This is a genomic window from Mycolicibacterium vinylchloridicum (assembly GCF_013404075.1).
GTDB classification, from domain to species: Bacteria; Actinomycetota; Actinomycetes; order Mycobacteriales; family Mycobacteriaceae; genus Mycobacterium; species Mycobacterium vinylchloridicum.
Genome location: NZ_JACBJQ010000044.1, coordinates 1 through 45618, shown reverse-complemented (window position 1 = coordinate 45618; position 45618 = coordinate 1). Strand labels below are relative to the sequence as shown.

The window sequence follows — 45618 nt, the reverse complement described above, 5'->3', positions numbered from 1 at the left end:
CACCGCCCCCGGCCCCGCAGGGCTTCATCCCCCCGCAGGGAACCATCACGGATTCGCTCAACGGATTTGCAGACATCCTCGGCGGTCCCGCAGGCAACCAGCTGCTGCTCGGACAAACGCCCGCCCCGGCGCTGGCGGGCACCGCACCCGCGGCGCCGCCCGGCGCCGACATCCTCAACGGCGCTGGGTTGTTGATGGCGCAGAACAACGGCATGCCGACCCCTGATCAGACGTCCCCGTATCAACTGGGACCGGGAGCGGACGGCCCGTTCGCCAGGGTGAATCAGTGGAAGGGTGTGCACGCCTTCCTGCACGGCGCACTGGGCCGTATGCCGGCCGACCAGCTCGGGCAGCCGTTACCTGGAACCGCACCGGCGCCGGGAATCAACATCCCGGCCGGACCCGAACAGTTCCTGCCGGATCCGGCGGCGCCGCCGCCTCCCGGAGCGCCCCCGATACCGGCAGACCCCGCGTTGCCGCTACCGCCGCCTGCCCCCGCACCGGCGGGCTGATTCGCGTCCTCGCCGCCGTTCTCGACGTCGCCGGTCCCGTCGCCGACTACGGTGTGACGAGGACCGAGGCCACGAGGGGAGCGGGATGAGCCCACACGATCGGACGTCGGCGACGAGGCTGGTGCTCGTCGCGTCGACCGCGATCGGTATCGCGCTGGCCGGAGCGGCAACTGCACTGGCAGATCCCGGCCAGGACGATCCCGCGATTCCGCCCGCCCCGCCGGCCGGATACATTGCGCCCGCCTCGACTGTCGGCAGCGCACTCGGCCAGGCCGGCGCACCTGCCGCGGGACCGCTGGGGCTGCCCGATCTGTCGGCCTACGCACCCGGACTTCTGCTGGGGCAGAACCCGATTCCGTCGGCGCCGGGAGCACCGGGTGTCGTCGCGATCCCGGATCTGCATGCCTTCGACAGCCAATATCTGCTGCCGCAGAACGTGACCCCCGCCGCGCCGGGCGAGGGTGTCCCGGACGCAGGCATCGGCCCGTCGGCCGATGCGCCGGGTACCGGACGGCTGGCGTTCCTGCAGCGCCTGCACGAGATGTATCAGGGCGGTTCGCTCGACGGCGCGTTGCTCGGCCAAGTCCCCTACGAGCAACTCGGCGAACCGCTGCCGGGTACCGCTCCGGGCCCCGAGACCAACGTGCCGCCCGGACTGGGGTTTGGCCTGGCAGACCCGGCTGGTCCCGCGCCCGCGCCGTGACCGCGACGCGCCCACGACATTCACCCAACGGCAAAGTTTCCGGCAGGTTCTGGTGCTAGCATCCGAAACCTATGCCTGCAAACGCCCCGCGCGTGATCGTCGAGCCAGACGACGGTGTGGACCCAGTCCGAGAATTCATCATGAGCGCGCAAAGCTCGCTTCTGATAAAGCAATTCACCTTCACCGAGCCCAGCTTGATCGCAGCTGCGATCGATCGGAAGAAGGCCGGCGTCGACGTCCGGATCATGCTCAACCCGCAGCGTTCGGGCGGTGACCGGGCGAACGACGAGAGCTATGAAGAACTCAAGAACGCCGGCATCGACGTTCAGTGGTCCAGCCCCAAATTCTATGTGACGCATGAGAAGTCGATCGTCGTCGACGACAGCGCCGCCATGGTCGCCACCTACAACCTGATGATCAAGTACTTCACGCTCACCCGCGACTACGGGATCATCACGCACGACCCGCAGCATGTGGCACAGATCATCGACGTCTTCAACGCCGACTGGGAGCATCGCGACTTCACACCGCCCCGATACGAAGGACTGCTGTGGAGTAACTCCAATTCGCGCTACCACATGGCTCGATTCATCGACACCGCAGAACGCAAGCTGTACATCCAACACCCGAAGTACGTGGACGCCGTGATCCTCGACCACATCGCGGCCGCCGCCCACCGTGGGGTGAGGGTGCGGGTGTTGTGCGGGGGCAAGCACGGCATCAGCGAATGGGACATCCTCGATACGTTCGCCTCTCTTCGGACGCTGCGCCGCTTCGGCGTCGAGGTCCGCAAGCAGAAGAATCTGCGGGTGCACGCCAAGTTGTTGATCGTCGACGGCAGAGAGGTTCTGGTCGGGTCGATGAACATCGATCGCAGCGCTTTCGACTTGCGCCGCGAGCTCGGCATCACCACCGACGACCCGGAGGTTGTGGCTCGACTCAAAGCGGTCTTCAAGAGCGACTGGCAGATTTCCAATCACTACGAGCCGCCGGACCCACTGGAGCAGAACCGTCCCGTCGAGGACGAGTTCCCGCATGACCATGATCTGGTCCATGAGTGAGCCGGGCCCAACCCTGGAGAAGGTCTCCCTGCTGGAGATCGCCCGCACGTTCAACCACATAGCGCTGGCGTCGTTCGGCGGCGGCTTGGGGGCATGGTCGCGTGAGGTCATCGTCGTCGAGAAGAAATGGCTGGGCGAGGAGGAGTTCCTGTCCGCCATGACGATGTGCCGGATCGTCCCCGGCGCCAATCAAGTGAATCTGGCGGTCTTCGTCGGAACCAAGATGAAGGGCCTCGCCGGCGCGGTCGCCGCGTTGATCGGACTCTGCCTGATACCGGTTGCGATCGTCCTCACCCTGGGCTTCGTCTACTTCACCTTCAAAGAGGTGCCTGCGGTGAAGGGCGCCCTGCACGGCGCCTCGGCCGCCGCCGTCGCCCTGACTCTGGCGATGGTGATCCAGACCGGCCAGAAGTGCCTCAAGGGCATCATGCCGATCGCCTTCTTCCTGGCCGCCTTCGTCCTCAACGGGTTGATGCGCTGGCCGTTGTTGACGACGCTGGCGATCCTGGCGCCGCTGAGCCTGATCTGGGCCTGGCCGCGCAAGAAACCCGAACCGGACCCAGAGCCGGTCCAGGCATGAAGACCTTCCTCGCACTGATCGGGATGTTCGGCTCGCTGTCGCTGCTGTCGATCGGCGGCGGCAACACCGTGCTGCCGGACATGCATCTGCAGGCGGTGACCGGCCACCACTGGCTGACGAACTCCCAATTCGCCGACATCTTCTCGATCTCGCAGGCTGCGCCCGGGCCGAGCATCCTGATCGTCTCGCTGGTCGGGTACGCCGCGGGGCTGAGCGTGGCCGGGGTGTTCGGCGGCGTTGTCGGCGGCGTGCTCGCGACGATCGCGATGGTGGTGCCTGCCGCGGGGCTGATGTATCTGATCACCATGTCCTGGCAGAAGGCGCAGAAATCGAAGCTGCGGTCCGCCGTGGAGAAGGGTTTCGCGCCGCTGACCGTGGGGCTGATCCTGGCCAGCTCGGTGGTCATGAGCAAGGCGGCCGACCACGACTGGCGGGCCTATCTCATCACCGGCGTCGCCACCCTGATCTTCGTCCGGACCAAGACCAATCCGCTGATCGTGGTCGGCGCCGCCGCGCTGCTGGGCTACCTCGGCTTCGTCTGACGCATCGCCCGGCAGGCACCAATGAGACCTGCCCGGGACTTCTCGGGATAAGTTTCACCGATGCGAGTCGACGGGCGTGAGGTTGCCGTTTCCGGCGACGTGCTGCTCCCGCTGGCTCGACGGACCAACGACATCGTGCGGCTCGGGCTGGCGACCGTCGTCCTGGCCGTCATCATCACCAGCTCGCTGATCACCCGCAACGACTGGGTCGGGCTGGAGAAGTCGGTATCGCGGATCGTCGGGGTACTCACCCCCACCCAATCCAACCTGGTCTATCTGGCCTACGGCATCGCGATCCTGGCACTACCGTTCGTGATCCTGATCGGGCTCATCGCCGCACGGCAGTGGAAGTTGTTCGCGGCGTATGCGGCCGCCGGGTTCCTGGCGGTGTTCTCGCTGTCGATCAGCGGCAACGGTATCGCCGCCCCCCGCTGGCATTTCGACCTTTCCGAGCGGCTGTCGAGCACCCTGTCGCAGTTCCTCGACGATCCCCGCTGGATCGCGATGCTCGCCGCTGTCTTGACGGTCTCCGGGCCGTGGCTGCCGGCGCGCTGGCGCCGATGGTGGTGGACTCTGTTGCTGGCCTTCGTGCCGATTCACCTCGCGGTCAGTGCGGTGGTTCCGGCCCGCTCACTGCTGGGCCTCGCGGTCGGCTGGTTCGTCGGCGCCCTGACGGTCTGGGTGGTCGGTACCCCAGGACTCGAGGTGCCCCTCGACGGCGCGGTGCGCGCGTTGTCCCGCAGAGGATTCCTGGTGACCTCGCTGACGGTGGTCCGTCCGGCCGGCGCCGGCCCGTTGGAGTTGACGGCGGCCGACGACGCCGGCGCACGCGTGGTCGTCGAGATGTATGGACCGAATCAACGCAGCGGCGGCGCGATGCGCCAGTTCTGGCGGTGGCTGATTCTGCGCGACGCCGAGACGGCACCGCTGCAGGCTTCGATGCGCCGCGCGGTCGAGCACCGCGCGCTGATGACGATCGCGGTCGGCGATCTGGGCGTGTCCAACACCACCACGATGGTCGTCGCGGCGCTGGAGCGCGGGTGGACGCTGTACGCGCACACACGGCCGCTCGGCACCCCGATTTCAACCGCGTGCGATGACGCTCTCGTCACCACGATCTGGGGTTCGCTCGGTGTACTGCACCAGCACCAGATCGCCCATGGCGACCTACGTTTCAAAGAGATGACGGTCGAGTCGGGCAAGGTGTTGTTCGGCGGCTTCGGCAGTTCGGAATACGGGGCGACCGATGAACAGCTGCAATCGGATATCGCGCAGCTGCTGGTGACGACGACCGATCGGTTCGGCGCCGAGCCGGCCGTCCAGGCCGCCGTCGACATCTTGGGCATCCAGACCGTTCTCGACGCGTCGCGCCGTCTCACCAGGGCGGCGGTTCCGGCGCGAATTCGCAAGTCGGTCAACGATCCCAAAGCCGTCATGGCCGCCGCGCGCGACGAGGTGAAGCGGCAGACCGGGGCCGACGAGATCAAGACGGAGACCATCACCCGCTTCACCCGCAAACAGGTGATCCAGCTGGTGCTGCTCGTCGCACTCGTCTACGTCGCGTATCCGTTCATCAGTACGGTGCCGACCTTCTTCAACGAGCTGCGCAACGCGAACTGGTGGTGGGCGCTGCTCGGGCTGGCCGTGTCCGCGCTGACGTATGTCGGTGCGGCAGCGGCATTGTGGGCCTGTGCTTCCGGGCTTGTGCGTTTCGGCAACCTGGTCATCATGCAGTTCGCCAACACCTTCGCCGCGACCACCACGCCGGCCGGGGTCGGCGGGCTGGCCCTGTCCACACGTTTCCTTCAGAAGGGCGGACTGGGGGCGCTGCGGGCCACCGCGGCCGTCGCACTACAGCAGGCCGTGCAGGTGATCACCCATGTGACCCTGCTGATCTTCTTCAGCGTCGCCGCCGGCGCCACCGCCGACCTGTCCCATTTCGTGCCGAGCACCACACTGCTCTACCTGATCGGCGGCGTCGCACTGGGCATTCTGGGCACCTTCCTGTTGGTGCCGCGCGCACGCCGCTGGCTGGGTACGGCGGTCCGCCCGCGCATCCAGGAGGTCGGCACCGAGTTGCTCGAGCTGATCCGTGAACCCAAACGGCTGGCGATCATCGTGCTGGGTTGCGCCACAACGACTCTGGGAATGGCGCTGGTGCTGTGGGCCAGCATCGAAGCTTTCGGCGGTGACACGACGTTCGTCACGGTGACCATCGTGACGATGGTCGGTGGCACCCTCGCGTCGGCGGCACCCACACCCGGTGGCGTCGGCGCGGTGGAGGCGGCTCTGATCGGTGGCCTCGCCGCCTTCGGCGTGCCCGCGGCCGTCGGGGTACCCGCGGTGCTCCTGTACCGGGTGCTGACGTGTTGGCTGCCGGTGTTCGCCGGCTGGCCGATCATGCGGTGGCTCACCGCGAAGGAGATGATCTAGCCGCGGACTGCGTAGCGTGGAGACGTGCTGGCGATGCGCGTCCTGGCGGTGCTCTGCACGCTCGCTCTTGTGCTGACGGCGTGCGGCGCGCCGGGCAGGCCCGCCGCGGACTCGGCCTGGCCGCCGTCGAGCGGCCGCGGTCCGTGCGGGGTCACCAAGCAGACCGATGTGGCGGCGCGGATGCGCGACGGCACGATCCTGCGTGCCGATGTCTACCGGCCGGACAGCGCCGAACCCGTCCCGGTGATCCTGATGCGCACCCAGTACGGAAAGTCGGGCGCACAGGTCCAGCCGTCGCGCTACCAGAGCCCGGACTGGTTCGCATCGCACTGCTATCTCGTTGTCATTCAGGACGTTCGGGGGCAGGGCGCCTCCGGCGGAACCTTCAGCGAGTTCACTCATGACCGCGACGACGGTTATGACTCGGTGGAATGGGCCGCGGCGTTGCCGGGGTCGAACGGCAAGGTGGGCATGTACGGCTCGTCCTACGTGGGCGCGACGCAGTGGCTCGCCGCGACAACCGCTCCCCCGCATCTGGTCACGATCGTGCCTGCCAATACCGCCTCGGACTATTTCGACGGCTGGATGTATGAGGGCGGCCAGTTCCGGCTGGCGTTCGTACTGCCGTGGGCGATCGGGCTGGCGACCACCGCGGCGACCAACCGGCACGACGACCTCACCGCGAATGCGCTGAAGTCGGCGTCGGCGGACCCGACCCGATGGCTGGACTTCAGGCCTTACCGGTCTCTTCCGGCCTTGCAACCCGCCAGTCCCGAGGTGGCGCCATGGTATTTCGACTGGATCGCGCATTCGTCACGTGACGGCTTCTGGCGGCAATGGAGCATCCGTGACCGGTACCCGTCGATCCGCGTCCCGGTGCTCGACGTCGAAGGGTGGTACGACGCATTTCTCGCCGGGGGGATCGAGAACTTCACCGGGATGGTGGACTCGGCGGGCACGCCGCAGGCCCGAACGAATCAGCGGCTGGTCATCGGTCCGTGGGACCACGTGGACTGGGGCCGCCATGGTTCCGAGCCGGCGCCGCTGCTGAAGGACATCGGCAGCGTCGGCGAGAGCCCGATCAACGAGTTGATGCTCGCGTGGTACGACCACTTCCTGAAAGGTGTCGACAACAACGTATCGGGTGCACCGCGGGTGGACTACTTTCTGATGGGCGCCAACAGGTGGAAGTCGGCGGACAGTTGGCCGCTGCCCCACACCGAGTGGAGCCGCTACTTCCTGTCGGGCGACGGGGGGATGGGCGCGCGAACCGGCACATTGCGCACCGGCGCCCCTCCGGCGGTTCAGGCACCTGACCGCTACGTGTACGACCCGACCGACCCCGCTCCCAGCATGGGCGGGCATTCGTGTTGCGGCGCCCGTTCCGGCCCGCAGGGCCCCTACGACCAGACTCCGGTCGAGCAGCGTTCCGATGTCCTGATCTACAGCAGCGATCCGCTTACGGCGGACACCGAGGTGACCGGTCCGGTGACCGTCGACCTGTGGGCCGCGTCATCGGCGGCCGACACCGACTTCACCGCAAAGCTGATCGTGGTCAAACCCGATGGCGACGCAATCAACCTCAACAACGGCATTCTGCGGACTGCGTTTCGCGATTCGTTGTCGGACCCGAGCCCGGCCATTCCGAATCAGCCCCACGAGTACCACATCGCGATCTGGCCGACGAGTTATCTGTTTCGCGCGGGCGACCGGATCCGGCTGGAGATTTCCAGCAGCGACTACCCGCAGTTCGCGCCCAATCCGAATACCGGTGAACCGTTCGGTCTGAGCTCCGCGACCGTGTCCGCGGCACAGGCGATCCTGCACGACGCCGCGCATCCGTCGGCAGTGGTGATCCCGGTGATTCCGGCAAGCGGCCCGGGATCCGAACACTTCCCCACCACGCACTGAAGGGAGTGGGTGGGAGATCAGCTGCCGAGGAGTTCCCGCTCGGTCTCGACGTGGGTGCCGGTGTCGATATCATCGCGCGACGCGTCTCGATCATCGCGGAACCCGTCTCGACCGACGATGTGGGCAATGACCCAATGCAGGCCGATCACCAAGGCGCTGGCAAAGACCGACAGAACCAGCCACGCATCCGGGGGTATCGCCTTGGCAAGTCCCAACAGAGTTTCCATCGTGGGTTCCGTCCTCCGGTTGTAGGGCCCCACCCCGCTGACAAGCGCCCAGCTTTGACGTGCACGTGCAACTTTAGCGAATTATCGCATTTTAGCTGATCAAGATCGCTATTGGCTACGGTGAATCGTCAATGTGATACCGGTGCGACCACTGTGATAGACACCACGACCGGCAGTATCCCTGCCCGAGTGCCTGATTCGAGCGAGTGGCCGAGGGCTGCACCCACCCGGTTCCGCTACCCGCAAAGAGACTTGCGCCTATCCGCCATGGTATCGAGCATGCCTATAGCGATGCCAGCAAATTTTCTATGGAGCTAACAGCGCATTCTGGCGAAGCACGCGCCAACACTGACCGCAAACGGTGAAGGCCCCCTGCACAACGTGGCAGGGGGCCGGGAAATGTCTAATGGTTTGCGGCGCAGTACTTTTGGATCAGTTGGCGCACATTTGCGCTTGCTCGTCGATGTCGGTCACCAGCGACTGGACGTCCGGGACGCGGCAATCACTCGGGCAGCGCCCGCAGCGAACCGGGGAACTAGCGAGGCCGAACCGAATCGGCGGCGGCACCGATGAACACGGCGTAGGCGGCGGACATGGCGATCTGATCGATCATGTCGGCGTCACCGCCGAGCTCACGCACCTGATCTGCGATCGCGTAGCGGATCAGATCGACCGAAGTCATGATGGAATCGCTCATCGGTGGGCCACTCACTCTCGGTGCTAATCGCTTTCGGCTGTCAAGCAAAGCCACAATGCCGCCACCAGGAAGAAGATGACGTATACAACTTTGCCCAACTCGACCACCGTAGCTCCGATCTCACATAAGTACCTGAGACCGACCTTAGAGTTCTAACGTTAGCTTAGCTATGAGATTTGCAGTGTTGTGACTATGAGATCCAGCCGGCACGGCAAGAAGAGTGACGCACGTCACCTATTGGAACAATCTAACCTACCTCGACCGGATCCTCGCCGAGGCGGTCCCGGGCGCGCCGGATGGCGGCGAGCTAAGCGTGCGGCGCTACGCAGAACGCGTTCCCGTCGGGATCGGCGAGCACCACCCAGCCGAAGTCACCGAAGCTGTTGCGAGCGGTCTCGGTGGCGCCGAGCTCGACCAACCGGGCGACCTCCGCCTCGACGTCGTCGGTGGAGAAGTCGAGGTGCACCTTGTTCTTGCCGGGCGTCGGATCCTCCACCTGTTGGAAGGCCAGGCCGGGCCCGTCGGGACGACTGACCACGACGAAGAACGGCGGGGCGATCGGAGTGACCTGGCCGTCGAGCGCGCGTGCCCACCACGCGGCCAGACCTTCGGGATCGGTGGTATCGAACGTGATGTTCTCGGTCTTGAGTGCCATGGGTTTCTCCTATGTCAAGCCGCGGCCGGTTGGCAGGGCTGTTGTCGGGTTCTTTCGTCGGTGTGGAGGTGGTGGAACACCACACGGGCGAGCCGGCGTTTGAGGCAGCGCAGCGCCTCGGTGCTGGAGTCGCCTTCTGTTAGGCGGTGCCGGTAGTAGGTCTGGCCCATGCCCTCGAGGCGGATCTGGGTGACCGCGATCCGGTGTAGGGCAGCGTTGAGTTGTCGGTTGCCCGAGCGGGTCATCCGGACCCGGCCGGCGGTGTTGCCTGACCAGACCGGGATCGGTTCTACCCCGCTGTGGCGGGCGAAGGCTGCCTCGCTTTTGAAGCGGCTGACCCCGGCTGTTTCGCCGATGATCTTGGCTGCGGTCAGCTCTCCACAACCCGGTATTGCCAGCAGCGCAGGAGCGATCACGCGGACGCGTTCACCGATCCGCTTGGCTAGCGCGTTGATCACTTCGGTGAGGCGAGTGATGTCAGCGAGCTCGTCGCGAGCCAACTCAGCGACCAGACCTGACTGCGTGCTAAGCCAGTCACCCAGCAGGCTGCGGTGTTTAGCAAGATCCAAGGAGGCAGGCTTCGGGGCCCGCGACGGGTCGAGTTCATGTATCCGCCACAGCAGTCGATTGATCGTCGAAGTACGTTGCCCAACAAGGTCTTCACGACGATCGATAAGCAACTTCAATTCGCGCGACACCTCGTCGTGAGACGCTATCGGTAGATCGGGCTCACGTAAGTACGCCCGCGCCACTGCCAAGGCGTCAATCGGATCGGACTTGCCCCGGGTGCGCGCAGACTTACGTGTCAACGCCATCAACTTCGGCGGGACACGCACCACCTTTTGATCTGCGGCCAACAGATCGCGCTCTAATCGTGCCGACAGATGTCGACAATCCTCGATCGCCCAGACCAACTCAACGCCGAACTGAGTGCGAGCCCACCGCACCGCTTGGCGATGACCGGTGCTCGTTGCTTCCACGACCTTCTCACCGAGTTTGCGGCCAACCTCGTCGACGGCGACGAAGGTATGAGTGCGCTTGTGGACATCGGCTCCAACAACAACCATGGTGGTTGCCTCCATTCACTGTGAGGTGACAGTTGGGCCGGTCGGCGGACACATCTCAGTGGGGGCGGTGCCACGTTCCTATCAAGTCACGCCGGCCGGTCCTTCTCACCTGGTGCCGACAAAACGCATGAATGCCAACCCGAAGGCGGCAGCGACGCTACGAGCCAGACACCAGGTGATCAGGATCCAACCACCGCGATAGCGGCGACCTCACCCTGACACTGATGCGACGCTAGCCCAGGCAGGTGACACCCAGAACCCCCCTACGTGCCCTTGACGTTGAGCACCTGCCGCAGCTCGTGCACAACCTCCACGAGGTCAGCGGCATCGGTCATCACGGTGTCAATGTCCTTGTACGCGTCCGGGATCTCGTCCACCCACTCGTCGCCGTGCCGGTACTCGATGCCCCGCATACGGTCGGCGAGGTCGTCAGCGGTGAACCGGCGCCGCGCCTCCGCGCGGGAGAACCTCCGCCCAGCACCGTGCGGCGCCGAGCAGAGCCCGGCGGAATTCCCCTTGCCGCGCACGATGTAGGACCGCGTGCCCATCGACCCCGGGATGATGCCCAGCAGGCCTTCGTGAGCGTCGATCGCACCCTTACGGGTCAGCCACACATCCTTGCCGCCGTGCTTCTCCTTGGCGGTGTAGTTGTGGTGCGTGTTGACCGTCGTCTCGACGAAGTCGTTCGTATCACCCTGCGCGCCAACCCAATCACCGAAAACCAGTGCGAAGCGGTCCATCATCTCCGCGCGGTTCTCCATCGCGAAACGCTGCGCCCAGTTCAGCTCCCGCAGGTAGGCCGCGAACTCCGGCGTGCCCTGCGGAAGGTAGGCCAAGTCGGGGTGCGGCAGGTCGATCCACCACCGCTTACACAGCTGCTGCGCCACCTTGATGTGCTTCAGGGCGATCTTGTTCCCGACCCCACGGGAGCCGGAATGCAGGAACAGCCATACCCTTTCAGCCTCGTCGAGGCACAGCTCGATGAAGTGGTTGCCACCGCCCAGCGAGCCGAGCTGCTCGCGCCACTTCGGTGAATGGGACAGGTCGACGTTGAGGCGAGTCTTGTCCTCACCGTCGTCACCCGGCCAGGCAAGGTTCTGAAGCGCCTCGATGCGCGCCGCCGTGAACGGGAACCGATCCACGTCGTGGTTGTAGTTCCCCGGCGACAGCGGTATGGCCGACTCGATCGCCTTCCGCAGCGCGGACATGTCGCGGCCCGCAAGGTCCTCGGCGGTGAACGTCGTTCGGGCGGCGATCATCCCGCAGCCGATATCCACGCCGACCGCAGCCGGGATCACCGCGTCGATGGTCGGGATCACGGTGCCGACCGCGGAGCCCTTGCCACTGTGGACGTCGGGCATCAGCGCGACGTGCGGGTGCACGAACGGCATGGCCGCCGTTTGCTTGGCCTGTTCGACGGCGTTGTCGTCGATGTGGGAAGCGAAGTTCAGCAGCTTATGCCCGTCGATCCGGTGCACAGTCATGACTTGAATTGTCCAGGCGTTGTCGAGCCAATATTTCGGACCGTGTGAGTGCGGGCGGAGGGACTCGAACCCCCACGCTCTTTCGAACAATGGCACCTAAAGCCATCGCGTCTTCCATTCCGCCACGCCCGCAATGTCCAAGATCCTACGTGACTGAACCGGAGCCACTAGCACCTGAGCATCACGCACCGGTGAACCCATAACCGCTGGCACGGTACCGTCGTAGTGTGTCCACGACCCGCCGCCGCCGGTTCGGCCTGATCATCTTGGTGATCATTGCCGCATCCGGCTGCCTGGCGCTGGGCTGGTGGCAGTGGAGCAGATTCGAGTCGACGTCGGGCACCTTCCAGAACCTCGGCTACGCCCTGCAATGGCCGATGTTCGCGGGGTTCTGTGTGTACGCCTACCGCAAGTTCATCCGCCTTGAAGAAACTCCCCCAGCAGCGCCGTCCTTATCGGAGTCGATCACCGAGATCCCGGCCGGATTGCTGCCCGAACGGCCCACGGCTCAAACCGCCTCCGACCAACCCGACCCCGCCATGCGCGAATACAACGCCTACCTCGCCGAGCTGGCCCGGGCCGACAAGGCCCAAGACGATCAGAACAGGACCACCGCATGACCGCACCCGAGTCGCCCAAAGCAGACGAGCAGACGGGCGTCCCGAACGAGACGATCCGCAAAGCCCTCAACGGCTACCGGGTTCTGGCCTGGACGACGGGCATCTGGCTGATCGCGCTCTGCTACGAAATGGTGCTGAAGTATGTCGTGAAGGTCGACGACCCGCCGACCTGGATCGGCATCGTGCACGGCTGGGTCTACTTCATCTACCTGCTGTTCACCGCCAACCTCGCGGTCAAGGTGCGCTGGCCGATCGCGAAGACCATCGGCGTGCTGCTGGCCGGCACGATCCCGCTGCTGGGCATCATCGTCGAGCAGGTGCAGACCCGCGAGCTGAAGACCCGCTTCAACCTCTGATCAGCGGATCGTCTTCGAGCTCGAGCTCGTCGGGCGACCACTCCTCGACGGCATCTTCTGAAGTCGGGATCGTCACCGCGACGACCGCGGCCAGCGCCGCGACGCCGGCGGAGATGAGCAACGCGATCCGCAGGCCCTGCAGCGATGGCATCGTGTGCCCGGCATAGCTGATCGTCATTGTCGCGAGCACCACACCGATCACGGCACTGGAAATCGACGTGCCCAGCGACCGGGCGAGCGCGTTGATTCCGTTGGCGGCCGCCGTCTCGGAGACGGGCACCGCGGCGTTGATCAAGGCAGGCAGCGACGAATACGCGAAGCCCACCCCGAGGCTGATCGCGACGTTGACCACCATCACCGCCGCCGGACTGCCGAGCAACCACACCGCGCCGAGGTAGGCGGCCGCGATGATCGCCGCACCGCACACCAACGTGAACTTGGCTCCGCGGCGACCGGCCACCCGCGCCGCGATCGGCGAGGCCACCATCATCGCCAGCCCGCCCGGCGCCAGCCACAAACCCGCTTGCAGCATCGACTGCCCCAGGCCGTACCCGGTTCCCGTGGGCAGCTCGAGCACCTGCGGTGCGACCAACGAGAGCGAGAACATCGAGAAGCACACCAAGATCGCGGCGACGTTGGTGGTCAGGACCGGCCGGCGCAGCGTCGTGCGCAGATCGACCATCGGCGCCGCGGTCCGGAACTGCCAACGGGCGAAGAGGGCGAACACCACGACGGAGACGACGAACAACGACAGTGTCGTCGAACTCGTCCACCCCCAGGTCGAACCCTTTGAGATCGGCAGGAGCAGCGTCACCAACCCGGTGGTCAGCAAGACGAAGCCCAACGGGTCGAACCGGTCGGCCGAAGTGGCCGGAATGTTGGGCACCAGGAAAGAGAACAGCAGCATCGCCGTGACGCCGAGAACGCTTGCGCCCCAGAACAATGTGTGCCAATCAGTCTTCTGGGCGATCACCGCCGACAGCGGCAGCCCGAGCGCACCACCGACCCCCAGCGACGAACTGATCAACCCCATCGCCGAGCCGACCCGGTCGGCCGGTATCGAGGCCCGCAGCACGCTGATCGACAGCGGGATGATCGGGATGCCGAAGCCCTGCAGCCCGCGCCCGACGATGAACGGCAGCAGCGAGCTCGTCATCGCGGCGATCAACGACCCGACCGTCAGCGTGGCGGCACACACCATCAGCATCGGCTTGGGCCCGTACATGTCGCCGAGCCGGCCGAAGACCGGTGTGGTCACCGCGGCGGTCAGCAGGGTCACCGTGATCGCCCACGACGCGTTGTCCGGGCTGGTGTGCAGCAGCGTCGGAAGCTCCGGAATCAGGGGGATCATCAGCGTCTGCATCAGCGACACGCTGATGCCCGCGGCCGCCAACACGGCGATCAAGACCCCGGGGTGCCCCACCCGGACCGAGTGACGACCCATCCGGGCATCATGACACAGTTAGATGCGCTAGAAAAATGCCGCAAATCTTCGTCAGCCGGCCAGCGCGCGCAACGCCGGAATGAGCAACGCCAGCGCCCGGCCGCGGTGCGAAGCCGCGTCCTTCTCCTCCGGACGCAGCTGCGCCGCGCTGCGGGTCTCCCCCTCGGGAACGAACAGCGGGTCGTAGCCGAAGCCGCCCGCGCCGCGCGGCTCCCTGGCGATCGCCCCGGGCCACTCCCCGCGCACGACCGCGCAGTCGGCGTCGCCGGGACCGTAGACCACTGCGCACGCCGACACGAACGCCGCCGCGCGCCGCTCGTCGGGCACATCGCGCAACTGCGCCAGCAGCAGTTCGTTGTTGGCGCCGTCCTTGCCATGGACCCCGGCCCACCGCGCCGAGAGCACACCCGGCATGCCGTTGAGAGCCGCGACCGTGATCCCTGAGTCGTCGGCGACGGTCGGCAGGCCGGTGGCGGTGTAGCCGTCGCGCGCCTTGGCCAACGCGTTCTCCTCGAAGGTGGCACCGGTCTCGGGTGCCTCGGCGAAGGGCGGCACATCGTCGAGCGAGACGAGGGTCAGTCCGGATACGCCGGCGGCATCGAGAACGCGGCGCAGCTCGGCCAGCTTCTTGGCGTTGCGGCTGGCGACCAGTAAACGAGTCAGGACCCGAACGCCTTCTTCGACGGCGGACCTTCCGGCAGCACACCGGGATACGGCAGCTCGAGTGCTTCGCGCTGCACGGCGAACAGCGTCTCGCAGGCGCCGAGCGCGGCGTCGAGCATCTTGTCCAGCGTCGAGCGCGGGAAGGTCGCACCTTCACCGGTGCCCTGAATCTCGACGAGCGTTCCGGTGTCGGTGGCGACGACGTTCATGTCGACCTCGGCGCGCGAATCCTCCTCGTAGGGAAGGTCGACGCGCACCCGGCCGTCGACCACGCCGACGCTGACCGCCGCGATCGCACACGACAGCGGGCGCGGATCGGACAGCTTGCCACCCGCGGCCAGATACGTGACCGCATCGGAGAGCGCCACGTAGGCGCCGGTGATCGCCGCGGTCCTGGTCCCGCCGTCGGCCTGCAGCACATCACAGTCGATGGCGATGGTGTTCTCCCCGAGCGCGGCGAGGTCGATGCAGGCGCGCAGCGAGCGGCCGACCAGCCGGCTGATCTCCTGGGTACGCCCGCCGACGCGACCCTTCACCGACTCGCGATCCGAGCGGGTGTGGGTGGCGCCGGGCAACATGGCGTACTCCGCGGTGAGCCAGCCCTGCCCCGAACCCTTGCGCCAGCGCGGCACGCCTTCGGTGACGCTGGCCGTGCACATCACCCGGGTTTCACCGAAGGCGACGAGCACCGAGCCGGCCGGATGCGAGGTGAAGCCGCGGGTGATGGTGACCGGCCGCAGCTCGTCGTCGAGCCTGCCGTCTTGTCGTCTGGACACGTCGCAACCCTAGCCGAGGGACAGGCACGGCCCGAGGGTGCGTGAAATGCTCGCCGCGACGGCGTGTCGGTGTGCGGACACGCACGCTCGTCGACGAGACAGTCAGTGGCGACGGACCTCGATGGTCTCCCCGCACACCACGGCGTGGACAGGTCCGTCGAACTCCGCCTTGGCCTCGCTGATCACGTCTTCGCGCGAAGTCCACGGCGGGATGTGGGTGAGCAACAGCTCACCGACACCGGCGCGCGCAGCCATCTGGCCCGCCTCGGTGCCGGAGAGATGCAGATGCGGCGGCCGCTCCGGTGCATGGGTCCAGGACGCCTCGCACAGGAAAACGTCTGCGCCGCTGGCTAACTCGATGAGCGACTCGCACACCCCGGTGTCACCGCTGTAGACCAGGGTGGCACCCGTCGGGTCGGTGATCCGCATGCCGAACGACTCGGTCGGATGCGTCACCAGTCGCGGCAGTACGTTCAGCGCACCGAACTGCACGGGTTGGCTGTCCTGCCAGTGATGGATGTCGAAGATGTCGGAGAAGTCGTCGAGCTCTCCGCCCATCGGCGACGATGCGGCGGCCAGCCGGCTCCAGGTGTCGCTCGGGCCGTACATCACCCCGCGGCCCTTGGCCGGGGTCGGGTGGTAGCGGCGCCAGACGAAGAGGCCGGGCAGGTCCAGACAGTGGTCGGCATGCAGATGCGAGAGCAGGACGTGCACGTCGTTGGGGTCGGCATAGCGCTGCAAGGCGCCGAGGACCCCGCCGCCGAAATCAAGGACGAGGGGTGGGGTATCCGGTGCTGTCAGCAGGTAACCAGACGCCGGCGAATCAGGTCCGACAACGCTGCCGGAGCAACCAAGGATGGTGATTCGCACAGCCACTAGCTTGCCATGCCCAGATGCCGCAAGAGGAAAACATCACGGGTTTGGACATGAGAATCACTTCGTCGCTCTGACGTGACGCTGAACAGGGTGGACACCGGTGATCGCCGGCCCGAGGAAGCGCGCGGCCAATGTCGTGAACGCCTCGGGATCCCCTGTCGCCTCGAACAGCCGGGTCGCCGGCGGAGCCTCGTGAGGTCGCAGCAAGTCGCCCTCGGTCAGCACTTTCAGCAAGTCTTTGGCCGTCTCTTCGGCGCTGGACACCAGCGTGACCGAATCCCCCATCGCCAGCTGAATCAGCCCGGACAGCAGCGGATAGTGCGTGCAGCCCAACACCAGCGTGTCGACCTGCGCGCGCTGCAGCGGCTCCAGGTATCCCTCGGCCAGGTTCAGCACCTGCCGTCCGCTGGTGACGCCACGCTCGACGAAGTCCACGAAACGCGGGCACGCCACCGCCGTGATGTCGATGTCGCGGGCGGCGGCGAACGCATCCTGATAGGCCTGCGAGGCAATGGTGGCCGCAGTGCCGATCACGCCGATATGCCCGGTGCGAGTGGTGGCCACGGCACGCCGCACCGCCGGCAGGATCACCTCGACCACGGGCACGTCGTAGCGTTCGCGCGCATCGCGAAGACAGGCCGACGACGCGGTGTTGCAGGCGATGACCAGAGCCTTCACCCCGCGGTCCACAAGGTCGTCGCCGATGGCCAGGGCGTGCGCCCGGACCTCCGGGATGGTCAGCGGGCCGTACGGTCCGTTGGCGGTGTCGCCGACATAGATGATGTCCTCGTCGGGCAGCTGGTCGATGATCGAGCGAGCAACGGTCAGCCCGCCGACGCCGGAGTCGAAGATGCCGACCGGCGCGAAACGGTCGCTCATGAGGTCAGGCCGGGAAGCTGGCCGGCCTTCTTCCGTTCGCGTGCCTTGCGTTCCGGACCGGACAGCCAATAAGCGGCGAGCACGCCGGCGATCGCGCCGCACAGGTGTCCCTGCCAGGACACCCCGCCGCAGGTGGTCAGCTCGGGCAGCGCACCCCACAGCACACCGCCGTACACGAACAGCACCACGATCCCGGTGACAATCCACCAGATGTGCCGGGTGAAGAAGCCGAAGACCAACAGGAAGGTCAGCCAGCCGAAGATCAGCCCGGAGGCGCCGATGTGGTTGGTCTCCAGCCCGCAGCCCACGTTGCCGATGACCCAGGTGCCGAATCCACCGACGATCCAGATGATCGCGGTGGCCCAGACGAATCGCGCCATGCCGGTCAGCGTCACCAGGAAGCCGAGCACCAGGGCCGGCACGGTGTTGGCGGCCAGATGCTGCCAGTTGGCGTGCAGAAGTGGCGAGAAGACGATGCCCCACAGGCCGTCGGTTTCCAGTGGCCGGATGCCGTTGCGGTCCAGCGAGTGCCCCGAGAGCTGATCGACGATCTCGATGACGTAGAGCAGCGCGACGAACGACAGGATGGTGGCGCCGCCGACCTTCCACGCCGCCGGCTTCTTCGGCTGCGGCGGAATGGTTGAGTACGGCTGGTTCATCTCTGTGTCACCGGAGCCTCCGCGTCTATGCCCAGAGCTGGCCTTCCAAAGCCTCTTCGGCTTCGTCCAGGCTACCGGCGTACGCGCCGGTGGACAGATACTTCCATCCGGCATCACACACCGTGAACGCGATATCGGCACGCTGACCAGCCTTGACGGCCTTGGCCGCCACGCCGAGCGCGGCATGCAGGATGGCGCCGGTGGAGATGCCGGCGAAGATCCCTTCGACCTGGATCAGCTCGCGGGTTCGCCGCAGCGCGTCGAGTGAGCCGACCGAGAAGCGGGTGGTCAGCACCTCGGGGTCGTACAGCTCGGGGATGAAACCCTCGTCGATGTTGCGCAGCGCATAGACGCCTTCGCCGTAGCGCGGCTCGGCGGCGACGATCGCAACGTCGGGGACGTGCTCACGCAAATAGCGCCCAACTCCCATCAACGTGCCCGTCGTACCCAGCCCGCCGACGAAATGGGTGATCTCGGGCAGGTCTTTGAGCAGTTCCGGACCCGTGCCGCAGTAGTGCGCGTCGGCGTTGGCGGGATTGCCGTACTGATAGAGCATCACCCAATCGGGGTGCTCGGCGGCCAATTCCTTGGCGCGGGCCACCGCGGTGTTCGAGCCGCCCTCGGCGGGCGAATAGATGATCTGCGCGCCGTAGAGCTCGAGGATCTGCCTGCGTTCGATCGAGGTGTTCTCCGGCATCACGCAGATCAGCCGGTAGCCCTTGAGCAGCGCGGCCATCGCCAGCGAGATGCCGGTGTTGCCACTGGTCGGTTCGAGGATGGTCGCCCCGGGTGTGAGTAACCCGTCGCGCTCGGCCTGCTCGATCATCCGCAGCGCGGGCCGGTCCTTGATGGATCCGGTCGGGTTGCGGTCCTCGAGTTTGGCCCACAGCCGCACGTGCGGAGCTGGGTCCGATGCTCTTCGCGCAAGCGGCTCATCGGCGCCGGTGCCGTCCCAGCGCGGCGACAGCCGCGGCAACCCGACCAGCGGCGTGTCGCCGACCGCCTGGATCAACGAGCCGTAGCGGGTCAATTCGCCCCGCCCGCGACGGCGGGCAGGATCGTCACCGAATCACCCTCGCCGATCTCGGTGGCCAGCCCACCCGAGAAGCGGACGTCCTCGTCATTGACGTAGATGTTGACGAACCGGTTCAGCTTGCCGCCGTCGACCAACCGCTCGGAGATCCCGGAGTAGTTGGCCTCCAGGTCGGCGATCACGGCCTCCAGCGTGGCGCCGTCGGCGCTGACGCGCTTCTCGCCGCCGGTGTGGGTGCGCAGGATGGTGGGGATGGACACCTCTACGGACATGACTCGCCTTTCTAGTACTGCTCGACGATCGTGACGGGTTCTTCGGTGACTAACCCGTCGACGATCCGGTAGCTGCGCAGTTCGTGGTCGACGGGATCGCGGGTGGAGACCAGGACGTAGTGCGCATCGGGCTCTTGTGCCAACGAGATGTCGGTGCGGCTGGGATACGGCTCGGTGGCGGTGTGTGAGTGGTAGACGACCACGGGTACCTCGCCGGCCGCCTCCATCGCCCGGTGCACCCGGAGTTGTTCCATGGAGTCGAACCGGTAGAACGTCGGCGACCGCTCGGCGTTCAGCATCGCGATGTGCCGCTCCGGACGGTCGGACCCCTCCGGCCCGGCCAGGACCCCACACGCCTCGTCGGGATGGTCGGCCCTGGCGTGGGCGACCATGGCGTCGACCAGGTCGGCACGGATGACCAACACGGCGGGGTTCCTCCTGCGATACGGCTCAGGGTTCAGATGCGTCGAACGCACCGGGCAACACGTCGCGGTAGGTCGGTATTCCGGCCGCCGACTCGGCGGCCAGCACAGCGACCAGCACCGCACGGGCCAAACAGTCTGCCGCAGCCGCGCCCAGCCTCGCGAGCGGCTTGGTCTCCGGCAGCATCTGTGTCGGGGTGCCCGCGTCCGGCTCCAGATCGACGGCACCGGTGGCCAACGCGAAGACGGTGTCCCCGTCCAGCGGGGTGTGGGCCGGGCGGATGGTGTGCGCCAGGCCGTCCTGTGCGGCCACCGCGAAGCGCCGGCACGCCGCCGGCGAGAGCGCAGCGTCGGTGGCGACGACCGCGATCGTGGTGTTCAGCGGACCGGACTCGGCGTCGAGAGCGCCGAGCTCGGCGACCTGTTCGGCGGGCGGGGTGACCAGCCCGAATTCCCTGACCAGATGACTCATCCAGGGCAGTCCGGTGGCCGGGTCGATCACATTGCCTGCGCTGTTGACGACGACGATCGCGCCGACGGTCACGCCGGAGTCGAGCCTCATCGACGCGGTGCCGACGCCGCCCTTGAGCACCGCGGCGCGCGCACCGATGCCCGCGCCGACGGTACCGACCGCCACGTCGACGCCGGCCGACTGTGCGGCGGCATAACCGAAGTCGGCGGTCGGCCGGCACGCCCAGCCGCCGACCGGGAGATCAAAAATCACCGCGGCCGGAACTATCGGGACCAGCCCGCCTTCCATTGCCACCCCGCGGCCCTGCTGCTCCAGCCAGGTCATCACCCCGTCAGCGGCAGCCAGTCCGTAGGCGCTGCCGCCGGTGAGCACGACCGCATCGACGTGCCGCACGCTGTTGGACGGATCCAGCAGGTCGGTTTCGCGGCCACCGGGCGCACCGCCCCGCACGTCGACGGCGCCGACGGTCCCCGGCGGCGCGACGATCACGGTGGTGCCGCAAGCCCAGCCCGAGCCCAGCGTCGCGTCGGCGTCGAGCCGGCCGTGGTGACCGACCAGGATGCCGCCGACGTCGGTGATCGAGCCGCTCATCGGATGGGCTTGCGCTGTGCTCATCTGATGGGCTTTCCCATCAGCCCCAGCACCAGATACTCCTGCAGCACAGTCAGCCATTGATACACGTCGAGATGCCCGGCCAGCGGATGGTCGGCTGGCAACCGATCGGGGCCCTCCGGGCCGATGTCGAGCATCGCGCCCAGCGCCAGCCGAACGTCGTTGATCGCGGAGATCCAGGCGTTTGCGTCGTCCTCGGTGATTTCGAACCGGCCCCCACCATCGGGCAGTGTGTCCAGAACACGTTGTGCCGCAGCCTTTTTGGCATCGATGATGTCTGGTTCATGCAGACTTCGCAGCGCGCCGTTGAGGCTTTCGGCGGCCGCCGACCCCGCCGGGTGATCGCGCTGCGGTTTGTAGAAGTCGGGCAGCAGCCGCCGCATCGTGGAGTCTTCGGGCGGCTGGGAGTTGCCGGCGCGGATACCGGTGATCTGCTCCAGCGGATCCGACGGCGTCGCGGCCTCCCGCTCGTCGAGCATGCCCTGCACCGAGGACACCATGTTTTTCAGCAGCGCCGCTTCGTGCGGGGCCAGTGCCGAACGGAAACGGGGGCCCTCAGCGGTGTCGACCCGCTTCCATTTGCGCACGCGCTCAGCGGTCCTGCTGCATGGTCGCCCACAATCCGGCGGCATGCAGTTTGGACACGTCTACTTCCATGGACTCGCGGCTACCCGCCGACACGACCGCCTTGCCTTCGTTGTGAACCTGCAGCATGAGCTTGGTCGCGTGCGGTTCGCTGTAGCCGAAGAGCTTCTGGAACACGTAGGTCACATAGTTCATCAGGTTGACGGGATCGTCCCAGACGATCGTCACCCAGGGGTTGTCCAGGGCATTGACGGTTTCCGTCTGTTGCTGTCTTGCCGCGTCCGGTCGGGTCGGAGCTGCTTGCGAGCCCATGCGGACAAGGATAGCGAGCCGGTTACGTGCCTTTCCAGCCCGTGGGGCGGCCGATACCGTTGCGCTGTGACCGCCGCCCTGCTGACGGACAAGTACGAGCTGACGATGCTGGCCGCCGCGCTGCGCGACGGTTCGGCCGGCCGCACGACCACATTCGAGGCGTTCGCCCGACGGCTGCCCGGCGGGCGCCGCTACGGCGTGGTGGCCGGGACCGGGCGGCTCCTGGAAGCCTTGAGCGAGTTCATCTTCGACGACGAGGCGCTGGCCCCCCTGGAGTCGTTCCTCGACACCGCGACCCTGGACTACCTTCGGGACTTCCGCTTCACCGGTGATATCGACGGCTACGCCGAGGGCGAGTTGTACTTCCCCGGTTCCCCGGTTCTGTCGGTCACCGGCACGTTCGCCGAGTGCGTGTTGCTGGAGACGCTGGCACTGTCGATCTTCAACCATGACACCGCGATCGCCTCGGCGGCCGCCCGGATGGTCAGCGCCGCCGCCGGCCGGACCCTGATCGAGATGGGGTCGCGGCGCACACATGAAATTGCCGCCGTGGCCTCGGCCCGGGCGGCCTACATCGCCGGCTTCACCGGGACATCGAACCTGGAAGCCAACCGTCGCTACGGCATCCCGGCGCTCGGGACCAGCGCTCACGCGTTCACGATGCTGTACACGGGTGCTGACGGCCCCAACGAGAAGGCGGCGTTCCGCGCGCAGGTCGAGGCGCTGGGTGTCGGGACGACCTTGCTGGTCGACACCTATGACGTCACGACCGGGGTGGCCAACGCGATCGCCGTCGCCGGAACCGAACTCGGCGCGGTGCGCATCGACTCCGGTGACCTGGGCGTGCTGGCTCGGCGGGTGCGCGCCCAGCTCGATGAGCTCGGGGCGAGCGGCACCAAGATCGTCGTCTCCGGTGATCTCGACGAGTTCTCGATCGCGTCGCTGCGCGCCGATCCCGTCAACAGCTATGGTGTCGGAACTTCAGTGGCCACCGGCTCCGGCGCTCCCACCGCCAGCATGGTCTACAAGCTCGTCGAAGTGGACGGCCTGCCGGTGGAAAAACGAAGCAGCCGTAAGGAATCCCACGGCGGACGGAAAGCCGCCCTGCGGCTGTCCCGGCCGACCGGCACGATCGTCGAGGAGGTCGTCTACCCGGTGTCCGCACCACCCGAGGTGACCGAACCCGCGCGCGCGCTGACCGTGCCGCTGGTCCGCGGCGGGCGGGTCGTCGCCGCACCCGACCTGGCGGCGGCGCGCGATCTGGTGGCCAGCGGGCTGCGCAGCCTGCCGTGGGAGGGTCTGGCGCTGTCGCAGGGCGAACCGGCGATCCCGACCCGCCAGGTGCCGGCGAGGTGAACGCGGACGATCTACCGCCGGTGAGGGAGTTGCTGGCGACGGCGGTGGCCGCGCTGGGCGGCAGCGAGCGGCCCGGACAGGTGCAGATGGCCGAAGCGGTGGCAGAGGCATTCGCCGGCAGGAAGCACCTGGCAGTGCAGGCCGGTACCGGAACCGGCAAGTCGCTCGCCTACCTCATCCCGGCGATCGCCCGGGCGGTCGCCGACGAGACGCCCGTCGTGGTGTCCACTGCGACAATCGCACTGCAACGTCAGCTCGTCGACCGCGACCTGCCCCGCCTGGTCGACGCACTGGCCGCCGCGCTGCCCCGGCGGCCCAGATTCGCGCTCCTCAAAGGACGGCGAAACTATCTGTGCCTGAACAAGATCCACAACGGCGGCGGGGAGGAGAACGCTGACGCCCCGCAGGAGGAACTGTTCGAACCGGTCGCCGCGACCGCACTGGGCCGCGACGTCGCCAGGTTGACGGCATGGGCGTCGTCCACCGAGACCGGCGATCGTGACGAACTTACGCCCGGTGTGCCCGACCGCTCCTGGTCGCAGGTCAGCGTCTCGGCCCGGGAATGCCTCGGCATGGCGCGCTGCCCGTACGGCACCGACTGCTTCTCCGAACGAGCCCGCGGTGAAGCGGGCCGCGCCGAAATCATCGTCACCAACCACGCACTGCTGGCCATCGACGCGATCGCCGACGCCGCCGTACTGCCCGAGCACGAGTACCTGGTGGTCGACGAGGCCCACGAACTGGTGGACCGGGTGACGTCGGTCGCCACCGGCGAGCTGACCCCCGCCCCGCTCGGGGTGGCCACCCGGCGGATCTCGCGGTTGGTCAGCCCACAGCTCGTCCAGCGGATGGAAGCGGCGGTGGCGACGTTCTCCTCGGCGATCCACGATGCGCAGCCCGGCCGGCTCGATTACCTCGACGACGAGCTGGCCACCTACGTGACGGCCCTGCGGGATGCGGCCACCGCCGCGCGCGGCGACATCGATCCCTCCCCCAAGGACCCGAAGGTCGCCGCGGCCCGCAGCGAGGCGATCGCGGCGCTGACCGAGATCGGCGATGCCGCCGCACGGGTGCTCGACTCGTTCGTACCGGCCATCCCCGACCGCACGGAGGTGGTGTGGCTGGACCACGAGGACGGATCGGCGGGCAGGAGCGGAGCGACCCGGGGATCGGGTGGCGGGAGTTTGCGTCCTGTGCTCAGAGTGGCGCCGCTGTCGGTGGCCGGACTACTGCGCACCCGGCTGTTCGAGAGCGCCACAACGGTTTTGACGTCGGCAACGCTGACGATCGGCGGCTCGTTCGATGCGATGGCAGGCGCGTGGGGACTCGGCGACGGCCCCGCGTGGACCGGCCTTGACGTCGGCTCCCCGTTCGAACACGCCAAATCGGGCATCCTCTACGTCGCCGCGCACCTGCCCCCGCCGGGCCGGGACAGCTCCGGCAATACCGAACAGCTCGATGAGATCGCCGGGCTGATCGAGGCAGCCGGCGGCCGTACCCTCGGGCTGTTCTCCTCGATGCGCGCCGCCAAGGCGGCAGCCGAGGCGCTGCGGACACGGATCGACACCCCGATCCTGTGTCAGGGCGACGACGGGACCGCGGCCCTGGTCGAGCGGTTTGCCGCCGATCCCGAGACGTCACTGTTCGGCACGCTGTCGCTATGGCAGGGCGTCGACGTGCCGGGCCCGTCGCTGTCGCTGGTTCTCATCGATCGCATCCCGTTCCCCCGCCCCGACGATCCCCTGCTGACCGCGCGCCAGCGGGCCGTCGCCGCCCGCGGCGGCAACGGGTTCATGAGTGTGGCCGCCGCGCACGCCGCGCTGCTGCTGGCCCAGGGAGCGGGCCGGCTGCTGCGCCGCTCCGACGACCGGGGCGTCGTCGCGGTGCTGGACTCGCGGATGGCCACCGCCCGGTATGGCGGTTATCTGCGTGCGTCACTGCCACCGTTCTGGGCGACCACCGACCCGGCCCGCGTCAGAGAAGCACTTCAGCGGTTACGCGGTGACGAACCGTCGTGAGTTGGGATCGGTAGTGCCGGGCGCGCGGCACTATTGTGGGGAGAATTTCGCGCACGCCGGTCTGACATAAAGGTGGCCTCATGCACCGACGACACCTTGCCCGCCTGCTGGCGATCGCGGGCACCGCTGTGGTGCTCGCCGGCTGCGGCACAACCATCTCGGGCAAGCCCGTCTCGGTGTTCGACGACCCGTTCAAGGTCGGCGGCCTGCAGGCGGTCGACGGGGCCAGCGGCCTGCGCTCCAATGCCGAGGAGCCGACCCGCAAGGTCTCCGGCACCGACGGCGGCAAGGACGACGAGCTCGCCGTCCAGTCGATCAGCGATCTGGAGGCGTTCTGGACGGACGCCTACCCGGGCACCTTCGACGGCCAGTTCAAACCGGTGAAGGACCTGGTCTCCTGGGATTCCGACGACTACGAGGGCGAATTCTGCGGCGACACGACCTCCGGCCTGATCAACGCCGGCTTCTGCGAGGACGACAACGCCATCGGCTGGGATCGCGGTGTCCTGCTGCCGGCGTTGCGAGAAGCCAACGGCGACATGGCGATCACGATGGTGTTGGCCCACGAATACGGCCATGCGATTCAAAAGATGGCCAAACTCAACAAGAAGGGCACTCCGACGCTGGTGGCCGAGCAGCAGGCCGATTGTTTCGCCGGCGTCTACCTGCGGTGGGTGGCCGAGGGCAATTCGAAACGGTTCACGCTGAGCACCGGCGACGGGCTGAACAACCTTCTGGCCGCGATGATCTCGTTCCGCGACCCGCTGCTGAGCCAGGACGACTATTTCAGCACCGGTGACGAGCACGGCTCAGCCTTTGAGCGGATCTCAGCCTTCCAGTTCGGGTTCACCGACGGACCGTCGTCGTGCGCGGCCATCGATGCCCAGGAGATCGGCCAGCGCCGCGGCGATCTGCCCATCGAGCTGCAGAGCGACCAGACCGGTGAGTGGCCGGTGACCGAGGAGTCGGTCCGGTCGATCACCGAGGCGATGAACATCCTGTTCAAACCCCAGACTCCGCCGACGCTGAGCTTCGATGCGGGCTCGGCCGCGAAGTGCCCCGACGCCCGGCCCAGCCCGCCGGTGTCGTACTGCCCGGCGACCAACACGATCGCCGTCGATCTGCCCGCGCTGGAGAAGATGGGCGCCTCGAACGAGGGTGAGGAGAACGTCCTTGTGACCGGGGACAACAGTGCCTACTCGGTGCTGGTGTCGCGCTACATGCTTGCGGTGCAACACGAACGCGGCGGACTGGTGCTCGACAATGCCGAGGCCGGTCTGCGCACCGCCTGCCTGACGGGCGTGGCCACCACCAAGCTGTCCAAGGAAGTCACCACCCCCGACGGCAACACCGTCGCGCTGACCGCGGGCGACATCGACGAGGCCGTATCGGGTCTGCTGACCAACGGCCTCGTCGCCAGCGATATCAACGGTGAGTCGGTGCCCGCCGGGTTCAACCGCATCGACGCGTTCCGCATCGGGGTGCTCGGCGATCAGGACCGCTGCATCAAGCGCTTCCCGTAGTCGGGGCGTCGCCGAGCTAGCCTTGAAATATGCCTGAGATCGCACTTCCTGACGCTGTAGAGCTGGCCAGAGCGGTCATCGACGATTACATCCATGCCCGTTGGGACGACGTCAGCGCTCGCTTCGACGCGACGATGCGCGACGGGCTTTCTGACCGAGAGCTTGCCGCGGGGTGGGCTTACATCTCAGAGCTGGCCGGGCCGTACGAGACCCACGGAGACACTGAGGCTGAGCGCGCCGGGGAATTCACCACCACCAATACGCCGCTCAGATTCGAGGCGGGCGAGTTCGTCGCACGCATCACTTTTCGCGACGATGGGACGATCGCCGGGCTGTACATTCTCAACCCCGAAACTCATTGATTCAGAACCGAGAGCGATATTTTTCGCGATTCGTCGCTCTGAGGTCTGGATCAACGCACTAGATCTTCTTCGTCACGCCGTACCAGGAGAGGATCGCATCGCCCTCGTCGGTGGACTTCGACAACGTTGCGTAGGAGCGGATGAACGACTCCCCCACGCAGCCGTCGATCTTGACGTGGAAGTTGCTGATCGAGACCCAGGGCCGGTCGCCCTTGTACTCCTTCTTGGTCACCGGGACGACATTGATGATGCCCGGCTTGAGACCGACGGTGATACCGCCGCCGATGTTCCCGCCGACGCCGGGCAGCAAGCCCTCGGCCGCGTTGTTGGGGAAATCCAACCCCAGGAAGCCGATGGACGGGCTGATGCCGGCGGTGCCGGTCAGCGAGACACCGTTGGACGTGCTCATGTCGATGCCGCAGCCGATCTGGTAGCCGACCTCGAAGACGCCCTTCGGTAAATCGCCGGGTCCGTCGAGCGCGCCGTTGAAGACGCCTCCCACGGTGTACTCGCGGGAGGAGAGCGCGGTGGTCAGTGGTGCATTCGGCATCTGGGTCTCGTCCTTGGCCGAGATCGTCAGGGTCCAGCCGTCGGGTGACTTGGTGGTGGCCGGCGGTGTGGACATCACCTTCCCGTCGTCGACCGGCGGAGCGGCCGGGTCGATGGCGGGGTCGGCCACGGCGACGGGCTGGCCCAGGTCGGGGCCGCCGGGATCGGGGTCGGCCGACGCGGGTACCGGCGTCGCCAACAAGGTCCCCACCAGCGCTATCAGCGCGGCACGACGTACAACCACTACCCCGAACGCCTTCCCGGAGACCGATGGTCCGCCCCGATGCGGGACCCCTCGACGCTCCTGTTGGGAACCTACAGGTGGCTCCCATGCACTGCTAACCGGTTCTCGAACTCCCAGCGTTACGCCAGCGCGACGAGCCCGAGCTCGTTGTCGCCGGCCAGCAGCGGGTGATGCGGCAGCACGCGCACCGTATAGCCGACGGATCCGGCCAGCGGCAGCGGGGTCGTCGTCCGGAAAACGTCGGTGCCGCCGTCGCCGGGACCCGTCAGTGTCATGGCGACGGTGATCGGGTCCTGCAGGGCGTCCGCGGCGTCGACGCGACCGAGTACCGCCTGCACCACCACCTCGTCAGGCCTGAGCCCGGCCAGCTGCACGGTGGCCGTCAACGTCAGCTCCGAGCCGAGCAACGGGGTGTCCGGTAGGCCGGTGCTGTCCACATCGGTGATCTGAATCTTGGGCCAGGCCTCCCGCGCTCGCAGCCGATAGGCCGACAACTCGCGGGCCGCGCCGAACGGTAGCCCGTCGACGGGCGCGCTGGTCCGGTTGAACGACTGCGCGGCAGGCGCGTAGTACTTCTCGGTGTAATCGCGGACCATCCGCGACGCCAGCACCTTGGGGCCCAGCGACTGCAACGTGTGCCGGACCATCTCGACCCACCGGTTCGGCACGCCGTTGTCGTCGCGGTCGTAAAACCGCGGCGTGACCGAATGCTCCAGCAGGTCGTAGAGCGCGGCGGCCTCCAGGTCATCGCGCCGCCCTTCGTCCGCCAGGCCGTCGGCTGTCGGTATCTCCCAACCGTTTTCGCCGTCGTACCACTCGTCCCACCAGCCGTCCCGGATGGACAAGTTGAGCCCGCCGTTCAACGCGCTCTTCATGCCCGACGTGCCGCACGCCTCCAGCGGACGCAGCGGATTGTTCAGCCACACATCGCATCCCCAGTACAACTGTCGCGCCATGGACATGTCGTAGTCGGGAAGGAAAGCGATGCGGTGACGCACTTCCGGCCGGTCGGCGAACTTCACGATCTGCTGGATGAGCGCCTTGCCTGCGTCGTCGGCGGGATGGGATTTGCCGGCCACGATCAGCTGAAGCGGCTTGTCCTCGTCGAGCAGCAGCGCCTCGAGACGAGCCGGATCACGCAGCATCAGTGTGAGGCGCTTGTAGGTCGGAACGCGGCGGGCGAAGCCGATGGTCAGCACATCCGGATCGAAAGCTGTTGCGATCCAACCAAGTTCGGCATCAGAGGCGCCCCGCTCGAGCCAGGACCTGCGTAGCCGCACCCGGACGTCCTCGACCAGCAGGGCGCGCAGCTGCGAACGGATCCACCAGATGTGCCCGGTGTCCACCTGTTGCAGCCGCTGCCAGACGTTGGGCTCACGCAACGCCTCGGTGGAGCCGGCCAGCTCGCGACCGAGCTGAAGCCATTGCGGGGCAGCCCACGTCGGGCCGTGCACGCCGTTGGTGATCGAGCCGATCGGAACCTCGGAAGGGTCGAAGCCAGGCCACAATTCGTCGAACATCGTCCGGCTGACCTGCCCGTGCAGCAGCGACACCCCGTTGGCGCGCTGGGCCAGCCGCAGGCCCATGTGCGCCATGTTGAACTTCGACGGATCGTCCTCGGCCCCGAACGCCAACACGCGCCCGACCGGAACACCGGGCAGCAGCCCGGTTTTGCCGTCGTCACCGAAGTAGCGCTGCACCATCTCATGCGGGAACCGGTCGATGCCGGCAGGCACCGGGGTGTGCGTGGTGAACACCGTCGCCGAGCGCACCAAGGTGAGCGCGGTGTCGAAATCGAGCTGCTGCTCGGAGATGTACTCGCGTATCCGCTCCACGCCCAGGAAACCCGCATGGCCCTCGTTCATGTGGAACACATCCGGTGCGGGCCGGCCCTCGATCGCGGTGAACGCGCGGATGGCCCGCACCCCGCCGATGCCCGCCAGCAGCTCCTGCTTGATGCGGTGTTCCTGATCGCCGCCGTACAGCCGGTCGGTGACATTGCGCAGGTCGTGCTCGTTTTCGGGGATGTCCGAGTCCAGCAGCAGCAGCGGTATCCGGCCGACCTGGGCCACCCACACCCGGGCCCGCAACACCTTGGCGTCCGGCATCGCCAGCTCCACCAGCGCCGGCGCCCCTGCGGCATCGGTCAGCAACCGCAGCGGAAGCCCCTGCGGGTCCAGTGAGGGGTAGTTCTCGTGCTGCCAGCCGTCGGCGGTCAGCGACTGCCGGAAGTAGCCGGACCGGTAGTAGAGGCCGACGGCGATCAGCGGCAGACCCAGATCCGACGCGGACTTGAGGTGGTCGCCGGCCAGAATGCCCAGCCCACCCGAGTAGTTGGGCAGCACCTCGGCGACACCGAACTCCATCGAGAAGTAGGCGATACCGGTCGGCATTACCGAGGAACCTTGCTCCTGATACCGCTGCTCCTCTTGAAACCACATAGGTCGGTTGAGGTAGTCGTCCAGATCGGCAGCAAGCTGGTCCAGAACGTTCAGGAACTGTTCATCGGTGGCCAACTCGTCGAGCCGGGCCGGGGTGACCGCACCGAGGAGCGCCACCGGATCCTGGCCCGTCTGCAGCCACAACTGCGGATCGATCGAAGCAAACAGATCCTGCGTCGGTTTATCCCACGACCATCGCAGATTGGTGGAGAGCCGACCGAGGGCTGCGAGCCGATCGGGCAAATGGGCGCGGACCGTGAACCTGCGGAGGGCCTTCACGTGATCCAACCTTACTGAGATTCGCCGGCGCCCACTGCCGAGCGTGGGCTTCTTCCCCCCGCAGTCATTCGGGCCACTACGGTGTGAATAGAGCGCGATGCGGTTACCCCGAGGGGCAAGGAGTCTCAGCGAAGACCGACCGAGCCGGCGCGGGGCAGACCACGCCGCACAAGTCAGGAATGGAGTGGTTGGGTGCCCGGTCGTATCGAGATCGATGACGTCGCACCCGTCGTGTCCTGCGGTACCTACCCGGCCAAAGCGGTCGTCGGCGAAGTGGTGCCGGTTTCCGGGTCGGTGTGGCGCGAGGGTCACGACGCGGTGGCGGCGACGTTGGTGGTGCGCTATCTCGGAACGTCCTATCCCCAATTGGGGCAGAGCCCCGCCCGCCGGGTCAAGGCGCTCGAGGGCGCCGAGCGGGCTGACGGGGCGCCGACCGCCAGCCGGGTCAAACCCCAGCTGTATGCGATGTCGTTGGGACGCACCCCGGATCTGTTTCACGGCCAGTTCGTGCCCGACCGGGTGGGTCTGTGGACCTTCCGGATCGACGGCTGGGGTGACCCCATCACCACGTGGCGCAATGCCGTCACCGCGAAATTGAACGCGGGCCAAGGCGAATCGGAACTCGACAACGACCTGCTGGTCGGCGCGCGCTTGCTGGCACGGGCGGCCACCGGCGTGCCCCGCGACCGCCGGACACCGCTGCTCGACGCCGCGGGCGCCCTGCGCGAACCCGGTGACCCGCTGACCCGCGCCGCGCTGGCGCTCTCCCACGAGGTCACCGAGCTGCTGGAGCAGTTCCCGCTGCGTGAGCTGGTCACCCGAGGCGCCACCTACGGGGTGTGGGTGGACCGGCCGTTGGCGCGCTGCGGCGCCTGGTACGAGCTGTTCCCCCGATCCACCGGGGGTCGCGACAACAGCGGCCGGCCGGTGCACGGCACCTTCGCCACCGCGGCCGCCGCGCTCCCCCGGGTCGCCTCGATGGGATTCAACGTCGTCTACCTGCCGCCCATCCATCCAATCGGCAAGGTGCACCGCAAGGGCCGCAACAACAGCGTGACAGCCGAGCCGGGTGACGTCGGGTCGCCGTGGGCGATCGGCAGCGACGAGGGCGGCCACGACGCGATCCACCCCGATCTGGGCACGATCGACGACTTCGACCGATTCGTGGCCGCCGCGCGTGAGAACGGTCTCGAAGTGGCCCTGGACCTGGCGTTGCAATGCGCGCCGGACCACCCGTGGGCGAAGCAGCACCGGCAATGGTTCACCGAGCTGCCCGACGGCACCATCGCTTACGCGGAGAACCCACCGAAGAAGTACCAGGACATCTATCCGCTGAACTTCGACAACGATCCCGGCGGGCTCTACGACGAGGTGCTGCGCGTGGTCCGGCACTGGATAGACCACGGCATCAAGATCTTTCGGGTCGACAACCCGCACACCAAGCCACCGAACTTCTGGGCCTGGCTGATCAGCCAGGTCAAATCGGCCGACCCCGACGTGCTGTTCCTGGCCGAAGCGTTCACCCGGCCGGCGCGCTTGAACGGCCTGGCGAAACTCGGCTTCACCCAGTCGTATTCGTACTTCACCTGGCGGACTGCCAAGTGGGAGATCGAGGAGTTCGGCCGCCAGATCGCCGAGCACGCCGACTACACCCGGCCCAACCTGTTCGTGAACACCCCCGACATCCTGCACGAGAGCCTGCAGCAGGGCGGTCCGGGCATGTTCGCGATCCGCGCCGTGCTGGCCTCGACCATGGGCACGTCGTGGGGGGTGTATTCGGGCTTCGAACTGTTCGAGCACGTTGCGGTGCGCGCGGGCAGCGAGGAATACCTGGACTCCGAGAAATACGAGCTGCGACCACGCGACTTCGAAGGCGCGCTGGCGGAGGGCCGATCCTTGGAGCCATTCCTCAAGCGTCTCAACGAGATCCGCCGTGTCCACCCCGCGTTGTGCCAGATGCGCACGATCAGATTCCACCACATCGACAACGACGCACTGCTGGCCTACAGCAAGTTCGATCCCGTCTCCGGCGACACCGTGCTGGTGGTGGTGACGCTCAATGCATTCGGTCCCGAAGAAGGCACCCTGTGGCTGGACATGGCCGCATTGGGTATGCACCCCTACGACAGGTTCTGGGTCCGCGACGAGATCACCGGCGAGGAATACCAGTGGGGACAGTCGAACTATGTGCGACTGGAACCGTCCCGGGCCGTCGCGCACATCTTGAACATGCCGTTGGTACCGCAGGAGCAGCGAGCAAGTCTGCTGCGGCGGGAATGACGCGAACTGAAAAGGAGCCTCGGCAATGACGAGAACTGACAAACTCGCCAGCCCACACCTGGCACCGGATCCCGGCGAGCTGGCCAGGCTGGTCGCCGGAGTGCACCACAGCCCGCACAGCATCCTGGGTGCCCACGAGTACGGCGACCACACCGTCATCCGTGCGCTCAAGCCGCATGCGGAGCAGGTGGTGGCCCTGGTCGGCGGCGAGCGCTATCCGTTGGCACACATCGACTCCGGCGTGTTCGCGGTGGCCCTGCCGTTCACCGACCTGGTCGACTACCGGTTCGAGATCACCTACCCGGGCGGACACACCATCACCGTCGCCGACGGCTACCGGTTCCTGCCGACGCTGGGCGAGATGGACCTGTATCTGTTCGGCGAGGGACGCCACGAGCGGCTCTGGGAGATTCTGGGCGCGCACCTGAGATCGTTCACCACCGCCGACGGAGTGGTCGAAGGCGTGTCGTTTGCGGTTTGGGCTCCGAACGCCAAGGGCATCAACCTGATCGGTGAGTTCAACCATTGGGACGGCAACGACGCGCCGATGCGGGTCCTCGGATCCAGCGGGGTGTGGGAGTTGTTCTGGCCCGGCTTCCCGACCGACGAGCTGTACAAGTTCCGCGTCCACGGAGTCGACGGATCGGTCACCGACCGCGCCGATCCGTTCGCCTTTGCGACAGAGGTTCCGCCGCACACCGCATCGCGCGTGTTCACCTCGGAGTACACCTGGGATGACGCCGGCTGGATGACGCAGCGGGCGGCGAAGAACCCGGTGTTCGAACCGATGAGCACCTACGAGGTTCACCTCGGTTCGTGGCGGCCCGGCCTGAGCTACCGTGACTTGGCCGAACAACTCACCGAATACGTTCTGGCCCAGGGGTTCACCCACGTCGAACTGCTACCGGTGGCCGAACACCCGTTCGGCGGATCCTGGGGTTACCAGGTGACGTCGTATTACGCGCCGACGTCCAGGTTCGGCACGCCTGATGAGTTCCGGCTGCTGGTGGACACTCTGCACCGGGCCGGGATCGGCGTGATCGTCGACTGGGTGCCCGCCCACTTCCCGAAGGACGCCTGGGCGCTGGGCCGTTTCGACGGCACACCGCTCTACGAGCACTCCGACCCGCGCCGCGGTGAGCAACTCGACTGGGGCACCTACGTTTTCGACTTCGGCCGTGCCGAAGTGCGTAATTTCCTGGTGGCCAATGCCCTGTACTGGTTGCAGGATTTCCATGTCGACGGCCTGCGCGTGGATGCGGTCGCATCCATGCTCTATCTCGATTACTCACGCCCGGAGGGCGGCTGGACGCCCAACATCTACGGCGGCCGCGAGAACCTCGAGGCGGTGCAGTTCCTGCAGGAGATGAACGCGACCGTCCACAAGATGGCACCGGGCATCGTCACGATTGCCGAGGAATCGACCTCCTGGCCCGGCGTGACCCGGCCGACCAACCTTGGCGGACTTGGCTTTTCCATGAAGTGGAACATGGGTTGGATGCATGACACCCTGGACTACATCAGCCGCGACCCGATCTATCGCACCTATCACCACGGCGAGCTGACGTTCTCATTGCTGTACGCGTTCAGCGAGAACTTCGTCTTGCCGATCAGTCACGACGAGGTGGTGCACGGCAAAGGCACGCTGTGGGGCCGTATGCCGGGCAACGACCATGTCAAGGCCGCCGGGCTGCGCAGCCTACTGGCCTATCAGTGGGCGCATCCCGGCAAGCAGCTGCTGTTCATGGGCCAGGAGTTCGGCCAGCGCGCCGAATGGTCGGAGGAACGCGGCGTCGACTGGTATCAGCTCGACGAGAACAGCTATTCGAACGGGATCATGCGATTCGTCGCCGATATCAACGAGCTGTACCGCAACCGCCCGGCGTTGTGGAGCCAGGACAGCAAGCCCGAGGGCTACTCCTGGATCGACGCCAACGACTCGGCCAACAACGTGCTGAGCTTCCTGCGCTACGGCAGCGACGGTTCGGTCATGGCGTGTGTGTTCAACTTCTCCGGATCCGAGCACACCCGTTACCGCCTGGGCCTGCCACACAGCGGAACCTGGCGCGAGGTACTCAACAGCGACGCGACCATCTACAACGGTGCCGGGGCCGGGAACTTCGGCGCCGTCGAGGCCACCGACGAGCCCTGGCACGGTCGGTCGGCATCGGCGACGCTGGTACTGCCGCCGACCTCCGCGATCTGGCTCGAACCCGCCTAGGCGTCAGTACAGCGCGTTGGCGAGGTTGCGCCGGCCGGTGATCACATCGGGATCGGCGGGGTCGAACAGCTCGAACAGCTCGATGAGCCGCGTGCGCACCTTGGTGCGGTCGTCATCGGATGTCTTGCGCACCAGGGCGATCAGCCGGTCGAAGGCGGGGATCACGTCCTGATTGAGGATCTGCACGTCGGCCGCGGCGAAGGCGGCGTCGATATCGTCGGGCGCTGCATCGGCCGCGGCGACGACGTCGGGACTGTGGGACGTGGCGCGCTCGAGGAAGGTCATCTGCCGCAGCGCGCCCTTGGCCTCGACATGCCCGGGGTCGGCGTCGAGAATCGCCTGATAGGCCGCCGCGGCGGCCGCGAAATCGCCGGCCTCGAGAAGGTCGCGAGCGTGCGCGAGCGCGGGATCGGCGGCTGGCTCGTCCCCGGAATCGGCTGACCCGGACAGCTTTCCGGCGGTCGCCGACAGCAGCGAGTCGACCCAGCGGCGCAGCTGCTCGGGCGGCTGCGGGCCTTGGAAACTGGCCAGCGGCTGACCGCCTGCCAGGGCCACCACCGTGGGCACCGCCTCGATGCCGAACATCTGGGCCACCCGCGGAACCACATCGACGTTGACTGTGGCCAACGACCACTTCCCGGCGTCGTCGGCGGCCAGGACGCCGAGGGCCTCGGCGAGCTGCACCGAGGCGTCACTGCGGGGCGACCAGAGCACCACGACAACGGGCACCTGGCCCGACCGGACCAGGACTTCGGCTTCGAAATTCGCCTCGGTGACCTCTATGCCACCGCTGGGGGCGGCACCACCGCCGGGCGGGGGCTGCTGGGCCCGCTGCTTGAGGCCGGACAGATCGACAGCACCGGCCATGGCGGGGCCGATGGAGGGGCGAGGACGTGTCACGTACCCAAGTCTGTCACGTCGTCGTCGCGGCAGAATCCCGCGGTTGAGGAGACGCCGCGGCAGGGCGCCCACCACCCAATTCGGCGGCCCGATCAGCCCATATGAGGAAGATCACACTTCCGAGCGGCACGATGCTGCCCAGCAACGCCAGCAACCACGTCACCACACCCCACTTGTAGGCGATCCCGGCCAAGAGAGCAGTGATCACAAACGCGATGAACACCAGTCCGTGCGCCATGCCGAAGACCTTGACGCCGATCTCGGTGCGCGGGCTGCCCAGGTACTTGAAGTACATCCCGACCAGCAGGCCAACCCAACTCACCGCTTCAGCCAGCGCCACCAACCGGAACCGCCCGGCCGTGCTGCGGATATCGAACGCGCTCGTCATGCCGCCATTGTGCCGCAGCGGCACGCCAGCTACTACGTCGCGTCGTTGACCGTGCTGGTTACCCGGCGAGTTACCCGGCGCGCAGGATCAGAGCGTCGCCCTGGCCGCCCGCGCCGCACAATGCGGCGACGGCATAGCCCGAGCCGCGCCGCGAGAGCTCCAGTGCAGCGTGCAGCGTGATGCGCGCGCCGGACATGCCGATCGGATGGCCCATGGCGATGGCGCCACCATTGCGGTTGACCCGGTCGGCGGCCACGCCGAGCTCACGGGTCGAAGCCAGCGCAACCGCGGAGAACGCTTCGTTGATCTCAATGACATCTAGGTCGTCGAGCCCAATCCCCTCGCGCGCGACCGCCTTCTTGATGGCGTTGGCCGGCTGGGACTGCAGCGTCGAATCCGGGCCGGCAACCACACCGTGGGCGCCGATCTCGCACAGCCACGTCAGGCCCAGTTCCTGCGCCTTGGCCTTGCTCATCACCACGACTGCGCAACCGCCGTCGGAAATCTGGGACGCCGACCCGGCGGTGATGGTGCCGTCCTTGCGGAACGCGGGCCGCAGCCCCGACAACGACTCGGCGGTGGTGTTGGCCCGGATGCCCTCATCCTCCAGAAACTCGATCGGGTCACCCTTGCGCTGTGGAATGCTCACCGGCACCACCTCATCGGCGAACACCCCGTCCTTCCAGGCGGCGGCGGCCTTCTGGTGCGAGAGGGCGGCGAATTCGTCCTGCTCTTGGCGGGTGAACTTGTCGACGTCGTTGCGCTGTTCGGTCAGCGCACCCATCGGCTGGTCGGTGAAGACGTCATGCAGGCCGTCGTAGGCCATCGAGTCGACCACCGTGACGTCGCCGTACTTGTAACCCTCACGGCTGTTGACCAGCAGGTGCGGCGCCCTGGTCATCGACTCCTGGCCACCGGCGACGACGACGTCGAACTCGCCGGCGCGGATGAGCTGGTCGGCAAGCGCGATCGAGTCGATCCCGGACAGACACATCTTGTTGATGCTCAGGGCGGGCACATCCCAGCCGATCCCGGCAGCAACGGCGGCCTGGCGGGCCGGCATCTGACCGGCACCGGCGGTGAGCACCTGGCCCATGATCACGTAGTCGACCAGAGACGCCTCGATCTTGGCCTTCTGAAGGGCACCCTTGATGGCGATCGCGCCCAGGTCGCTACCTGAGAAATCCTTGAGTGAACCCATCAGTTTGCCGATGGGAGTGCGAGCTCCAGCAACGATCACCGACGTCGTCATTCCTACCTCCAGAGCGTTTGGTGCCGCCTCGATGCGGCTATTCCCGGATCCCCGAGTGTTGTATCCGATGTGGTTAGGTTACCTTTGCGTTATGACTGCCGAGCAAGTTGATGCCCGTCCAGTTCTCGCTGGTTCACTCGTCACCGCTGTCGACCACGTCGGCATCGCGGTGCCGGATCTCGACGCGGCCATCCAGTGGTACCACGAGCACCTCGGCATGATCCTTGTGCACGAGGAGATCAACGAAGACCAGGGTATTCGCGAGGCGATGCTGTCGCTGAAGAACGCCGCGCCCGACTGCGCGCAGATCCAGCTGATGGCCCCGCTCGACGAGACGTCCACAATCGCCAAGTTCATCGACAAGCGCGGCCCGGGCATCCAGCAGATGGCCTACCGGGTCAGCGATCTGGACGCCATCTCGGAGCAGTTGCGCAGCCAGGGTGTCCGGCTGATCTACGAGGCACCGCGCCGTGGAACCGCGAACTCGCGGATCAACTTCATCCACCCCAAGGACGCCGGCGGCGTTCTGGTGGAGCTCGTCGAGCCCGCCGCTTCGCACTAGTCCGCTACGACCACTTTCGGGTGGGACCGCGCGTCGCGCGATTGGTCCAGCAAGTAGAGTGCCAGTGCCGCCGATCCTCGAGTCCCGCCTCGCCGTGGTCCACCGGCCACACCACCACATGCGCTGTGCCCGAGCGGATTTCGTGATCACATCCCGGGCACCGATAGTTCTTGACGGCACGTGCGCCCGGTATCGGCCGCACCTCGTAGTCGAATCCGTCGGCGCCCGTCTCCACTCGGCGCCGGCCGGGCAGCGGCCCTAGATCGCTCCCCTTCCGACGTTCCGGGCGGCGCCGCGGCATCAGAAGAGCCGGAACTCGTCGCTGTCCATACCGCGCATCACGTCATAATCCAGAGTGACGCAACGTATTCCGCGATCGGTCGCCAGTGTGCGCGCTTGCGGCTTGATCTGCTGGGCAGCGAAAACACCGCTGACCGGTGCTAGCAGGCTGTCCCGGTTGAGCAGTTCGAGGTAGCGCGTCAACTGCTCGACACCGTCAATCTCGCCGCGACGTTTGATCTCCACCGCCACCGTGCGGCCCGCATCATCGCGGCAGAGGATGTCCACCGGTCCGATCGCGGTCATGTACTCCCGGCGAACCAGCGTGTAGCCGTCACCCAGAAGTTCGATGTGCTCGGCCAACAACTCCTGCAGATGGGCCTCGACACCGTCCTTCACCAAGCCCGGATCGATCCCCAGCTCGTGGCTGGAGTCGTGTTCGATGGCTTCGAGGGTGATGCGCAGCTGCTCACCGGTCTTGTTCTCCACCACCCATACGGGCAAAGAACCGTCCTGCGCATCTTCGGTCAGCCAGCAGGGCGGGCTCATCCAGTTCAGCGGCTTGTAGGCCCGGTCGTCGGCGTGCACGCTGACCGAGCCGTCGGCCTTGATGAGCAGCAGCCGGCGAGCAGACGGCAGATGGGCGGTGAGGCGGCCGATGTAGTCGACGGTGCATTGAGCGATCACGAGGCGCACCGCACAAGCTTAGGGTCTGGCACCTGAGACGAATTAGGCTGACGCCACGATGAGTTCCCACCCCAGCATTGCGCAGCGGTTGGGCCGGGTTCTGGAGCGGGTCACTCGGCAGAGCGGCCGGTTGGTCGCCACCCCGGCCTACGGGTCATTGATCCTGGGACGGGTCAACGAAAGCCCGGGCCGCCGCCGGGTCCGGATCCAGACGCTGGTCACCGTGTCGCTACTGGGCGTGAACGTCATCGGAATCCTGGTGGCCGCACTGCTGGTGACGGTGGCATTCCCCGTGCCCAGCGTGTTCCACGACGTGCCCGCGTGGCTCACCTTTGCGGTGGCGCCCGCCTATGCCGCCTCCGCGCTGGCGTTCGGCAGCTGGTGGATCACCACCCGCACGGTCAATGACCTCCGCTGGGCCATCGAGGGACGCACCCCGACCCGGATCGACCAGCGCAACGTCTTCTTCACGCCGTGGCGAGTCGCCCTGGCTCAGCTGACACTGTGGGCGGTCGGCACCGCGGCGTTCACTATCCTCTACGGGCTGTACGACGCCGACTTCATCCCCCGGATCGCGCTCGGGGTGGGCTTCTGCGGCGTCCTGGTGTCCACCGGCGCCTACATGGTCACCGAGTTCGCCCTGCGCCCGGTGGCGGCCCAGGCGCTTGCGGCCGGGCCGCCGCCACATCGGCTTGCGCCCGGGATCATGGGCCGCACCATGACGGTGTGGATGCTGGTGTCGGGGGTTCCGATGATCGGAATCGGACTGACCGCACTGCTTTCATTGCTGCTGCAGAACCTCACCAGGACGCAGCTGGAAGTCGCGATCCTCATCATCTCGGTGGCAGCGCTGGTCGCCGGCTTCCTCTTGATGTGGATTCTGGCCTGGCTCATCGCAACTCCGGTGCGCGTGGTGCGCTCGGCCCTCAAACGCGTCGAGGACGGCGACCTGAGCGCCAATCTCGTGGTCTTCGACGGCACCGAACTCGGGGAATTGCAAAGGGGTTTCAACTCCATGGTGGCCGGGCTGCGCGAACGTGAGCGAGTCCGCGATCTGTTCGGCCGCCACGTCGGCCGCGAGGTCGCCGCTGCCGCGGAACTGCAACGGCCCACACTGGGCGGCGAAGAGCGCCATGTGGCAGTGCTTTTCGTCGATATCGTCGGGTCAACGCAACTGGTCAGCACCCTGCCGCCGATCGAGGTGGTGGAGTTGCTCAACCGGTTCTTCGCCGTGATCGTCGACGAGGTCAACCGCCACCACGGGTTGCTCAACAAGTTCGAAGGCGATGCGACGCTGGCGGTGTTCGGCGCCCCCGCCGCCCTCGACAATCCCGAAGACGACGCCCTGGCCGCGGCCCGCAAGATCGTGCAGCGACTGGCGCGGGAGGTACCCGAGTGCCCCGCCGGCATCGGGGTGGCGGCCGGGCAGGTGGTGGCCGGCAACGTGGGCGCCAACGAGCGATTCGAGTACACCGTGATCGGCGGTCCGGTCAACGAGGCCGCACGGCTGTCGGAGCTGGCCAAGACCGCGGACAGCCGGGTCGTCGCCTCGGCCACGACGGTCGAGAACGCCAGCGAGCAGGAGCGCGCCCACTGGGTGCTGGGTGAAACCGTGACGCTGCGCGGTCACGACCAGCCGATCCGGCTCGCGGTTCCGGCATGAGGCAATAACCCGGCGATACCTGGCCAGAATCCGGCGACAACGCCCAATCTGGACACCTATCCTGGCTCCGTGCACACGGTGGCCGTTCTCGCCCTGCCCGACGTGGTCGCCTTCGACCTGGCCACGGCGGTGGAGGTGTTCAGCCGAGTGCCCTTGCCGGATGGCACCAACGGCTACCGGGTGCTGGTCTGCGCCGCCACGCCGATAGTGCCGGCAGGACCGCTGTCGATCGGCACCGAGCACGGCCTCGACGCATTGGCCGGTGCCGACACCGTCGTCGTTCCCGGCCGCAACGAAGCCGCCTCTGAGGTTCCCGAGGACGTACTGGCCGCGCTGCGCGGTGCCTGCGAGCGCGGCGCCCGCATCGCCTCGATCTGCTCCGGTGCGTTCACGCTGGCGGAGGCGGGGTTGCTCGACGGGCGGCGGGCCACGACGCACTGGGTGGCCGCCGGTCTGTTCCGCGCCCGCTACCCGGCGGTCGAACTCGATCCCGACGTCCTCTACGTCGACGACGGGCAGATCCTCACATCCGCCGGGGCGTCGGCGGGTCTGGATCTGTGCCTGCACATGGTGCAACTCGACCACGGCTCCGCGGTCGCCGCGACCGCGGCCCGGCTTGCGGTCGCGCCGCTGCACCGCAGCGGCGGGCAAGCCCAATTCATCGTTCGAAATCAATTGCCCGCCAAGACCATTGCCGCTCACACCACATTGGATGCCGTGCTGGCCTGGATCGAACAGAACGCGAGCTCCGAGCTCACCCTCGCCGATATCGCCGACGTCGGCGCGATGAGCATCCGCACCCTCAACCGCCGTTTCCAGGCGGAGACTTCGCAGACGCCCATGCAGTGGGTGACCGGAGTGCGGGTTCGCCATGCGCAGCAGATGCTCGAGAGCACGTCCGAGGGGGTGGAAAGGATCGGCCGTCTGGTCGGGTTCAGCTCGCCGGCCAACTTCCGCGATCAGTTCCGCCGCCTCACCGGGGTGGCGCCACAGACCTACCGCAGCACCTTCCGCGACCGGCTGGTGTCCTGATCCGAGGGGTACGCGGCCTTCAGGCCACTGGTATGACGGGTCCAGGCTCGGCACCGTGGTGTCATGACCGTCAACGATTCGGCCCGCTGGGGCCTACCGGACTCCGATATCTGTTCAGCCGCGTGGGAGCTCGTGACCGACGTATCTGAAGTCTTCATCACCAACCACTGCATCCGGAGCTATCTGTTCGGACGCGAACTCGCGGCCGCCGACGGTGTGCGCGCCGGCCTGGACTACGACGACGAACTGGTCTTCCTCAGCTGCATCCTGCACGACCTTGGCGTCACCGCCTTCGGCGGTGGTGACCAGCGCTTCGAGGTCGACGGGGCCGATGCCGCGGCCGCCTTCCTGCGTGACCACGGTGTCGCCGACGACTCCGTGCACACCGTGTGGCAGGCGATCGCACTGCACACCAGCGTCGGCCTGGCACACCGATTCGGGCCGGTCCAATCGGTCTCGCACCTCGGAATCGCGTTGGATATCAACGGGTTCGACAAGCACCGGCTGTCTCCCGACTTCGCCGAACGGGTGCACGCCGCGTGGCCTCGCCACGATCTGGGGTACGCGATCGCCTCCGCGATCGCCGAGGACACCCGGGCCAACCCGATGAAGGCCCCGCCGTTCTCGTTTCCGGCCCACCTGCATCAGGTGATCAACGGCGGCCCGTCGTTCACGTTCTTGGATCTGGTGGGCAACTCGGGATGGGGCGATCGGCCAGTGCGGGCCGCGGCCGGATAGCGCGCACTGACCACGATGTCGGTTTTCCGCTAGTACTGTCGGTGCCTGCGTGTAAAAGTCGAAGCATGCATGACGATTTCGACCACTGCTACCGGGCGGTGCAGTCCCGGGACGCCCGGTTCGACGGTTGGTTCGTCACGGCGGTCAAGACCACCGGTATCTATTGCCGGCCCAGCTGCCCGGTGCGCTTACCGCTGGCCCGCAACGTGTGTTTCTACCCCAGCTCGGCGGCCGCCCAGCGGGCGGGATTCCGGGCCTGCAAGCGATGCCGTCCCGACGCGTCGCCGGGCTCGCCCGAATGGAATGTGCGCGGTGACGCCGTTGCCCGGGCGATGCGGCTGATCGCCGACGGCGCGGTGGACCGTGAAGGGGTCACCGGATTGGCAGCGCGGGTGGGCTACACCACCCGTCAGCTGGAGCGCATGCTGCAGGCCGAAGTGGGTGCCGGCCCGCTTGCGCTGGCTCGCGCCCAGCGGGTGCAGACGGCGCGCGTGCTGATCGAGACCACCGACATGCCGTTCAGCGACATCGCGTTCGCGGCCGGCTTCGCCAGCATCCGGCAGTTCAACGACACCATTCGCGCGGCCTGCGACATGACGCCGACAGAGCTGCGGCACAAGACAATCCACCGGGATCGGCACGGGAGTGCACCGGGCGGGCAGGCGCTGTCGCTGCGGTTGCCGGTGCGGACGCCGTTCGCCTACGAGGGAGTGTTCGGACATCTGGCCGCCGGCGCGGTACCCGGTTGCGAAGAGGTGCGCGACGGCACCTTCCGCCGCACCCTGCGCCTGCCGTCGGGGTATGGGGTGGTCAGCCTGACACCGCAGCCTGACCACGTCCGATGCACGCTGGTGCTCGAGCAGGTACGCGATCTGTCGACGGCAATCGCCCGGTGCCGGCGGTTGCTGGACCTCGACGCCGACCCCGAGGCTGTCATCGACGTGCTGGGGGGCGACGCCGACCTGCGGGCGGTTATCGCCAAGGCGCCCGGGCAGCGCATCCCGCGCACGGTCGACGAGGAGGAGCTGACGGTGCGAGCCGTGCTCGGTCAGCAGGTGTCGACCAAGGCGGCACGCACTCACGCGGCCCGACTGGTCAGCGCTTATGGCAGCGCGGTGAACGACCCGCACGGCGGCCTGACGCACACGTTCCCCAGCATCGCGCAGCTGACCGATATCGATCCGGCCCATCTGGCGATGCCTGCTGCCCGCAGGCGGTCGCTGACCACGCTGATCACCGCGTTGGCCACCGGCGAGCTGGCCGTGAACCCGGGCTGCGACTGGGAGCAAGCGCGCCGGCAGCTACTGGCACTGCCCGGGATCGGGCCGTGGACGGCCGAGATCGTGGCGATGCGGGGGCTCGGCGATCCCGACGCCTTTCCCGCCGGCGATCTGGGTGTGCGGCTGGCGGCCGAACGGCTGGGCCTGCCGGCCGACGTGCGGGCGTTGACTTCGCACAGTGCCCGCTGGCGACCCTGGCGGTCGTATGCGGTACAGCATCTCTGGACGACTCTCGACCATTCCGTCAACCAGTGGCCACCGAAGGAGACGAAGTGATGACCACACTGCAGTACCGAACCATCGACAGCCCGGTCGGGCCACTGACGCTGGCCGGCATCGGTTCGACGTTGATGCATCTGCGGATGGTGGACCAAACCCACGAGCCGGACCGATCCGATTGGCAGCCGGCCCGGGACGAGGTGTTCGCCGAGGCCGTCGAGCAATTGGCCGCCTATTTCGCCGGCGACCTCACTGAATTCGACCTCGATCTTGACCTCGGTGGAACCGAATTCCAGCGGAAGGTATGGGCGGCACTTCGCACCATCCCGTATGGCGAGACGCGGTCGTACGGAGAAATCGCCATGCAGATCGGATCACCGAGCGCCTCGCGGGCGGTGGGGATGGCCAACGGACGCAATCCGATCGGCATCATCGTGCCGTGCCACCGTGTCATCGGTTCGACCGGTGGATTGACCGGATATGGCGGCGGGCTGGACCGCAAGAAGCAGCTGCTGGCCTTGGAGCGGCTCCGGGAATCGGCCACGCTGTTCGACTGAGTGTCGATCGATCCGGCCCCGGGCCATCCTGGCGCACGGACGCGATGCAAAATTGACGGTGATGTGGCATGGATGGCTACCGTTACTCGGAGAACTGACGGCCCTGGCCGCCGTGGTGGCACTGTCTCCGTTCACCGTCATTCCTGCCGTTGCACTGGTGGTCCATAGCGAGCGGCCGCGGCCGGTGGGCCTGGCCTTCATCGCCGGATGGCTGGTGGGCAAAGCCGCGATCACGGTGGCATTCCTGCAGGTGCCCCAGCTCGTGCAGAGGCTCGACGCACCGGCACCGTCGTGGACCAGCTGGCTGCGCATCGGCCTCGGGGTGTTGGCCCTGGTCGGTGGCGTGATCTATTGGCGCCGATCGCAATCGAGCACGATTACTCCCCGCTGGGTCGGCCGCATCAAACGGATCACGCCGCTGAGCGCCGCTATGACCGGGGTTGCCCTGACGGTGATCAACGTCAAGGTGGTCGCGGCGTGCGCTGCCGCCGGCTACATCATCGGCTCGTCCCCGCTGAGCGGAGCCGGAGTCGCGGGAGCGGTCACGTATTTCACGCTCGTCGGCGGCTCGACCGCGGCGGTGCCGATTATCGGCTATGCAGTGTGGACACATCGGATCGACCGATTCCTCGACGCATTCCGTGATTGGATGCAGCGACGACAGCGCGTCCTCACCCTGATTGTTTTCGGCATTCTCGGCGGTGCGCTTGTTTATTCAGGCGCCAGCTCACTTTAGAGAGCCATTCTATAAACCATTCTGAAACAGAAATGCCTGGGCCCCCCAATCGAAATTGGGGGGCCCAGGACTTAAATTGTGTTCGGCGGTGTCCTACTTTTCCACCCGTGTTGGGTAGTATCATCGGCGCTGGCAGGCTTAGCTTCCGGGTTCGGGATGGGACCGGGCGTTTCCCTGCCGCTATGGCCGCCGTAACTTT

Annotated in this window: 46 protein-coding genes, 1 tRNA gene and 1 rRNA gene; 22 read left to right on the top strand and 26 right to left on the bottom strand. The window is 66.9% G+C overall.

Annotation, left to right across the window (positions count from 1 at the left end; all coding sequences use genetic code 11):
* From HPC46_RS26495 to HPC46_RS26465, 7 genes are all read left to right on the top strand, one after another.
* Positions 1–512: hypothetical protein (locus tag HPC46_RS26495; RefSeq protein ID WP_179475165.1), on the top strand; the 512-nt coding region annotated here is incomplete at its 5' end.
* 85 nt (positions 513–597) lie between these two features.
* A complete protein-coding gene (locus HPC46_RS26490; RefSeq protein WP_179475164.1) occupies positions 598–1215 on the top strand; it encodes a hypothetical protein in 618 nt (205 codons plus the stop codon).
* Positions 1216–1286: 71 nt separating this feature from the next.
* On the top strand, positions 1287–2276 hold the full coding sequence (locus HPC46_RS26485) for a phospholipase D-like domain-containing protein (protein ID WP_179475163.1): 990 nt from the start codon (positions 1287–1289) through the stop codon (positions 2274–2276).
* Complete coding sequence (locus HPC46_RS26480) at positions 2269–2856, top strand: chromate transporter (RefSeq protein ID WP_179475162.1); 588 nt, start codon at positions 2269–2271, stop codon at positions 2854–2856. The genes HPC46_RS26485 and HPC46_RS26480 overlap by 8 nt, the downstream gene beginning before the upstream one ends.
* Positions 2853–3398: a chromate transporter gene (locus tag HPC46_RS26475; protein WP_179475161.1), complete on the top strand. Its 546-nt coding sequence runs from the start codon at positions 2853–2855 to the stop codon at positions 3396–3398. Before HPC46_RS26480 ends, HPC46_RS26475 begins: the two co-directional genes overlap by 4 nt.
* Before the next feature lie 60 nt (positions 3399–3458).
* Complete coding sequence (locus HPC46_RS26470; protein WP_179475160.1) at positions 3459–5831, top strand: lysylphosphatidylglycerol synthase transmembrane domain-containing protein; 2373 nt, start codon at positions 3459–3461, stop codon at positions 5829–5831.
* Between the two features lie 33 nt (positions 5832–5864).
* Positions 5865–7742: a CocE/NonD family hydrolase gene (locus HPC46_RS26465; RefSeq protein ID WP_179475168.1), complete on the top strand. Its 1878-nt coding sequence runs from the start codon at positions 5865–5867 to the stop codon at positions 7740–7742.
* Positions 7743–7759: 17 nt separating this feature from the next.
* Here the strand turns inward: HPC46_RS26465 and HPC46_RS26460 are convergent, their stop codons facing one another.
* The 6 genes from HPC46_RS26460 to HPC46_RS26435 all read right to left on the bottom strand — a co-directional run bounded on the left by HPC46_RS26460 (position 7760) and on the right by HPC46_RS26435 (position 12004).
* Positions 7760–7969 carry a hypothetical protein gene (locus HPC46_RS26460; RefSeq protein WP_179475159.1) on the bottom strand — a complete coding sequence of 70 codons (210 nt, stop codon included), beginning with the start codon at positions 7967–7969 and terminating at the stop codon, positions 7760–7762.
* A 535-nt stretch (positions 7970–8504) separates the two neighbouring features.
* Positions 8505–8651 carry a hypothetical protein gene (locus tag HPC46_RS26455; RefSeq protein WP_171820011.1) on the bottom strand — a complete coding sequence of 49 codons (147 nt, stop codon included), beginning with the start codon at positions 8649–8651 and terminating at the stop codon, positions 8505–8507.
* A 322-nt stretch (positions 8652–8973) separates the two neighbouring features.
* Positions 8974–9321, bottom strand: a complete 348-nt coding sequence (locus HPC46_RS26450; RefSeq protein ID WP_179475158.1) for a VOC family protein — start codon at positions 9319–9321, stop codon at positions 8974–8976.
* A gap of 14 nt (positions 9322–9335) precedes the next feature.
* Positions 9336–10403 carry an IS110 family RNA-guided transposase gene (locus tag HPC46_RS26445; RefSeq protein WP_456320167.1) on the bottom strand — a complete coding sequence of 356 codons (1068 nt, stop codon included), beginning with the start codon at positions 10401–10403 and terminating at the stop codon, positions 9336–9338.
* Between the two features lie 248 nt (positions 10404–10651).
* The gene (locus tag HPC46_RS26440) at positions 10652–11872 is read right to left on the bottom strand and encodes an RtcB family protein (protein WP_179475156.1); all 1221 of its coding nucleotides are present in this window, start codon (positions 11870–11872) and stop codon (positions 10652–10654) included.
* A gap of 49 nt (positions 11873–11921) precedes the next feature.
* A tRNA-Leu gene (locus HPC46_RS26435) sits at positions 11922–12004 on the bottom strand.
* 95 nt (positions 12005–12099) lie between these two features.
* On the opposite strand from HPC46_RS26435, the gene HPC46_RS26430 reads away from it, so the two are divergent.
* The gene (locus HPC46_RS26430) at positions 12100–12492 is read left to right on the top strand and encodes a hypothetical protein (protein WP_179475155.1); all 393 of its coding nucleotides are present in this window, start codon (positions 12100–12102) and stop codon (positions 12490–12492) included.
* On the top strand, positions 12489–12848 hold the full coding sequence (locus tag HPC46_RS26425) for a DUF3817 domain-containing protein (protein ID WP_179475154.1): 360 nt from the start codon (positions 12489–12491) through the stop codon (positions 12846–12848). The genes HPC46_RS26430 and HPC46_RS26425 overlap by 4 nt, the downstream gene beginning before the upstream one ends.
* On the opposite strand, the gene HPC46_RS26420 is transcribed toward HPC46_RS26425, so the two are convergent.
* The 12 genes from HPC46_RS26420 to clpS form a co-directional block, all read right to left on the bottom strand.
* A complete protein-coding gene (locus HPC46_RS26420) occupies positions 12838–14292 on the bottom strand; it encodes an MFS transporter (RefSeq protein ID WP_179475153.1) in 1455 nt (484 codons plus the stop codon). The genes HPC46_RS26425 and HPC46_RS26420 overlap by 11 nt on opposite strands.
* 51 nt (positions 14293–14343) lie before the next feature.
* A complete protein-coding gene (rdgB, locus tag HPC46_RS26415; protein ID WP_179475167.1) occupies positions 14344–14955 on the bottom strand; it encodes an RdgB/HAM1 family non-canonical purine NTP pyrophosphatase in 612 nt (203 codons plus the stop codon).
* The gene (gene rph, locus HPC46_RS26410) at positions 14952–15731 is read right to left on the bottom strand and encodes a ribonuclease PH (protein WP_071942444.1); all 780 of its coding nucleotides are present in this window, start codon (positions 15729–15731) and stop codon (positions 14952–14954) included. The genes rdgB and rph overlap by 4 nt, the downstream gene beginning before the upstream one ends.
* A gap of 102 nt (positions 15732–15833) precedes the next feature.
* Complete coding sequence (locus HPC46_RS26405; RefSeq protein ID WP_179475152.1) at positions 15834–16607, bottom strand: cyclic nucleotide-degrading phosphodiesterase; 774 nt, start codon at positions 16605–16607, stop codon at positions 15834–15836.
* Positions 16608–16664: 57 nt separating this feature from the next.
* Positions 16665–17486 (bottom strand): glutamate racemase, encoded by an 822-nt coding sequence (murI, locus tag HPC46_RS26400; protein WP_179475151.1) that lies wholly within the window; start codon positions 17484–17486, stop codon positions 16665–16667.
* Entirely contained in the window at positions 17483–18145 is a 663-nt protein-coding gene (locus tag HPC46_RS26395) for a rhomboid family intramembrane serine protease (RefSeq protein WP_179475150.1), read from the bottom strand. Before HPC46_RS26395 ends, murI begins: the two co-directional genes overlap by 4 nt.
* A gap of 25 nt (positions 18146–18170) precedes the next feature.
* Complete coding sequence (locus HPC46_RS26390) at positions 18171–19175, bottom strand: PLP-dependent cysteine synthase family protein (RefSeq protein WP_179475149.1); 1005 nt, start codon at positions 19173–19175, stop codon at positions 18171–18173.
* Positions 19172–19450 (bottom strand): MoaD/ThiS family protein, encoded by a 279-nt coding sequence (locus tag HPC46_RS26385; RefSeq protein WP_179475148.1) that lies wholly within the window; start codon positions 19448–19450, stop codon positions 19172–19174. The genes HPC46_RS26390 and HPC46_RS26385 overlap by 4 nt, the downstream gene beginning before the upstream one ends.
* Positions 19451–19461: 11 nt before the next feature.
* A complete protein-coding gene (locus HPC46_RS26380) occupies positions 19462–19875 on the bottom strand; it encodes a M67 family metallopeptidase (RefSeq protein ID WP_179475147.1) in 414 nt (137 codons plus the stop codon).
* A gap of 25 nt (positions 19876–19900) precedes the next feature.
* Positions 19901–20935, bottom strand: a complete 1035-nt coding sequence (locus HPC46_RS26375) for a P1 family peptidase (protein ID WP_179475166.1) — start codon at positions 20933–20935, stop codon at positions 19901–19903.
* Between the two features lie 20 nt (positions 20936–20955).
* Positions 20956–21543 carry an oxidative stress transcriptional regulator AosR gene (gene aosR / locus HPC46_RS26370; protein ID WP_005149243.1) on the bottom strand — a complete coding sequence of 196 codons (588 nt, stop codon included), beginning with the start codon at positions 21541–21543 and terminating at the stop codon, positions 20956–20958.
* Positions 21544–21547: 4 nt separating this feature from the next.
* Positions 21548–21853 (bottom strand): ATP-dependent Clp protease adapter ClpS, encoded by a 306-nt coding sequence (gene clpS, locus HPC46_RS26365; RefSeq protein ID WP_179475146.1) that lies wholly within the window; start codon positions 21851–21853, stop codon positions 21548–21550.
* 66 nt (positions 21854–21919) lie between these two features.
* On the opposite strand from clpS, the gene HPC46_RS26360 reads away from it, so the two are divergent.
* The 4 genes from HPC46_RS26360 to HPC46_RS26345 all read left to right on the top strand — a co-directional run bounded on the left by HPC46_RS26360 (position 21920) and on the right by HPC46_RS26345 (position 27112).
* Complete coding sequence (locus HPC46_RS26360; RefSeq protein ID WP_179475145.1) at positions 21920–23209, top strand: nicotinate phosphoribosyltransferase; 1290 nt, start codon at positions 21920–21922, stop codon at positions 23207–23209.
* Positions 23210–23229: 20 nt separating this feature from the next.
* On the top strand, positions 23230–25227 hold the full coding sequence (locus tag HPC46_RS26355; RefSeq protein ID WP_407665569.1) for an ATP-dependent DNA helicase: 1998 nt from the start codon (positions 23230–23232) through the stop codon (positions 25225–25227).
* Between the two features lie 80 nt (positions 25228–25307).
* Positions 25308–26750, top strand: a complete 1443-nt coding sequence (locus HPC46_RS26350; RefSeq protein WP_179475143.1) for a neutral zinc metallopeptidase — start codon at positions 25308–25310, stop codon at positions 26748–26750.
* 29 nt (positions 26751–26779) lie between these two features.
* On the top strand, positions 26780–27112 hold the full coding sequence (locus HPC46_RS26345) for a DUF3887 domain-containing protein (protein WP_179475142.1): 333 nt from the start codon (positions 26780–26782) through the stop codon (positions 27110–27112).
* A 58-nt stretch (positions 27113–27170) separates the two neighbouring features.
* Here HPC46_RS26345 and HPC46_RS26340 read toward each other — a convergent pair whose 3' ends face one another.
* Positions 27171–27905: an MspA family porin gene (locus HPC46_RS26340; protein ID WP_179475141.1), complete on the bottom strand. Its 735-nt coding sequence runs from the start codon at positions 27903–27905 to the stop codon at positions 27171–27173.
* Positions 27906–28024: 119 nt separating this feature from the next.
* On the bottom strand, positions 28025–30625 hold the full coding sequence (glgP, locus tag HPC46_RS26335) for an alpha-glucan family phosphorylase (protein WP_179475140.1): 2601 nt from the start codon (positions 30623–30625) through the stop codon (positions 28025–28027).
* A 192-nt stretch (positions 30626–30817) separates the two neighbouring features.
* Between glgP and HPC46_RS26330 the strand changes: the two genes are divergently transcribed.
* Both HPC46_RS26330 and glgB read left to right on the top strand, forming a co-directional pair.
* Positions 30818–32905: an alpha-1,4-glucan--maltose-1-phosphate maltosyltransferase gene (locus HPC46_RS26330; protein WP_179475139.1), complete on the top strand. Its 2088-nt coding sequence runs from the start codon at positions 30818–30820 to the stop codon at positions 32903–32905.
* Positions 32906–32930: 25 nt separating this feature from the next.
* Positions 32931–35126 carry a 1,4-alpha-glucan branching protein GlgB gene (glgB, locus tag HPC46_RS26325; protein WP_179475138.1) on the top strand — a complete coding sequence of 732 codons (2196 nt, stop codon included), beginning with the start codon at positions 32931–32933 and terminating at the stop codon, positions 35124–35126.
* A gap of 3 nt (positions 35127–35129) precedes the next feature.
* Here the strand turns inward: glgB and HPC46_RS26320 are convergent, their stop codons facing one another.
* The 3 genes from HPC46_RS26320 to HPC46_RS26310 all read right to left on the bottom strand — a co-directional run bounded on the left by HPC46_RS26320 (position 35130) and on the right by HPC46_RS26310 (position 37666).
* Positions 35130–36026 carry a tetratricopeptide repeat protein gene (locus HPC46_RS26320; protein ID WP_179475137.1) on the bottom strand — a complete coding sequence of 299 codons (897 nt, stop codon included), beginning with the start codon at positions 36024–36026 and terminating at the stop codon, positions 35130–35132.
* Positions 36027–36039: 13 nt separating this feature from the next.
* Positions 36040–36414 (bottom strand): DUF3817 domain-containing protein, encoded by a 375-nt coding sequence (locus HPC46_RS26315; RefSeq protein ID WP_179475136.1) that lies wholly within the window; start codon positions 36412–36414, stop codon positions 36040–36042.
* 70 nt (positions 36415–36484) lie between these two features.
* Positions 36485–37666, bottom strand: a complete 1182-nt coding sequence (locus HPC46_RS26310) for an acetyl-CoA C-acetyltransferase (RefSeq protein WP_179475135.1) — start codon at positions 37664–37666, stop codon at positions 36485–36487.
* Between the two features lie 91 nt (positions 37667–37757).
* Here HPC46_RS26310 and mce point away from each other — a divergent pair, with 91 nt between their 5' ends.
* Complete coding sequence (gene mce, locus HPC46_RS26305) at positions 37758–38228, top strand: methylmalonyl-CoA epimerase (RefSeq protein WP_179475134.1); 471 nt, start codon at positions 37758–37760, stop codon at positions 38226–38228.
* 4 nt (positions 38229–38232) lie between these two features.
* On the opposite strand, the gene HPC46_RS26300 is transcribed toward mce, so the two are convergent.
* A complete protein-coding gene (locus HPC46_RS26300) occupies positions 38233–38529 on the bottom strand; it encodes an Rv1322 family protein (RefSeq protein WP_179475133.1) in 297 nt (98 codons plus the stop codon).
* The gene (gene nucS, locus HPC46_RS26295) at positions 38529–39203 is read right to left on the bottom strand and encodes an endonuclease NucS (RefSeq protein WP_179475132.1); all 675 of its coding nucleotides are present in this window, start codon (positions 39201–39203) and stop codon (positions 38529–38531) included. Before nucS ends, HPC46_RS26300 begins: the two co-directional genes overlap by 1 nt.
* A 49-nt stretch (positions 39204–39252) precedes the next feature.
* Between nucS and HPC46_RS26290 the strand changes: the two genes are divergently transcribed.
* From HPC46_RS26290 to HPC46_RS26265, 6 genes are all read left to right on the top strand, one after another.
* Complete coding sequence (locus HPC46_RS26290) at positions 39253–40857, top strand: adenylate/guanylate cyclase domain-containing protein (RefSeq protein ID WP_179475131.1); 1605 nt, start codon at positions 39253–39255, stop codon at positions 40855–40857.
* A gap of 69 nt (positions 40858–40926) precedes the next feature.
* Positions 40927–41889 (top strand): GlxA family transcriptional regulator, encoded by a 963-nt coding sequence (locus tag HPC46_RS26285; protein ID WP_179475130.1) that lies wholly within the window; start codon positions 40927–40929, stop codon positions 41887–41889.
* Positions 41890–41952: 63 nt separating this feature from the next.
* Positions 41953–42627 carry an HD domain-containing protein gene (locus HPC46_RS26280; protein WP_179475129.1) on the top strand — a complete coding sequence of 225 codons (675 nt, stop codon included), beginning with the start codon at positions 41953–41955 and terminating at the stop codon, positions 42625–42627.
* Positions 42628–42692: 65 nt separating this feature from the next.
* A complete protein-coding gene (locus tag HPC46_RS26275; protein ID WP_179475128.1) occupies positions 42693–44183 on the top strand; it encodes a DNA-3-methyladenine glycosylase 2 family protein in 1491 nt (496 codons plus the stop codon).
* A complete protein-coding gene (locus HPC46_RS26270) occupies positions 44183–44683 on the top strand; it encodes a methylated-DNA--[protein]-cysteine S-methyltransferase (RefSeq protein ID WP_179475127.1) in 501 nt (166 codons plus the stop codon). The genes HPC46_RS26275 and HPC46_RS26270 overlap by 1 nt, the downstream gene beginning before the upstream one ends.
* Before the next feature lie 61 nt (positions 44684–44744).
* On the top strand, positions 44745–45419 hold the full coding sequence (locus tag HPC46_RS26265; RefSeq protein WP_179475126.1) for a GAP family protein: 675 nt from the start codon (positions 44745–44747) through the stop codon (positions 45417–45419).
* 80 nt (positions 45420–45499) lie between these two features.
* Here the strand turns inward: HPC46_RS26265 and rrf are convergent.
* Positions 45500–45613 (bottom strand): 5S ribosomal RNA (rrf, locus tag HPC46_RS26260).
* Positions 45614–45618: the final 5 nt, after the last annotated feature.

Bases quoted from the DNA above. Each gene is read 5' to 3' on its own strand.
- HPC46_RS26490 (WP_179475164.1), top strand. From the start codon at position 598: ATGAGCCCACACGATCGGACGTCGGCGACGAGGCTGGTGCTCGTCGCG.
- HPC46_RS26485 (WP_179475163.1), top strand. From the start codon at position 1,287: ATGCCTGCAAACGCCCCGCGCGTGATCGTCGAGCCAGACGACGGTGTG.
- HPC46_RS26480 (WP_179475162.1), top strand. From the start codon at position 2,269: ATGAGTGAGCCGGGCCCAACCCTGGAGAAGGTCTCCCTGCTGGAGATC.
- HPC46_RS26475 (WP_179475161.1), top strand. From the start codon at position 2,853: ATGAAGACCTTCCTCGCACTGATCGGGATGTTCGGCTCGCTGTCGCTG.
- HPC46_RS26470 (WP_179475160.1), top strand. From the start codon at position 3,459: ATGCGAGTCGACGGGCGTGAGGTTGCCGTTTCCGGCGACGTGCTGCTC.
- HPC46_RS26465 (WP_179475168.1), top strand. From the start codon at position 5,865: ATGCGCGTCCTGGCGGTGCTCTGCACGCTCGCTCTTGTGCTGACGGCG.
- HPC46_RS26460 (WP_179475159.1), bottom strand. From the start codon at position 7,969: ATGGAAACTCTGTTGGGACTTGCCAAGGCGATACCCCCGGATGCGTGG.
- HPC46_RS26455 (WP_171820011.1), bottom strand. From the start codon at position 8,651: ATGACTTCGGTCGATCTGATCCGCTACGCGATCGCAGATCAGGTGCGT.
- HPC46_RS26450 (WP_179475158.1), bottom strand. From the start codon at position 9,321: ATGGCACTCAAGACCGAGAACATCACGTTCGATACCACCGATCCCGAA.
- HPC46_RS26445 (WP_456320167.1), bottom strand. From the start codon at position 10,403: ATGGAGGCAACCACCATGGTTGTTGTTGGAGCCGATGTCCACAAGCGC.
- HPC46_RS26440 (WP_179475156.1), bottom strand. From the start codon at position 11,872: ATGACTGTGCACCGGATCGACGGGCATAAGCTGCTGAACTTCGCTTCC.
- HPC46_RS26425 (WP_179475154.1), top strand. From the start codon at position 12,489: ATGACCGCACCCGAGTCGCCCAAAGCAGACGAGCAGACGGGCGTCCCG.
- HPC46_RS26420 (WP_179475153.1), bottom strand. From the start codon at position 14,292: ATGGGTCGTCACTCGGTCCGGGTGGGGCACCCCGGGGTCTTGATCGCC.
- murI (WP_179475151.1), bottom strand. From the start codon at position 17,486: ATGAGCGACCGTTTCGCGCCGGTCGGCATCTTCGACTCCGGCGTCGGC.
- HPC46_RS26395 (WP_179475150.1), bottom strand. From the start codon at position 18,145: ATGAACCAGCCGTACTCAACCATTCCGCCGCAGCCGAAGAAGCCGGCG.
- HPC46_RS26385 (WP_179475148.1), bottom strand. From the start codon at position 19,450: ATGTCCGTAGAGGTGTCCATCCCCACCATCCTGCGCACCCACACCGGC.
- HPC46_RS26375 (WP_179475166.1), bottom strand. From the start codon at position 20,935: ATGAGCGGCTCGATCACCGACGTCGGCGGCATCCTGGTCGGTCACCAC.
- clpS (WP_179475146.1), bottom strand. From the start codon at position 21,853: ATGGGCTCGCAAGCAGCTCCGACCCGACCGGACGCGGCAAGACAGCAA.
- HPC46_RS26350 (WP_179475143.1), top strand. From the start codon at position 25,308: ATGCACCGACGACACCTTGCCCGCCTGCTGGCGATCGCGGGCACCGCT.
- HPC46_RS26345 (WP_179475142.1), top strand. From the start codon at position 26,780: ATGCCTGAGATCGCACTTCCTGACGCTGTAGAGCTGGCCAGAGCGGTC.
- glgB (WP_179475138.1), top strand. From the start codon at position 32,931: ATGACGAGAACTGACAAACTCGCCAGCCCACACCTGGCACCGGATCCC.
- HPC46_RS26315 (WP_179475136.1), bottom strand. From the start codon at position 36,414: ATGACGAGCGCGTTCGATATCCGCAGCACGGCCGGGCGGTTCCGGTTG.
- HPC46_RS26310 (WP_179475135.1), bottom strand. From the start codon at position 37,666: ATGACGACGTCGGTGATCGTTGCTGGAGCTCGCACTCCCATCGGCAAA.
- mce (WP_179475134.1), top strand. From the start codon at position 37,758: ATGACTGCCGAGCAAGTTGATGCCCGTCCAGTTCTCGCTGGTTCACTC.
- HPC46_RS26300 (WP_179475133.1), bottom strand. From the start codon at position 38,529: ATGCCGCGGCGCCGCCCGGAACGTCGGAAGGGGAGCGATCTAGGGCCG.
- HPC46_RS26290 (WP_179475131.1), top strand. From the start codon at position 39,253: ATGAGTTCCCACCCCAGCATTGCGCAGCGGTTGGGCCGGGTTCTGGAG.
- HPC46_RS26280 (WP_179475129.1), top strand. From the start codon at position 41,953: ATGACCGTCAACGATTCGGCCCGCTGGGGCCTACCGGACTCCGATATC.
- HPC46_RS26275 (WP_179475128.1), top strand. From the start codon at position 42,693: ATGCATGACGATTTCGACCACTGCTACCGGGCGGTGCAGTCCCGGGAC.
- HPC46_RS26270 (WP_179475127.1), top strand. From the start codon at position 44,183: ATGACCACACTGCAGTACCGAACCATCGACAGCCCGGTCGGGCCACTG.
- HPC46_RS26265 (WP_179475126.1), top strand. From the start codon at position 44,745: ATGTGGCATGGATGGCTACCGTTACTCGGAGAACTGACGGCCCTGGCC.